This is a genomic window from Nocardia sp. NPDC059228, from assembly GCF_042754245.1.
Lineage (GTDB): Bacteria > Actinomycetota > Actinomycetes > Mycobacteriales > Mycobacteriaceae > Nocardia.
This window is the reverse complement of sequence record NZ_JBHZAL010000043.1, coordinates 1-47,500: the sequence shown is the minus strand read 5'-3', so window position 1 is coordinate 47,500 and position 47,500 is coordinate 1. Positions and strand designations below refer to the sequence as shown.

Annotated in this window: 73 protein-coding genes and 1 tRNA gene; 6 read left to right on the top strand and 68 right to left on the bottom strand. The window is 66.7% G+C overall.

Annotated elements, in window-relative coordinates:
• A partial coding sequence (locus ACFXKA_RS37680) for a tyrosine-type recombinase/integrase (RefSeq protein WP_379431047.1) occupies positions 1-1,314 on the top strand: 1,314 nt, incomplete at its 5' end.
• A 47-nt stretch (positions 1,315-1,361) separates the two neighbouring features.
• Here the strand turns inward: ACFXKA_RS37680 and ACFXKA_RS37675 are convergent.
• From ACFXKA_RS37675 to ACFXKA_RS37665, 3 genes are read right to left on the bottom strand one after another with little or no spacing between them, the layout of a single operon-like run.
• Positions 1,362-1,742 carry a hypothetical protein gene (locus ACFXKA_RS37675; protein WP_379431046.1) on the bottom strand — a complete coding sequence of 127 codons (381 nt, stop codon included), beginning with the start codon at positions 1,740-1,742 and terminating at the stop codon, positions 1,362-1,364.
• A 59-nt stretch (positions 1,743-1,801) separates the two neighbouring features.
• Positions 1,802-2,182: a nuclear transport factor 2 family protein gene (locus ACFXKA_RS37670; RefSeq protein WP_379431045.1), complete on the bottom strand. Its 381-nt coding sequence runs from the start codon at positions 2,180-2,182 to the stop codon at positions 1,802-1,804.
• The gene (locus ACFXKA_RS37665; RefSeq protein WP_379431044.1) at positions 2,179-2,931 is read right to left on the bottom strand and encodes a hypothetical protein; all 753 of its coding nucleotides are present in this window, start codon (positions 2,929-2,931) and stop codon (positions 2,179-2,181) included. Before ACFXKA_RS37665 ends, ACFXKA_RS37670 begins: the two co-directional genes overlap by 4 nt.
• Before the next feature lie 391 nt (positions 2,932-3,322).
• Between ACFXKA_RS37665 and ACFXKA_RS37660 the strand changes: the two genes are divergently transcribed.
• From ACFXKA_RS37660 to ACFXKA_RS37645, 4 genes are all read left to right on the top strand, one after another.
• Positions 3,323-3,652: a hypothetical protein gene (locus ACFXKA_RS37660; protein WP_379431043.1), complete on the top strand. Its 330-nt coding sequence runs from the start codon at positions 3,323-3,325 to the stop codon at positions 3,650-3,652.
• The gene (locus ACFXKA_RS37655) at positions 3,649-3,945 is read left to right on the top strand and encodes a hypothetical protein (protein ID WP_379431042.1); all 297 of its coding nucleotides are present in this window, start codon (positions 3,649-3,651) and stop codon (positions 3,943-3,945) included. Before ACFXKA_RS37660 ends, ACFXKA_RS37655 begins: the two co-directional genes overlap by 4 nt.
• Positions 3,946-3,970: 25 nt before the next feature.
• Positions 3,971-4,393, top strand: coding sequence for a hypothetical protein (locus tag ACFXKA_RS37650; protein WP_379431041.1), 423 nt, complete (start codon positions 3,971-3,973; stop codon positions 4,391-4,393).
• 470 nt (positions 4,394-4,863) lie between these two features.
• Positions 4,864-5,382, top strand: a complete 519-nt coding sequence (locus ACFXKA_RS37645; RefSeq protein ID WP_379431040.1) for a hypothetical protein — start codon at positions 4,864-4,866, stop codon at positions 5,380-5,382.
• A 396-nt stretch (positions 5,383-5,778) separates the two neighbouring features.
• On the opposite strand, the gene ACFXKA_RS37640 is transcribed toward ACFXKA_RS37645, so the two are convergent.
• The 64 genes from ACFXKA_RS37640 to ACFXKA_RS37325 all read right to left on the bottom strand — a co-directional run bounded on the left by ACFXKA_RS37640 (position 5,779) and on the right by ACFXKA_RS37325 (position 46,105).
• Entirely contained in the window at positions 5,779-7,092 is a 1,314-nt protein-coding gene (locus tag ACFXKA_RS37640) for a hypothetical protein (RefSeq protein ID WP_379431039.1), read from the bottom strand.
• Positions 7,093-7,136: 44 nt separating this feature from the next.
• Positions 7,137-7,748 carry a hypothetical protein gene (locus tag ACFXKA_RS37635; protein WP_379431038.1) on the bottom strand — a complete coding sequence of 204 codons (612 nt, stop codon included), beginning with the start codon at positions 7,746-7,748 and terminating at the stop codon, positions 7,137-7,139.
• Between the two features lie 14 nt (positions 7,749-7,762).
• On the bottom strand, positions 7,763-8,194 hold the full coding sequence (locus tag ACFXKA_RS37630) for a hypothetical protein (protein ID WP_379431037.1): 432 nt from the start codon (positions 8,192-8,194) through the stop codon (positions 7,763-7,765).
• Positions 8,194-8,505: a hypothetical protein gene (locus ACFXKA_RS37625; protein WP_379431036.1), complete on the bottom strand. Its 312-nt coding sequence runs from the start codon at positions 8,503-8,505 to the stop codon at positions 8,194-8,196. The genes ACFXKA_RS37630 and ACFXKA_RS37625 overlap by 1 nt, the downstream gene beginning before the upstream one ends.
• Positions 8,506-8,558: 53 nt before the next feature.
• Positions 8,559-8,810, bottom strand: a complete 252-nt coding sequence (locus ACFXKA_RS37620; RefSeq protein ID WP_379431035.1) for a hypothetical protein — start codon at positions 8,808-8,810, stop codon at positions 8,559-8,561.
• A complete protein-coding gene (locus ACFXKA_RS37615) occupies positions 8,807-9,715 on the bottom strand; it encodes a glycoside hydrolase domain-containing protein (RefSeq protein WP_379431034.1) in 909 nt (302 codons plus the stop codon). The genes ACFXKA_RS37620 and ACFXKA_RS37615 overlap by 4 nt, the downstream gene beginning before the upstream one ends.
• 20 nt (positions 9,716-9,735) lie before the next feature.
• Positions 9,736-11,151: a hypothetical protein gene (locus ACFXKA_RS37610; RefSeq protein ID WP_379431033.1), complete on the bottom strand. Its 1,416-nt coding sequence runs from the start codon at positions 11,149-11,151 to the stop codon at positions 9,736-9,738.
• A gap of 2 nt (positions 11,152-11,153) precedes the next feature.
• Positions 11,154-12,056: a hypothetical protein gene (locus ACFXKA_RS37605; protein ID WP_379431032.1), complete on the bottom strand. Its 903-nt coding sequence runs from the start codon at positions 12,054-12,056 to the stop codon at positions 11,154-11,156.
• A 9-nt stretch (positions 12,057-12,065) separates the two neighbouring features.
• Positions 12,066-13,745, bottom strand: coding sequence for a hypothetical protein (locus tag ACFXKA_RS37600; RefSeq protein WP_379431031.1), 1,680 nt, complete (start codon positions 13,743-13,745; stop codon positions 12,066-12,068).
• Between the two features lie 8 nt (positions 13,746-13,753).
• Positions 13,754-14,674 carry a hypothetical protein gene (locus ACFXKA_RS37595; protein WP_379431030.1) on the bottom strand — a complete coding sequence of 307 codons (921 nt, stop codon included), beginning with the start codon at positions 14,672-14,674 and terminating at the stop codon, positions 13,754-13,756.
• Positions 14,671-20,004, bottom strand: coding sequence for a phage tail tape measure protein (locus tag ACFXKA_RS37590; protein WP_379431029.1), 5,334 nt, complete (start codon positions 20,002-20,004; stop codon positions 14,671-14,673). The genes ACFXKA_RS37595 and ACFXKA_RS37590 overlap by 4 nt, the downstream gene beginning before the upstream one ends.
• Entirely contained in the window at positions 20,001-20,513 is a 513-nt protein-coding gene (locus tag ACFXKA_RS37585; protein ID WP_379431028.1) for a hypothetical protein, read from the bottom strand. Before ACFXKA_RS37585 ends, ACFXKA_RS37590 begins: the two co-directional genes overlap by 4 nt.
• Positions 20,462-20,851, bottom strand: coding sequence for a hypothetical protein (locus ACFXKA_RS37580; protein ID WP_379431027.1), 390 nt, complete (start codon positions 20,849-20,851; stop codon positions 20,462-20,464). The genes ACFXKA_RS37585 and ACFXKA_RS37580 overlap by 52 nt, the downstream gene beginning before the upstream one ends.
• A gap of 84 nt (positions 20,852-20,935) precedes the next feature.
• Positions 20,936-21,880 (bottom strand): hypothetical protein, encoded by a 945-nt coding sequence (locus ACFXKA_RS37575; RefSeq protein WP_379431026.1) that lies wholly within the window; start codon positions 21,878-21,880, stop codon positions 20,936-20,938.
• A 12-nt stretch (positions 21,881-21,892) separates the two neighbouring features.
• Entirely contained in the window at positions 21,893-22,249 is a 357-nt protein-coding gene (locus ACFXKA_RS37570; RefSeq protein ID WP_379431025.1) for a hypothetical protein, read from the bottom strand.
• 35 nt (positions 22,250-22,284) lie between these two features.
• The gene (locus ACFXKA_RS37565) at positions 22,285-22,650 is read right to left on the bottom strand and encodes a hypothetical protein (RefSeq protein ID WP_379431024.1); all 366 of its coding nucleotides are present in this window, start codon (positions 22,648-22,650) and stop codon (positions 22,285-22,287) included.
• A gap of 2 nt (positions 22,651-22,652) precedes the next feature.
• Positions 22,653-23,063: a hypothetical protein gene (locus ACFXKA_RS37560; protein WP_379431023.1), complete on the bottom strand. Its 411-nt coding sequence runs from the start codon at positions 23,061-23,063 to the stop codon at positions 22,653-22,655.
• Complete coding sequence (locus tag ACFXKA_RS37555) at positions 23,064-23,513, bottom strand: hypothetical protein (protein WP_379431022.1); 450 nt, start codon at positions 23,511-23,513, stop codon at positions 23,064-23,066.
• A 13-nt stretch (positions 23,514-23,526) separates the two neighbouring features.
• Positions 23,527-23,898: a hypothetical protein gene (locus ACFXKA_RS37550; protein ID WP_379431021.1), complete on the bottom strand. Its 372-nt coding sequence runs from the start codon at positions 23,896-23,898 to the stop codon at positions 23,527-23,529.
• Positions 23,895-24,872: a hypothetical protein gene (locus ACFXKA_RS37545; protein WP_379431020.1), complete on the bottom strand. Its 978-nt coding sequence runs from the start codon at positions 24,870-24,872 to the stop codon at positions 23,895-23,897. Before ACFXKA_RS37545 ends, ACFXKA_RS37550 begins: the two co-directional genes overlap by 4 nt.
• Before the next feature lie 20 nt (positions 24,873-24,892).
• The gene (locus ACFXKA_RS37540) at positions 24,893-25,261 is read right to left on the bottom strand and encodes a capsid cement protein (protein WP_379431019.1); all 369 of its coding nucleotides are present in this window, start codon (positions 25,259-25,261) and stop codon (positions 24,893-24,895) included.
• Positions 25,262-25,264: 3 nt separating this feature from the next.
• The gene (locus tag ACFXKA_RS37535) at positions 25,265-26,506 is read right to left on the bottom strand and encodes a head maturation protease, ClpP-related (protein WP_379431018.1); all 1,242 of its coding nucleotides are present in this window, start codon (positions 26,504-26,506) and stop codon (positions 25,265-25,267) included.
• Entirely contained in the window at positions 26,503-27,894 is a 1,392-nt protein-coding gene (locus ACFXKA_RS37530) for a DUF935 family protein (RefSeq protein ID WP_379431017.1), read from the bottom strand. Before ACFXKA_RS37530 ends, ACFXKA_RS37535 begins: the two co-directional genes overlap by 4 nt.
• A gap of 11 nt (positions 27,895-27,905) precedes the next feature.
• Positions 27,906-29,489, bottom strand: coding sequence for a hypothetical protein (locus ACFXKA_RS37525; RefSeq protein ID WP_379431016.1), 1,584 nt, complete (start codon positions 29,487-29,489; stop codon positions 27,906-27,908).
• Positions 29,461-29,784, bottom strand: a complete 324-nt coding sequence (locus ACFXKA_RS37520) for a hypothetical protein (protein ID WP_379431015.1) — start codon at positions 29,782-29,784, stop codon at positions 29,461-29,463. The genes ACFXKA_RS37525 and ACFXKA_RS37520 overlap by 29 nt, the downstream gene beginning before the upstream one ends.
• A gap of 162 nt (positions 29,785-29,946) precedes the next feature.
• A complete protein-coding gene (locus ACFXKA_RS37515; RefSeq protein WP_379431014.1) occupies positions 29,947-30,285 on the bottom strand; it encodes a hypothetical protein in 339 nt (112 codons plus the stop codon).
• Positions 30,286-30,293: 8 nt separating this feature from the next.
• Positions 30,294-30,911 carry a hypothetical protein gene (locus tag ACFXKA_RS37510; RefSeq protein WP_379431013.1) on the bottom strand — a complete coding sequence of 206 codons (618 nt, stop codon included), beginning with the start codon at positions 30,909-30,911 and terminating at the stop codon, positions 30,294-30,296.
• Positions 30,911-31,417 carry a hypothetical protein gene (locus ACFXKA_RS37505; protein ID WP_379431012.1) on the bottom strand — a complete coding sequence of 169 codons (507 nt, stop codon included), beginning with the start codon at positions 31,415-31,417 and terminating at the stop codon, positions 30,911-30,913. Before ACFXKA_RS37505 ends, ACFXKA_RS37510 begins: the two co-directional genes overlap by 1 nt.
• 165 nt (positions 31,418-31,582) lie before the next feature.
• Positions 31,583-31,657, bottom strand: a tRNA-Met gene (locus ACFXKA_RS37500).
• A gap of 148 nt (positions 31,658-31,805) precedes the next feature.
• On the bottom strand, positions 31,806-32,186 hold the full coding sequence (locus ACFXKA_RS37495) for a hypothetical protein (protein ID WP_379431011.1): 381 nt from the start codon (positions 32,184-32,186) through the stop codon (positions 31,806-31,808).
• Positions 32,183-32,686: a DUF6221 family protein gene (locus ACFXKA_RS37490; protein ID WP_379431010.1), complete on the bottom strand. Its 504-nt coding sequence runs from the start codon at positions 32,684-32,686 to the stop codon at positions 32,183-32,185. Before ACFXKA_RS37490 ends, ACFXKA_RS37495 begins: the two co-directional genes overlap by 4 nt.
• A 2-nt stretch (positions 32,687-32,688) precedes the next feature.
• On the bottom strand, positions 32,689-32,952 hold the full coding sequence (locus ACFXKA_RS37485) for a hypothetical protein (RefSeq protein WP_379431009.1): 264 nt from the start codon (positions 32,950-32,952) through the stop codon (positions 32,689-32,691).
• The gene (locus tag ACFXKA_RS37480; protein WP_379431008.1) at positions 32,949-33,104 is read right to left on the bottom strand and encodes a hypothetical protein; all 156 of its coding nucleotides are present in this window, start codon (positions 33,102-33,104) and stop codon (positions 32,949-32,951) included. Before ACFXKA_RS37480 ends, ACFXKA_RS37485 begins: the two co-directional genes overlap by 4 nt.
• A complete protein-coding gene (locus tag ACFXKA_RS37475; RefSeq protein ID WP_379431007.1) occupies positions 33,101-33,403 on the bottom strand; it encodes a hypothetical protein in 303 nt (100 codons plus the stop codon). Before ACFXKA_RS37475 ends, ACFXKA_RS37480 begins: the two co-directional genes overlap by 4 nt.
• Positions 33,400-34,158, bottom strand: coding sequence for a hypothetical protein (locus tag ACFXKA_RS37470; protein WP_379431006.1), 759 nt, complete (start codon positions 34,156-34,158; stop codon positions 33,400-33,402). Before ACFXKA_RS37470 ends, ACFXKA_RS37475 begins: the two co-directional genes overlap by 4 nt.
• Positions 34,159-34,250: 92 nt before the next feature.
• Positions 34,251-34,469, bottom strand: coding sequence for a hypothetical protein (locus ACFXKA_RS37465; RefSeq protein ID WP_379431005.1), 219 nt, complete (start codon positions 34,467-34,469; stop codon positions 34,251-34,253).
• The gene (locus ACFXKA_RS37460; RefSeq protein WP_379431004.1) at positions 34,466-34,777 is read right to left on the bottom strand and encodes a hypothetical protein; all 312 of its coding nucleotides are present in this window, start codon (positions 34,775-34,777) and stop codon (positions 34,466-34,468) included. The genes ACFXKA_RS37465 and ACFXKA_RS37460 overlap by 4 nt, the downstream gene beginning before the upstream one ends.
• Positions 34,774-35,334, bottom strand: a complete 561-nt coding sequence (locus tag ACFXKA_RS37455) for a RusA family crossover junction endodeoxyribonuclease (protein WP_379431003.1) — start codon at positions 35,332-35,334, stop codon at positions 34,774-34,776. Before ACFXKA_RS37455 ends, ACFXKA_RS37460 begins: the two co-directional genes overlap by 4 nt.
• Positions 35,335-35,548: 214 nt before the next feature.
• On the bottom strand, positions 35,549-35,842 hold the full coding sequence (locus ACFXKA_RS37450; protein ID WP_379431002.1) for a hypothetical protein: 294 nt from the start codon (positions 35,840-35,842) through the stop codon (positions 35,549-35,551).
• Positions 35,832-36,023, bottom strand: a complete 192-nt coding sequence (locus ACFXKA_RS37445; RefSeq protein ID WP_379431001.1) for a hypothetical protein — start codon at positions 36,021-36,023, stop codon at positions 35,832-35,834. Before ACFXKA_RS37445 ends, ACFXKA_RS37450 begins: the two co-directional genes overlap by 11 nt.
• Positions 36,016-36,606 (bottom strand): hypothetical protein, encoded by a 591-nt coding sequence (locus tag ACFXKA_RS37440; protein WP_379431000.1) that lies wholly within the window; start codon positions 36,604-36,606, stop codon positions 36,016-36,018. The genes ACFXKA_RS37445 and ACFXKA_RS37440 overlap by 8 nt, the downstream gene beginning before the upstream one ends.
• Positions 36,599-36,901, bottom strand: coding sequence for a glutaredoxin family protein (locus ACFXKA_RS37435; RefSeq protein WP_379430999.1), 303 nt, complete (start codon positions 36,899-36,901; stop codon positions 36,599-36,601). The genes ACFXKA_RS37440 and ACFXKA_RS37435 overlap by 8 nt, the downstream gene beginning before the upstream one ends.
• On the bottom strand, positions 36,894-37,163 hold the full coding sequence (locus ACFXKA_RS37430; protein WP_379430998.1) for a hypothetical protein: 270 nt from the start codon (positions 37,161-37,163) through the stop codon (positions 36,894-36,896). Before ACFXKA_RS37430 ends, ACFXKA_RS37435 begins: the two co-directional genes overlap by 8 nt.
• A complete protein-coding gene (locus tag ACFXKA_RS37425; RefSeq protein ID WP_379430997.1) occupies positions 37,156-37,311 on the bottom strand; it encodes a hypothetical protein in 156 nt (51 codons plus the stop codon). Before ACFXKA_RS37425 ends, ACFXKA_RS37430 begins: the two co-directional genes overlap by 8 nt.
• The gene (locus ACFXKA_RS37420; RefSeq protein WP_379430996.1) at positions 37,301-37,564 is read right to left on the bottom strand and encodes a hypothetical protein; all 264 of its coding nucleotides are present in this window, start codon (positions 37,562-37,564) and stop codon (positions 37,301-37,303) included. Before ACFXKA_RS37420 ends, ACFXKA_RS37425 begins: the two co-directional genes overlap by 11 nt.
• Entirely contained in the window at positions 37,557-38,687 is a 1,131-nt protein-coding gene (locus tag ACFXKA_RS37415; protein WP_379430995.1) for a hypothetical protein, read from the bottom strand. The genes ACFXKA_RS37420 and ACFXKA_RS37415 overlap by 8 nt, the downstream gene beginning before the upstream one ends.
• Entirely contained in the window at positions 38,687-38,869 is a 183-nt protein-coding gene (locus tag ACFXKA_RS37410; protein WP_379430994.1) for a DUF6011 domain-containing protein, read from the bottom strand. The genes ACFXKA_RS37415 and ACFXKA_RS37410 overlap by 1 nt, the downstream gene beginning before the upstream one ends.
• The gene (locus ACFXKA_RS37405; protein WP_379430993.1) at positions 38,862-39,137 is read right to left on the bottom strand and encodes a hypothetical protein; all 276 of its coding nucleotides are present in this window, start codon (positions 39,135-39,137) and stop codon (positions 38,862-38,864) included. Before ACFXKA_RS37405 ends, ACFXKA_RS37410 begins: the two co-directional genes overlap by 8 nt.
• The gene (locus ACFXKA_RS37400; protein WP_379430992.1) at positions 39,134-39,409 is read right to left on the bottom strand and encodes a hypothetical protein; all 276 of its coding nucleotides are present in this window, start codon (positions 39,407-39,409) and stop codon (positions 39,134-39,136) included. The genes ACFXKA_RS37405 and ACFXKA_RS37400 overlap by 4 nt, the downstream gene beginning before the upstream one ends.
• A complete protein-coding gene (locus ACFXKA_RS37395; protein ID WP_379430991.1) occupies positions 39,406-39,789 on the bottom strand; it encodes a hypothetical protein in 384 nt (127 codons plus the stop codon). The genes ACFXKA_RS37400 and ACFXKA_RS37395 overlap by 4 nt, the downstream gene beginning before the upstream one ends.
• On the bottom strand, positions 39,786-40,997 hold the full coding sequence (locus tag ACFXKA_RS37390) for a hypothetical protein (protein WP_379430990.1): 1,212 nt from the start codon (positions 40,995-40,997) through the stop codon (positions 39,786-39,788). Before ACFXKA_RS37390 ends, ACFXKA_RS37395 begins: the two co-directional genes overlap by 4 nt.
• Positions 40,994-41,818 (bottom strand): PD-(D/E)XK nuclease-like domain-containing protein, encoded by an 825-nt coding sequence (locus ACFXKA_RS37385; protein WP_379430989.1) that lies wholly within the window; start codon positions 41,816-41,818, stop codon positions 40,994-40,996. The genes ACFXKA_RS37390 and ACFXKA_RS37385 overlap by 4 nt, the downstream gene beginning before the upstream one ends.
• The gene (locus tag ACFXKA_RS37380) at positions 41,815-42,150 is read right to left on the bottom strand and encodes a hypothetical protein (RefSeq protein ID WP_379430988.1); all 336 of its coding nucleotides are present in this window, start codon (positions 42,148-42,150) and stop codon (positions 41,815-41,817) included. The genes ACFXKA_RS37385 and ACFXKA_RS37380 overlap by 4 nt, the downstream gene beginning before the upstream one ends.
• 54 nt (positions 42,151-42,204) lie before the next feature.
• On the bottom strand, positions 42,205-42,513 hold the full coding sequence (locus ACFXKA_RS37375; RefSeq protein WP_379430987.1) for a hypothetical protein: 309 nt from the start codon (positions 42,511-42,513) through the stop codon (positions 42,205-42,207).
• Positions 42,510-42,794 (bottom strand): hypothetical protein, encoded by a 285-nt coding sequence (locus ACFXKA_RS37370; RefSeq protein WP_379430986.1) that lies wholly within the window; start codon positions 42,792-42,794, stop codon positions 42,510-42,512. The genes ACFXKA_RS37375 and ACFXKA_RS37370 overlap by 4 nt, the downstream gene beginning before the upstream one ends.
• Positions 42,791-43,042, bottom strand: coding sequence for a hypothetical protein (locus tag ACFXKA_RS37365; protein WP_379430985.1), 252 nt, complete (start codon positions 43,040-43,042; stop codon positions 42,791-42,793). Before ACFXKA_RS37365 ends, ACFXKA_RS37370 begins: the two co-directional genes overlap by 4 nt.
• Complete coding sequence (locus ACFXKA_RS37360; RefSeq protein ID WP_379430984.1) at positions 43,039-43,227, bottom strand: hypothetical protein; 189 nt, start codon at positions 43,225-43,227, stop codon at positions 43,039-43,041. The genes ACFXKA_RS37365 and ACFXKA_RS37360 overlap by 4 nt, the downstream gene beginning before the upstream one ends.
• Positions 43,224-43,766, bottom strand: a complete 543-nt coding sequence (locus ACFXKA_RS37355) for a hypothetical protein (RefSeq protein WP_379430983.1) — start codon at positions 43,764-43,766, stop codon at positions 43,224-43,226. Before ACFXKA_RS37355 ends, ACFXKA_RS37360 begins: the two co-directional genes overlap by 4 nt.
• Positions 43,767-43,834: 68 nt before the next feature.
• Positions 43,835-44,173, bottom strand: coding sequence for a hypothetical protein (locus tag ACFXKA_RS37350; RefSeq protein WP_379430982.1), 339 nt, complete (start codon positions 44,171-44,173; stop codon positions 43,835-43,837).
• Positions 44,170-44,391 carry a hypothetical protein gene (locus ACFXKA_RS37345; protein WP_379430981.1) on the bottom strand — a complete coding sequence of 74 codons (222 nt, stop codon included), beginning with the start codon at positions 44,389-44,391 and terminating at the stop codon, positions 44,170-44,172. Before ACFXKA_RS37345 ends, ACFXKA_RS37350 begins: the two co-directional genes overlap by 4 nt.
• Positions 44,392-44,488: 97 nt before the next feature.
• Positions 44,489-44,971, bottom strand: coding sequence for a hypothetical protein (locus ACFXKA_RS37340; protein WP_379430980.1), 483 nt, complete (start codon positions 44,969-44,971; stop codon positions 44,489-44,491).
• 106 nt (positions 44,972-45,077) lie between these two features.
• On the bottom strand, positions 45,078-45,257 hold the full coding sequence (locus ACFXKA_RS37335) for a hypothetical protein (protein WP_379430979.1): 180 nt from the start codon (positions 45,255-45,257) through the stop codon (positions 45,078-45,080).
• A gap of 249 nt (positions 45,258-45,506) precedes the next feature.
• The gene (locus ACFXKA_RS37330; RefSeq protein WP_379430978.1) at positions 45,507-45,797 is read right to left on the bottom strand and encodes a DNA-binding protein; all 291 of its coding nucleotides are present in this window, start codon (positions 45,795-45,797) and stop codon (positions 45,507-45,509) included.
• Complete coding sequence (locus ACFXKA_RS37325; RefSeq protein ID WP_379430977.1) at positions 45,794-46,105, bottom strand: XRE family transcriptional regulator; 312 nt, start codon at positions 46,103-46,105, stop codon at positions 45,794-45,796. Before ACFXKA_RS37325 ends, ACFXKA_RS37330 begins: the two co-directional genes overlap by 4 nt.
• A gap of 168 nt (positions 46,106-46,273) precedes the next feature.
• Here ACFXKA_RS37325 and ACFXKA_RS37320 point away from each other — a divergent pair, with 168 nt between their 5' ends.
• A complete protein-coding gene (locus tag ACFXKA_RS37320) occupies positions 46,274-46,927 on the top strand; it encodes a hypothetical protein (RefSeq protein ID WP_379430976.1) in 654 nt (217 codons plus the stop codon).
• A 392-nt stretch (positions 46,928-47,319) separates the two neighbouring features.
• On the opposite strand, the gene ACFXKA_RS37315 is transcribed toward ACFXKA_RS37320, so the two are convergent.
• The coding region (locus tag ACFXKA_RS37315) for a hypothetical protein (RefSeq protein WP_379430975.1) at positions 47,320-47,500 on the bottom strand (181 nt) is incomplete at its 5' end.

Below are 47,500 nucleotides of genomic sequence, written 5' to 3'. Positions count from 1 at the left end.
GGGGTTCAAATCCCCTATCCTCCGCCGGATGGGCCCAGGTCAGATGCTCTATTTGAGCAGCTGGCCTGGGCCGCATCAACAACGGCATCAACACGTCTGGGGAGACGTGCTGTCGACGGACTTGACGTTGTCCATGTCCTCGACCTGTTAGGACCCCAGATGGCCAGTCTCACCGAGCGTGTTCGATCCGACGGATCCATTGCTCACATCGTCCTGTACCGCCGTAACGGCAAGCAGTCCTCGACGACGTTCGACGACTTCCAGGCCGCCCTGCAGCTGAAGAAGCGCATCGACAAACTCGGACTCGAGCAGGCGCTGCAATTGCTGGAAGCCGAACTCGCCGCCCAGGGCGATGCGCCCGGACTCACCTGCGCCGCCAACTCCTATATCGACGATCTGTCCGGCATCGAGGACGGCACCAGGAGGCGGTACCGGCGATTTCTCGCCAACGACATAGCGCCATTCTTCGGAGCGCATACCCCGGTCGACGCAATCGACGACAAGGCCGTAGCCCGATGGGTGAACCACCTCGAACAGATCGTCGGCAATGCGGCCAAGACGATCGCCAACAAGCACGGCTTCCTGTATGCGTTCATGGCATCGCTCACCAAGTCTGGTGTGATCGCCGGGAACCCCTGTGAGAATACGAAGCTGCCGCGCGTAGACCAGGCTGAAATGACTTTCCTCGAAGCGGAAGAATTCGCCGCGCTGATCGACCAGATACCGGGCCCGTGGAAGGCGTTCGTTCGATTCCTGGTGGCCTCCGGTGCCCGGATGGGCGAAGTCACCGCGCTGCGCGTCGGCGACATCGATCCGAAGAAGGGCACCTGCCACATCCGACGGGCATGGAAGTACACCGGCGGCGTTCGCACACTCGGCGGACCGAAGACCAAGCGCAGCAACCGGACACTGGATCTCGATCCGGCCCTCATCGCCGAGCTGGCCCTGGCGGGCCGCCCGCGGGGCGACTGGCTGTTCGTCAACGCGCACGGCGATCCCGTGCACATCACCACGTTCTACAAGCAGATCTGGGCCCCGGCGCTCACACGGCTGGCCGATGATCCCACCGAGCCGCTGAATGGCAAGAAACCGCGGATCCATGACCTGCGGCATACCTGTGCGAGTTGGATGCTGGGCGCGAACATCCCGATGTATGTCGTGCAACGGCACCTCGGCCACGAGAGCATCACGACGACATCGGACCGGTACGGGCATCTGGATCGCCGCGCCGGATCTGCCGCCGCCGCGGTCATCGGGGCGATGATCTCCCGGACCGCGCAGCCTGCGCTGAAAGTTGTTGAGGGCGCGGCCTGATCCACTGCGCCGCGCCGGGGTCCATCGCCCGGCGCGGCGCGTCCGGCTTACCGCCGGTGGTCGCGGATCTGGTAGATGCGTTCGCGAGACAGCCGGGCAGCCTTCGCGATGTGAGTGCGCGGGACGCCATCGGCGATTGCGCGACGAATGAGGGCATCCCGCTGATCGATTGACGCCTCGATGGCGTCCGCGGCTGTAGCGATGTCGTCGAGGATCGAGGGCGCTGCGGATTCTGTGGCGACCCTGGCGGATTCCAGGATGAATTCGGCGTCGTCCTCGCTGATCTCGGCGTCGGGGGCCTGTCCACCTTCGGGAACGTCGTAGCCGCACTGTGCGGCGTAGGTGGTGGCGAGAGTCAGCGCCGCATCGAGGTCCATGTCGGTGCGGTCGGTGATGGAATCGGCGACAGTGGCAATCGTTGTGGTCATAGCTCTATTGTGTCAAGCATGCTCCACACTGTCAAGCTTGCTACACACTATTTCAGGTGTCAGCCGATGGTTTCCGAGGCCCAGTACTCGCGCAGGCTCCGGATCAGCGCGCCGTCGAACTCCAGCAGGGCGACCTCACGCATGCGCTTGCGGATACCGCGGACCAGGTCATCGAAGCGAGCTTCCCACTCGACGATCGCGGTCTCGCCATCGACGTACAGGCTCAGCAGCTCGCATTCGATGTTCGCTTGCGACTCGACGACCTTCGACTGCCAGTAGTCCCGGATGCCGCCGTGGGTCGCGATCGGCTCGCCGAGCACGCGCTCGTGATAGGTCGCGTCCTCGGTGAATATCGACAGGATCAAGTCGGGGTCTTGCTTGGTCCACGCCCGGATGTAGATATCCACGACGTCGCGAACATGCTGCTTGGTCAGGGTCATCGTGCCTCCGTGATGTCCTCGAGCGTCATCGGACCGGCCGTGTGGCTGCGGTCCTGGAGCTGAGCGTAAATCAAGTCCGGCGCTTTCAAGGTGACGGCGGCGAGATCGATTCCGTCCAGCGAGGACGGCTCGATGCGTACCCATTTCCACTGTTCCGCAACAACTTCCATGTCATGCGGAAAGCCGGTGTAGTAGCCGCTGAGCATCATCTCGCCTGGCATGACCGACAGGTGAAGGGAGCCGAAATAGTAGCTGTCGCTCATGTTTCGCCACTGGCCGATCAGGTGCCGCCCATACAGCTCGGCCTCGACCCGGTTGCGGAATCCTTCCGCCTGGTCCTCGCTGCGCGGCGACGGCGGCCAGTTCGCGGCCGTGATCCGCCGGCCACCACGCGGGGTGATAACCGCGATGTCGGCGTGGTGGCGCACGCGGTCGAATTTGTAGGTCGTCACCCAACATCCTGTGAGCACGTTCGGCGGTAGCGATGGCCCGATCAGCGCCTCGTCGGCATCTGAAATAGGGTTGGCCGCCAACGCATCCCAGAATCGGCGCATTTGCGCCTCGTCGAGGGCGTCGAGCAGCTCGGCCAGGCGAGTCTGGTTGGCGAGCCGCAAATTCGCGTGTGCTCCGGCGCGCCGCCACCGGTAGAGCATGCTCGCGGTGACACCGACCCGGTCCGCGAAGACTTCGGCGGTGTCGCCCAATGCGCTTTGCAGGGCGTAAGACTCGACGCCCGTCCACTTCCCCACTTCCCTCATGCTGGGAAAATACGCCGGAATCCGGTGGGGGTGTGTACTTTCGTGAACTTTCGGGGCGTTTGATACTCCACTGTGGCGCAATGGTGAATCCACGTGGGCGCGTCGGACGATCGATACAGCACGCGGCACCAGACGCGACTCCCTCATCAACGCTCTGGTGCCGGGTGCGCTCCATCCGTTCCAGGGAGCTGGAGGCACCCGACATGGGAATCATCCTTCTTTTCACCCTCGCTGCGCTAGTGCTCGTGGGCGCCGCCACGCTCGTCATACCGAGCGACGAGCACGTAAAACGTCAGAACAGGCTGACCGTCAGCGACATTCAGGCCCGACTCGCAGCCGAGCCACGGCGCACGTACGTCCCGATCAGCCGGGGGTGTTGACCATGGGTCTGCTGCCTTCCGCGGTGGGATTCCTGCGCAGCGACGTCTCAGCGACGAAGCAACAACAGGACGAGAGAGCCATCGAGCGATGTGCTCGATTGAGCGGTTACGACCTCCGGAAGATCGTCGTCTTCAGTGAGCGCACGTTGGAGCAGGTCCATCGGTTGCGTGTGGTAGTTGACCGGACGCGCGTGGACGCCGTAATCGTCCCGAGCGTCGAGCATTTCGACGCCCGCAGTGTGCCGGCCGAACTTCTCGAGGTCGCGGCGGTGCTTACCGTCTCGCCCCGTGATGCGTACGCCCGCACCCTCACCGAGCGGAGCAGCCGGTGAATCAACCCAGCCCCATGGAGAGCCCGGCGCCCGACCGGGAGGCTCTCGCTACAGGCGTCGAACTCGTGCGCCAGCGGGCAGACGAGATCGCAGCCTCTGCCGGGCCGGGCTGGACGGTCGAGGTCGCGCGGCAACCGCCCTACGGCTGGGTCCTGCGCGATCCGAGCGGCTGGAGCAAGGCCAGCGGGAGCCTCGACCAGATTGCGGAATGGCTTGCGGAGAGCCGCCGGGTTGGCAGCGCCACCTGGGCAGGGGAACAACAGTTACGCGCCGAGCAACGCTGGCCACGATAACCACCACTACACAGAAGGAAACTCCATGCGGCACACGCTTACCCGCATCGCTCTCGCCTGTGCCACCGTGGCCACGGCGGCGCTCATGCTCCCGGCCACCGACGCCTGCGCCCAGAAGACCGGCAACCCGTGCTACTTCACCTTCGCCAACGGGATCTATGTCCAGTCTGGTGCGGTCATCACCGGCGGACAGGCGACCTGCATGCCCAAGCCGGACACCTTCCACATCGACCTGCGAATCGAGTACTACGACGGCGGGAACTGGGTGACGACTGGTACTGCGGGCGACAGCACCCGACCCGACCCGTTCCTCAACATTGGTGCCCGCGACCTGGAGTGCAAAACCATGTCGTCCTACCGTGGCCACGCGATCCTCTGGGTCAGCTACCAGGGCACTTTCCCCGCGGTCGACAAGTACACTGACATCCTCAACACCGGCAGCTGCTAGTGAGAGCGAAACGCCCGTGAACCACACGATTCAGTCGGCCCGAACCAACCTCTCGCACCGCTTGTTTTGGGCCCGTTACCACCTGACCCGCGTGCTCACCCCCCAGCGGCGTGACCCCGGGGACAAAGGCGCCGGAACCGTGACGCGGCGCGAGTTCGGCGGCACGGTCATCCGGCCCCGGAGCGGAATCCGCCGGCACCGGTGGGCTCCTCCGCTGCGCTACACCCGTTCGGTCGCAGCAGGCGATGACGGGGCAGCGATCGCATGGACCCGGAAAATGGGCTACTAGATCCTGAAAACACAGCACGGCCGCCCCCGTTCGTAGCGGGGGCGGCCGTTGTTCTCTCTAGTTGCGTGTCAATCCGACCGACATCGCATGCCAGAGTGACCGGAACAGCTAAGAATCGGCGATATTCCGTGATATCTCAGCAGCATTGTTCGTGCCCAGGCCCACCAATGAGAGGGACTGCATGACGCACCACCACCGGCCACGCAAGACTTCCACCGCGGACTTCAGGGCCAGGTTCGGCGACGGCTCCGGGGCGCATGGCGACGCGGCCGGCACGCGCGAGGCCACGCCGGAACCAATCGCGCCCGAGAAGAAGAAGGGCAACCCGGTCGTCGGATTGCTCGTGCTCGCCATGCTCGCCGCTGTGCCGATCATCGCGTTCACCAGCTGCGGCTCGCACGACAGTGCAACGGGGGGAACGTCGACACCTCAAACGACCTCGGCGGCCGCCGCGAAGTACAGCGCCGACGAGCAGGCCGCGCTCGACGCGCTGCGCAGCGCGTGCCGCGAGGACGATGGGAAGCTCTACGTCGAGGCGAAGCGGGCCAACGAGCTCATGCAGAAGGCCGGCATTAACGACGAGACCACCCTCACCGTGCTGCAGCATCTGCGCGACTCGCTCCCCGCGGATGCGCCGACGATGGACTGCGCAGGGGTCCTGGCTGAATACACCATGTTGCGCGAGAAGGGCACCGGCTAACGCGGCCCGCGTTACTGGCCGCCATTCCCATCGCGCCGCTGACCAATCATTGACCAATTGAGGAGAATTGATGCTCCGCAAGATCGTTTGTACGGCCGTCCTATTCGCAGCCGCAGCTGGGGCCGGAACGGGGATCGCGTCGGCTGCCTACGACGGTGAGGTCTATCCCTCGTACGCGGCGTGCGCCGCTGATGCTCGCGCTCATGAAGCGGCGACGCGGAACACCACTGCTGATACCGCGACGTGCGATCAGGTACCCGGGAATAGCGGTCGTGGGCTATGGCAGATCACGATCACGCCGCGACCGTGGCTCAACCAGCGAAGCGACGACACTACCGATCCCAATGATTTCGCGGGTGGCTTCATGAAGGGCCTGACCTCCGGCAGCGCTCAACGCTAACGCGGCCCGGTCCACACCGGCAGCCGCGGAATCACTTTCACGAGCCGCAGCCGAGCCGGAACGCCCTGGCCCGCGTGCCGGGTGCGTGCCGAATCCGCGACGGACCCGGTATCGGAGTTCGCGAGCCGGATTGCGGCCGAGTCGATTCCGCCGGCGGTGTCGGTGCCGGTGATGTTCACCCGGACGACTGCGGCATCAGCGCCGGTCGCCGTGTCGGTGCTCAGCTTGTCGATGGCCACCACGGCGGCATCAGTAGCGGCGGCCGTATCGGCAGCGGGCAGGGCGGCAGTGACAGAGGCGGATTCGGTGCCACTCGCCGATTCTGTGGCCCGCAGTACCGGCGCGGCGGTGTCGGTGCCCGTTCCGCTGTCGCTGACCGAGGGCAGTAGGACCGCGACCGATGCGCTTTCGGTGCCCGCGGCCGTATCGCTGCTCGTCTGCCGGATGAGCGCGGTGTCGAGGGCGGTCGCGGTCTCGGTGGTTGGTGTCGTCACCGTGCCTGATTCTGCGGCCGCGCCCGTGTCGGTCGCGGACGCCGTGAGTTGTGCGCTGTCGGCGCCCGAGGCCGTGTCGCTGCTCGGTGTCGAGGCGGTGACCGCCGCCGAGTCTGTGCCGGATCCGGTGTCCGCGTAGCTGAGTGCGATCTTCGCCGAATCCGCACCGGATCCGGTGTCGGTGTCGGACACGGGGACGCCGGCCGGATTGAGCATCCCGATCCAGGCCGCACTGATGCCATTGCTGGGCGCGGTGTCGGGGACCGTGCCGGTGATCGACGTGTTGCCGGTCGAGATGGTGGCGTTCGAGTCGGTGAGCGCCAGGGCAGAAGACGTGCTGTTGGATCCGGTGCGTTTGGTGTCGGCCGGGCTGAATGTGGTCCACGCCGAGATCGAGCTGTTGAAGGCGTTGTTCGCACCCCACACCGCGAGACGCCATGCACTCGCCGAGGTGTTGTTGACCGTCGGCGTGGTGATCGTGCTCGCCGTCGCGGTGGTGTAGTTCTCCACAAGGAGTGGGGTTACTGTGGATACACCGGAGTAGCCGGAGCACACGTTGTAGGTGGTGCCGGTCATTGACCAGCTCGTCGCCGTGCCGGTCGTCCATACCAGGTAGGCGACGACCAGGCGGATCGTGGAGAACGCTCCGTTCGCGGCGGTGACGTTACGAACGCTGGTCCAGCCGGTCGGCAAGGTCAGCGTGGTCGCCGACGCGCAGATCGCCGCCATCACCAGCACATCGCCGTTCGAGACGCCGGTCGGGGCCGTGATCGTGGTCGAGCCGGTCGTCGCCGTCCCGCGCAGGGCTATTGCCACGTCACGCCCCTCTCGTCGCCCGAATCATGCTGCGCTGCAGTAGATCAGGAAATCGTGCAGGTCGCTGACAAGGTCCAGATCGCGCCCGGGGACTTGGTGCCCAGGCCAGCGATCTTGTGGTTCAGCATGATCGGCGAGGTGCCCACCGAGGCCAGCGTGCCGCCAGGGGTGAGAGTGCCGGTCGCGATGCCGAGGCACCATTCGTTCCAGGCGAAATTGGCGTTGCTGCCGCCGAAAGTCGAGTTGACCGTGATGGTTCCGCCGGACTGTGTCGGGTAGCTCGCGTCCGCGCCCTGGTAGTAGGCCGTCGACGTCGACCCGTTGCCCGCGAGCGCGGTGTCGGTGACTGCCGCGTCGTTGGTGGTGGTGCCGCCGTGGTAGCCGACACCGATGATGGCCTGCGCGTTGTTGAATACCGCGCCGCCGTTGCCTTCCAGCAGCGAGGTGATGCGGCCGAGGCCGGCGGTGGTGAGCAGGTTGCCGTCCTCGACGTGGACCTCGTCGGGCGCGAACAGACCGCGGCGCACCAGATCCTCGATTTCGTGGCCGAGCGGTTCGCGCCCGAGATCCAGGTGCGCGGTCATTGCCGCCACCTTGTCCTCAAAGTACTTGAAGATCGTGGCGGAAGCGTGCCACGCGAAAACGTCGTCAGACATGGGATTTTCCCTCTCTACTGCTGGGCGATGGTGACCTGGAACGACCAATCAAGCTGCCGCCCGGTGCTGGTGGCGATGCGGTTGGTGACCAGGTAGGTGGTGCCGAGAGTTCCGCCCGATACCCAGATCGAGGCGGTCGTCGCGGTGTGGGTGGCCGAGCTCAAGGTCAGGCCGGGAATGGTGAGAAAGCTGCTCGCGGTGATGGTTTCGCCGCTGGCGAGGTCCGGGGACCAGTCGAAGGTCCAGGGCTCGATGTCGGTGGGCGACTTGTCGAATCCGTCATAGAGCTGGTCGGCGGTGGCCGGGATTCCGGGCGCGCCGTATGGCAGCCGCCAGCCGTACGCCTGATACTTCGCGAGGTCGGCCGAGTCGATCATCATGCCCTGGGTGGGCATGCGGGATCCGTCCGCGGCGAGCACGTCGCGGACTATCAGGATCGAGGACATTAGGTGCGGCTGGCGATCTCGTCGAGCAGCTCGTCCGACATCTCCGGAGCCGGGATGTCGTGGTCACGCGCGATGTCCATGAAGTCCCGGATCACTTCGATGGCGTGGCGGAACAGGTTTTCGAGCCGCGACTGCGCAATCCGATACTTGCTCAGCTCCTCCTCTGTGGCGTCTAGCCGCAGGTGGAGCTTGCCGACGGTCTCGGAGAGCTTGGCGACCGTTTCGGACAGCTGATTGCTGGCGACCGCATGATTCACATCTGCCTGTGCGCGGTCAGAGCTACGCGAGAACAGTCGGCGGGTGAGCTCCACGCCGACACCGCTGGTGGCCGCGCCGCCTAGTGCTGGGCCGATCCATCCCCAGCTCATGAGGCGGCGCCGTGGTCCGGCGCGAATGCCGCTTCGGCTTCGGCGACGACGTGCTCGATCGCGGGCTCGTTCTTGGTGAGCCACACGCCGAACGATTGCGCGGTGTGCACGACGAGCAGCAGCGCGGCGGCGACTGCGGCCGCACGCTTGTCGGGCACCAGCTCCAGCAGCGCGGCGGTTTCGGTGCCCCACGCCACGATGCCGCCCGAGACCGAGATTGCGGTCTTGGAGTACTGGGAGATGCTCATGCCTGCACCTCGGGACCGATCTTGGCGGCCATCCACGCGATGGTCGCGGTCTGGGCCTCGACGATCTTGAGCACGGCGGCCACGGCGTCGACGATGGTCCGGTCGCTGCCATCGGGGTTCTTGCCCAGCTGGGCCCACCCGGGGTAGCTGGCGCGCTCGTCGACGCCGGTCGCGGTGTCGACGCGGTCGCGGCCGCCGGTGAGCTGCTGGCGGATGTCCTTGATGTCGGACACGACGTTGCCCATGAATCCGTCGAAATAGGTGACGTCGAGCGGTCCCGTCACTGGCGGCGGCCCGGGAACCGGTGCGGGTGCGGTCGTGGCCGACCACTGCCCGTAGTCGTCGGCGAGTGCCTCGTTGACGTCGCACTGCACGCCGTCGATGGTCACCTGTTCGGCACGCTGGTGCAGCTGGGCCCGGGGCTCGGTGTTGCTGCCCGACCAGGCGTCGGTCTGCCACGCCCATCGAGCGCTGCCGTGGTCGAGGGCGCGCGAGACCGGCCAGTAGCCGCCGTAGATGCCGACCCATTCCGGGCCGATCACCGTGCCCGCGCCGCGCAGGTAGTCGTCGATGGCCTGCTGGTCGCCCTCGGTGGCATCCCAGTCCGCCGAGAAATAGATCGGCCGGTCGGGGCGGCCGCCGCAGGCGAGTACCTGGGCGAGGGCGGCCTGGGCGTCGGCGACGCCCGCATCGTGGCCGCCGAGCAGGCGGTCGGCGGTGGTTTCCCAGTTGCTCACGATGTCGACACCGGCGGCGCGCAGCGCGTCGGCCTCCTCGGGGGTGAGCAGCTTGCCGGGGAGGCCGGGGCCGCCGTCGGACAGGTAGCGGACGACGAATGCGTATCCGCTGGTGCGGATTTCGGCGGCGTTGGGTCTGCCACCGGCGTAGTCGATCCCGAGAGTCATGGGGTGTTCCTTTCGATTCGTTAGGCGCTGTTGAGTAGCGCGCCCTCGAAATAGGTGTGATAGCCAGCGCCACCCGCCCCCGTGCCGGTCAATGTGCCGCTGCCCGTGCCGGTGTACATCGCGGGAAAGATCTGGTCGCCCGCGCTGAGGTAGACGATGTTCGTTGTCGTGACCGTGTAGTTCGCGGTGTTGTCGCCACCGCCGCCACCGTCGACCCGATCGCCTTGGCGCACAATGCTCGCGGTCGATCCGCCAGAGGGCAGGTAGTACAGCCCGGCAGCGGCGGTGACCTGGCCGACGTTGACCGTTGCCGCGAAAGCGACGCTGTACCAGCCGGTTTTCTGGATGGTGATGACACCGGTGCCGAGCGTGGTGATCGTGACGTTCGCCTTCTGGCGGATGGTGTCGAAGGTGTTCGAGCCGACTGTGGTCCAGCCGCTGCCGGGCAGCGGTTGGCTCGAGGTCGACTGGTAGATGGACCAGCCGGTGCCGACGACGGGCGGCGAGGACACGTCGGCGGCCGCGAAACTCTTGATGTCCCAGCCTGTGTAGGCCGAGCCGAACAGGTCGACATACTGACCGCTGAGCATGCCCACCGAGCGGTTCGACGAGCCGACGGTCGCCTGATTCGTGGAATCGGTATGGGAGAGCAGCGTGATGCCGCCCATGGTGGCGACATAGTTCTGCCCCGTGGCGGTCAGAGTGAGCGTGGTGCCGACCGCCAGCCCGCTGAGGCCGACGTCGGCCCAGTCGTGGAAGGTGTACGCGGTGCCGTTCCAGCTGCCATATCCCAGGTAGGCGTGGTTGTTGTAGACGTTCAGGTAGACGAAGCTGCTCAGGTCGGTCGCGCAGCGCACCAGCAGCGAGGTCATGGCCTGCGTCGAGCCGGTAGTGCCGGCCACCATGGTGACGGCGTGGTCGTTGGTGAGCATCACCGTGGTGTTGAGCGCCCATCGCACGCCGTTGCCGTAGTGGTTGTCCGGCTGAATACCGGCCACCCCATTGCCTTCGGCCCACAGCGCGGTCGATTGGCCGCCGAGTGTCCAGCCGGGCCCGATGCTGCCGAGCTGGGTATCGGGGAATGTCACCGAGATCGACGCGCCGCCGGTCTGCTGTTGCTGCTGCTGGGTCTGCAGCGCGGAGATAGCCGCGGAGTTCGCAGCGATGTTGTTCTGAATGCCGCCGACGGTCGTAGCCACCTTGGTCGGGTCGCTGCTGCCGCCGTTGATGCCCGAGGCGATGGTGACGCTGTTCTGGATGGCGGTATTGGCGTCGTTGCGCAGGTTGGTTGCCCAGTCCCCCAGGAACGCGAACGGGTGCACATCGACGCCGAAGATGTTGATGTCGACCCCTGCGACCGCCGAACATACGTTGGCCAGCAACAGATCCTTCATGGCCTCGCCGATGGCGGCGAAAAACTGCGGGGGCAGCGCCACGGCTAGACGGCGTCCAGGGCGATGCGCAGCTCGCCGAGCGTCTGCGAGGTGGTCCAGGCGGCCGAACCGTACTGGCGGACCGCGGTGAGGACAATGCGCTGCACAGTGCCCGCAGTGACGACGGCCGCCGGCGAGCTGTCGGTCGGGGCCATCGCGGTGCCGAAATACGGTGTGATGTTCAGGTGGACGGCCAGCGCCGACTCGGCGCCGCGCCCGTAACCGATGAGCGTGCCGCTGGTCGAGATCGTGGCGTCGGCGGTGGCCTGGGTGTTCATACGCACCTCGGCATCGATCCGCATGCCGGTCGCGCCGGTCACTTCCAGGTCGCCGGAGATCCGCGGCCGGTAGTTGTAGGACTGCGCGGGAATCGTGATCGCGGCGACGATATCCCGTACGCCGGACGTGGATTCGGACAGCGCGGTGAATGCCGTGCCCGGCAGCACGTAGTACGGGGTGACCGGGTGGATGGTGGTCCAGGCGACCTGTCCGCCGGTCGAGTTGTAAACCGGCACTTGGCCATTGGCCGGTGAGTTCGAGAAATCCGACGAGCCCAGGATGTGACCGGTCGCGCCGGTCGCGCCGACCGCGCCCTTGAGCAGGTTGAGCGTCAGCGTGTAGTGGGCGGCCTGGCCCGGGCCGCCCGGGTCGACGAGGTTGAGCGTCGCCGACTGCGACGGAGTCGGCACGGTGGCCGGGTCGAGGGTATTGACGGTGACCAAGTCGAAGATCGGCGGCAGGCCGGGCGCGCCCTGAGCGAGGACCGGCAGGTTTCCCCAACCGCCGGCCGGAGTGAGCGTCAGTGTGGCGACACCGGTCTTGGCGATGTCGTCGATGTTCATGAGGTAGACCGTGCCGGTCCACGTCATCGAACCGTCAGGGTTCAAAACCAGTGTGGGCGTGGTCAATTCATGTCCTCAGTTCTGCGCCAGCGCGGCGGCTTTGACGATGTCGTAGAGAGACCCGATGCGGCGCATGACCTTCGCCCACGGGGATTCGACGGCGGACTGGTCGCCGACCTTCGCGGTGAGCGCGATGCGGTGGGTGCGGTCGTCGGTGATGGTGGCCTCGGCGCAGTAGTCGGTATAGATGCGGGCCTTGCGGACCCAGCTGACCGGGAACCCGATACCGAAGTCGCCGTACCGCACCCCGAACAGCTCGCCGCCGAAGCTGTACGGGCTCTCGTTCTGTGTGACCAGCTGGAACGAGTGATATCCGCGCGTGTCCCACAGCGCAGACTCGAGGATGACCTGCGCGTCGAGGGTGTAGGCGGCACTGCCGCCCTGTGCCCAGAATTCCGGCCGGCCGAACTTGCCGAGCTTGATGCGCCGTGACTCATCCTCGAGCTGCTGATAGGCGAGGAACACGTTGTCGAACAGGCCGTCGAGCAGCGTGCTGGAGATGCCGGACGCGCCGAAAGCGGCCAGCAGCAGCGACAATCCGTACTCCAACACCAAGTCGATGCCCTTGTTGACCCAGTCCGGGGACTTGCCGCCGGTGACCACTCGGTAGGCGAGCGGGTGGTGTGCGGTGACGTGCGATTCTTCGATGCCCGAGCGGGGGCCGTCCTCGTAGATCACCCAGGGCGGTTTGGCGTCGAGGCCGAGCAGCTGGGCGAGGATCCCGTTGCCGTACGGGTTGGTGGCGTCGGTCGAGTCGCCGTCGGAGACGTTCAATCCGGTGACGAGGGAGAGGATTTCGCCGAGCACGGTGTCGAGCAGGTCGACGACGCCGCCGATCAGGCCGTCGAGCATGGTGCCGGTGAGGCCGGTGACGCCGCTGTAGTCCTTGACGTCGATGACGATGACCGGCTCGGTGAGGATGATGCCCCAGTCGGCGGCGGGCTGCGGGTCGCCGGGCAGCCACAGGTCCGCGGTCAGCAGCAGGCCGCAGTCCTTGAGAGTCTGCTCGACCGCGGCCGAGATGGTGGTCATCTTGCACGTGATTGCGGTCCACTTCGAGGTATCGGTCAGCGGGTTGGTCGGCACGACGACCAGCGGCAGGCCGAAGAAGTCGAGCAGGCTACCGAGGTAGGCGGGCGGGTTGAGGATGTTGCCCGCGAATTCCAGTGCCGCGCCAAGCAGTCCGGACTGCCGCAGGATCTGCTCGGCGATGAGCTCCTTGATGTTGGTGACCGCGGGGCCGATGAACGTGGCTTCTTTCGGTATCTGCGCCTCGATTGGCATCCACCAGGCAGGGAAGACCAGCAGCGATGAAAACCAGCAGTAATCGCTGATCAGCTGCAATGTGGTGGTGCCGACGCCCTTCACCATGTCGTCGGTGTCAGTGTCCACGCGACCGGACCAGCGCCAGCCCGACGGCATGGTGATGGTGATCGGAATGGTTGTGTAGTAGCAGTTTTCGGCGATCGCGACGAGCGGGTCGCTGTCCTTGAGGACGATGGTGCCCGGCGAGATCGCATTGCGTTTCGGGGTGAACGTGACGCTGATGTAGTCGCCGCATTCCCCCAGCGGGCGGCCGCTCGGGTCGTAGTAGGTGACCACGAGCAGCCCGCGGCCCAGCGGCTCATCTTGCGGCGCGGCAAGTACATTCGCCCGGTCGAGCGCAGCCCAGTCTGGGGTCTGCGTCAGATCCATAGGCCCGGTCATTCCGGCCAGCGCCGCCACGGGGTGAGGGTCGAGAGCGCGGAGGTCACGCCCGCCTGCGCACCGGTCACGGTGATCGGATTGCGCACCACAGCACCTGCGGGCACTGGTGTGGAGAACCGACCGACGAGGCGCGGATAGATGTTCGCGCCGGTATTGACCTCGACGACGGTCCGCCTATTCGGGATCGTGGTGACGCGGGCGAGCTCACCGGCATTGAGTGGCAGCTTGATTCGCCGTGCGCCACCGTTGTCGCCCATGGTGAACGTGCCCGGGCCCTGCAGCAGGATGACCGGCCACCCGTCCTGGTCGCCGCGGTTCCAGTTCTGCAGGAAATTGGCCGGCGCCTTGCCCGCCGGATCGGCCAGGGTGGTCGAGTTCGAGGCGATGAGCTTGGTCGAGACCGAGTCGAACGACTGCCAGTACGAGAAGTCCGAACGAGCAGCCCACTGCGTTGTAATCGACGCCGCGTCACCAGCTTTGATGACATCGCTCGGGGCCTGCAAGAGACGCATGTCGAGCCACCAATGCCCGAGCTCTGCCGTAAACCACACCATCCGGCCGGTCTTCTTGGGCTCCCATCCAGCCAGCCACTCCCGGAAAACTCTGCGGCGGCCGCGGGCGTCGCGTCCGAAGATGGTCAGCGTCATGTCCAACTCGAGCGCGTCGTATGTGGTGTCCAGGTTTGTGACGCCGTCCTGGTGCGCGCCCTGCTGGTCGACGTGTTTGAACGGGGCATGCATGCCCTTGATGTCGACGAGCTGCACGCCCTCGTCGGGCGGCATCGGTGCCATGCCGCCGGAGATCGGCCACAGTCCGCCGTCGGATCCGTACCAGGTGATGATCGAGTCCGCGCCCGAGAGCAGCGATTGCAGCGCCCACGCCGAGGGTGGGGACGAGGGTGTGATCAGTGTGCTCATCGCGGTAGTGATCCTGCGTACGGGGCGATCTCGCGGGCGATGGCCCGGGCGTCGGCCTGACCGCCGGACGGGTCGGCGGCGTGCCAGTGCTCGATGTGCAGCACGGGCGCGGAGCGGCCGAAGTTGATGCCGCCGGGCGGCTGCTCGGCCGGGGCGAGCTTCGGGTTGACCACGTACTCGTGGCCGCCGGTCTTGTTGTTGACGATGCTGAGCCCGGGCGGCAGCAGGCCGCCCATGTCGTGGGTGGCGTCGAGGGCGTTGGACAGCGCGTCGGGGTCAGATGGCTGCAGGTCGTCGGGCATCGCCTGAGTGCCGGGGTCCGGATCGACATCAATATCGGCTGAAATGTCGGGCGAGGCATCGATTTCCGGCGCCTCGGTCGACTCGGGCACTTCCGTGGACTCTGGGGCCTCGGTGGATTGCGGCGCGGCGTTGGTCTGCGGGGCCGCGCTGCTGCTCAGTGGCGCAAGCGGATTGACGAATACGGGCTGGCCCTGCACCTTGAGGTTGCCCAGAGATGAGCCGATCTTGAGCAGCGGGCTCTTGTTCGGGTCCTCGAGCAGCGTCCCCTTGAGGCCGAAGGTCTCGAGGAACCCGGTCGCGGCCAGACCGCCGGCCTTCTCGCCGAACTGCTCGAAGGTCATCAGACCGCCGTCGCCGTTCTTGTTCTTGGTGGTGGTCGGGTTGAGCGCCTTCTGCCGGTCGGTTGATGCCGTCGCCCTGTACTTGTCGGCGTCGGCGCGGGACTTGTCGGCCGCGTCCCGAGCGGCCTTGGCCTTGTTGCGGTAGTCGGTGACCGCGGCGAGGTGCTTGTCACGGGCCGGGCCGAAGGACTTGTTGGCGAGCTCCTGGGCGTGGTCAGCCTTCTGGTCCCATTCGGTCGCCTTCTGGTCGTGCTTGGTCGCCGCGTCGTCGGCCTTCTTGGCGCGCTCGTCGGCCTTGTCCGCGGCGTCGCGCAGTTTCTGCGCCGCCGCCTCGGCCTTGCTCTGCGTGCTCTTGGCGTTCGGGTCATACGCCGGATTGAACGTCTTGGGATCCACATGGAATTGGGCGGTGAACTGCGGATCGAACGCACCGACTGCGGACGATCCATACCGGATTTTCTCGCCGGTCTGCCGCGCTTCCATGTTCGTGCCGAGGATGGTCATCGCCGCGTGGGCCTCGTTGGCGCCGATGGTGAATACATCGCTGGCGCTGGCGCCGCGGACCAATCCGGGCCACTGGCCGGCCAGCATCGAGGTCGTATCGCCGAGGCGCCCGGTGGGATTCGCGACGCCCTGCGCCAGCTGGATTGCGTCGCCAACGAGGCCCGTACAGTCGACGCCAACGGTGAGGTCGCTGCCGCCCCACACGTACGGCGTTGAGGCGTGTTCGCGCACGGTGTCGCGGGCGACCTCGGGGCCGGACTTGCCCACGATTCCGCCGGTCGCGTATCCGTGGCCGTGGCCCCACTGCCCGAGCAGGTCGCCACCGTGCTGCGCCTTGAGCTCGCGCAGACCGAGGCGCAGGTTGGTCAGCGGGTCGTAGATGTCGCCGCCCAGTTCCGAGAGCCCGAGCCATGCGGCCGTCTTGGGAGTCACCTGCACGAGGCCGAGACCCTCGTTGCCACCGCTGTTCTCATCCAGAATCTGCTGCACGGCGTATTGGTTGCCCGACGACTCGGTCATGATCTGGCCCTCGGCCGCGGCCACGTATTCCGGTGTGGCCGGGAAGCCTTCGAGCTGCAGCGCCCGGACGATAATCGAATCCCATTGCTTCGCGCCACTGCCGTCGACGGTGCCACCGCCGCCGATGCCGAGCGCAGACTTGGCGAAGTTCAGCGCCTTGTCGATCACCTCGTGCACGAACGCCGACGGCATCCCGATCAGCATGTCGCGCCACGCCGAAGTGCCGCCGTCGCTGCCGCCGTCCGGGGTGGACTTGGCTTTGTCGAGGACGGGACCGAACAGCTCGGTGACTGCGGCGCGCGGGTCGGTGGCGAGCTTCGCCGCGAACTTCGCGGCATCGACAGCACCGGTGGCGGCGTCCTTGGCCCAGTCGACGACGTCGCCCACGGCGTCGCTGAAAGCACCGACAATGCCACCGGTATCGAAATGCGCCAGGCCCAGGAAATCTCGGACACCGCCGACGCCGCCCGACCGCGCGGCGGCGTTGGCCGCGTGGATGTAGTCGGATCCGACCGCGCGCGTCCATTCCGGGCGCATGATGGCCTCGCCACCGCCGACCGCGATGAGCTGGTTGTCGATGCCGGGCGTATAGCCGGGCATGATGCCACCGACGTTGAAATGCGGAATCTTGCTGGCATCAACAGGATTCAGTTTGCCGAGGTGGAAGACGTCGGCAATTCCGTTCCACAACGCGACGATTCCGTCGTTATAGACCAGATCGACGATGGCGACCGCCGGTGTTCCGACGATTTTCTCGATCGTGCCCCACTTGTCGCGGATCCAGTCGACGGCGTTGCCGAATCCATCCTTGACGGTCTTGAGGCCGTTGCCGATGCCCTCGAATGCTGGCTTGAGGGCATGCTCGTAGAGGAACTTGCCGATCTCGATCCAGACCTTGATGTAGTCGACGATGTAGCCGATAACGGGCTTGATCAGGTCTTTCCACAGGAAATTCCACAGCGAGGTCAGGCCGTTGCGGAACCAGTCGAAATGGTTCCAGGCATAGATCACGCCAGCGACGAGGGCCGCGATACCAGCGATGAGCAGCCCGACCGGATTGGCGTCCATCGCGGCGTTGAGCAGCCATTGCGCTGCGGCCATGCCCTTTTCGGCGACGCCAGCAGCGATGGCCGCGCCCTCGACGAGCACGAAACTCGCGACCACACGTGCGTTCTGGACCACCCAGGCCAGCGCGGTCTCGCCCGCGCTGACCACGGCGGCGGCCTTGGTCGCGAGGAAAGCGCCGGCCGCTTGGGCTTGCATTCCGAGCCAGCCAGCACCCGCGCTTACCTGTGAAGCGATCCAGGCCGCGGCGGTCTCGCCTGCCGAGACGGCGGCGCTGGCCTTGGTGGCGAGGAACGCGCCTGCCGCTTGGACTTTCATGACCGTCCAGGCCCCGGCGGCGCGAGCGCTCTGCATGAGCCAGGCGCCGGCGGTCTGCGCCGACTCGACTGCCGCGCTGGTCTTCGTGGCCACGAAATCCTTTGCGGCCTGAACCTTGAAGCGGCCGGTCCAGTTCCAGTAGTCCTTGACGGTTTGGGCTGCGCCGGATGCGCCGGTGCTGATCGTGGTCCAGGCGCCGCTCACAGTGGTGGCGGCGGTCTTGATGCCGCCGATCGCGTCCTTGATGCCGCCGATTCCGGACTTGACCAGGGAGAACGTGCCGGTCGCGGCCTTCCAGCCCAGCCACACCGCGCCGAGATCGATAGCGACCTGAATGAGGTCCTTGGTCAGGGCTTTGTGTTCCTTGAGCCAGTGCGCGCCATCACTGAGCCAGTGCCCGACCTCCTGGATGACCCCGACGAACAGGTGCGCTGGCGGCACCACGTCGGCGGACACGGTGTGCCCGAGGGAAGCGAATGCGGCCTTGTGCTCGCCGAGCCAATGGACCGCATCCTGCACGCCCTCAAGGACTTTCGTCGCGACCGGCAGCAGATGATCACCCGCTTCGATGGCCCATGCGCCTACCGCGGCCTTGGTCTCCTTGAGTTTCTGATTGAAGTTGTCCTGGACTTCCGCCCAGCCTTTGACGTCGCCGCCGTTCTCGGTGTGGGCCGCTTCGATATCGGCGCGGGCGGCCTGGACGTCGGCGAAGTTGCCGCCCTGGCTGCCGCCGGTATCGCCTTCATCGCCGCCGACGAGATTGCCTGCGACCCTGGCAGTTTCCTGGTTGCCGGTCGCGGCAATCATCATCTGCTGGTAGGTGAGATTGCTGTTCTTCAACGAGGTCAGCGACGCATTCAGGCCGTTCGCCTTGGCATCCATCTGCGCGTACTTCGCGATGATGCCCGCCTCGTCGAGGTCGAGCCCCTGGCCCTCGAGCGCGCCGACTGTCGGCTTGATCGCGCCCGCCTTGACCTGGTCGGCAACGGCTTTCAGCTTCGGGGGCAGGCCCGCGTACACCTTGGCGACGTCATCGGCTGCGGTCTTGGACTGGTTGAGGGTGTCGATCATGACGCGGCCCGAGGGCCCCATGTGCTGCATGATCGCTTCGGAGATGTCCTCGAACGTGCCGGACAGGCCCTTGGTCGAGAGCTTTTCCGTCAAGTCCGCCGCGTTGATACCGATGTTGGCCAGCGCGTTGGTCATGTCCACGCTGGGTTTCTGCAGCGTGGTGATGGCCCGGTTGAGATTCTGGGTGGCGCGGTCTGCGCTGATGCCGTGCAACGTCATCGTGGCCACGTCGGCGTACAGGTCCGACATCGGGACGTGCGCCTGGTGCGCGGCCTCTTCCACGCTGCCGATGGAGGCCGAGAACTCACCGAAACTCGTCTTGCCGTGCGAGACAGCGGCGATCATCTGCGAGACCTGGTTACCGGCCTCGCTGGCTGGCAGCTGGAAGTCCTTCAGCGAGGTCGTCAGGGCGTCGACGACATCGTGCAGCGGCGCGCCCTCCTGGGCGGCGCCCTGGGCCGCGGCTTTCATCACGGTCAGCGCGTCCGCGCCGTGGAAGGTCGCCGACTCGACGGTGTACATCGCCTTGGACAGGTCCTGTGCCGAATAGCCCACTTGGCCCGACATTTCCAGTAGGCCCTTGGACACCATGTCCAAGGCGTCCTTGCTCTCACCGGCGGTCGTGACGAGCCGAGTCTGGGTCTCCTGGAAGTCGGCCGCCGACTTGACGCTCTCGCCCATTGCGAGACCGAATGCGGCGACGCCGAGACCGGCGGCCGCTTTCATGGCGAGGCCGAAGTTGCCGGCCGAGGCGGCTGCGGTGTCCTGCCGTGCGGTCAGGGTTTCGAGCGCCCGCTGCTCGGCGGCGGCCGCGGCCACGACATCGGCCGACGCGGCGATGTTCTTGCGTTTGGCGCGTTCCAGATTCTCCTCTGCAGCAATGAATTTCGTGCTGTCTGTCGCGTATTTCTGGCGCGCGTCGTTGAGCTGGTTCTCGGCGATGCGGACTCGGCCTGCGGCGTTGGCCTCGGCGTCCCTGGCCTTGAGCACCCGGGCCGATGCCGATTCCAGCGCCGAAGTCGCCGAATTGACCTGCGCGGTCATAGATGCCGACATGCCCGAACTCACGCCGAGCACCTTGGATTTGAAGGCGTCGGCGAATCCGGTCCCGGCCTGCTCGCCTGCGCGGGCGGCCTTCGACACCACCTCGGTTGCCGCGGCTTCCATGCCCACGATCCGGCTGATGATGTCGAAATAGACCGCGCTCAAGCCGCTAGTACCTCCTCGATTGGTTTGGTGACGTCGATGTCTGCTGTGCGCAGCTGGCCGGAGAGCATGCGGTCGATGACCGCGCGCGCCAGCTGGCGGCGGTGAATGTTGGCCGCCTCGCGGGCCTCACGGCGACGGCGCTCGTGGTCGAGCTCGGGCGCCTCGATAGGCGTGAAGTGATAGTCAGCCCCGTGCGCGCTGCGGTAGTCCTCGCGCATGCAGTGCTGCAGGTTGATGCTGGCCGCGAGCAACCGCTCGAGCAGCGTCCAGGCGGTCGACCGCTTCCGCTTGAACCGGGAGTCTTCGGGCAGCTCCTCGATCAGCACGACGAGCTCACGAGGGGTCATCTCGCCGGTACGACGCAGGCCGACGGTTCGCCAGAATTCAGCGATCCGCCGGCCTGGGTAGTAGCGCTGCAGGTCGGCCTCGATCTGGTTCGGAGCCAGCTTGAGCAGTGCTACCGCTTCGCCGATTTTGGGGCGCCGAGGCCTTCGCCGAGTCGCCGCCACGCGATCATGACGTCACCGGAGCGGCCACCCGCAGCCCGGAACCGGGTGTAGACGTCCGGATCACCGGGGGTGTTGAGCAGGATTCGCGCGATAGCAGGCGTGTTCAGCGTCTGGTTGAGTTCCTCGTGCTGGTCGTCGTCGAGCATCAGAGGATGCGGCACGGTGAACACCTCGGTGCCGGGGCCGCCGGGCTGGAACGAAATGCCCTTGCCGCCCATGCCTTCGATGCCCTGCTCGCGGAACGCGGCGAGATCGGTGATGACGTCGGCCGGGGCCTGGACGACCGGGGTCATGGCGACCGGAGCGGCTTCGACTGCGATGGTGACGGGTTCGGTCATGGTGTTTTCCTCCTCGAGGCGTGGCTGTGGTGGCTGGGCCCGACGCGACGCCCAGCCACCGCGCGCCACGTCGGGGTCGAGGGGTTAGGAGACGGTCACCGAGTTCGAGGCCCCCGACTTCGCCGAGCCCGACAGGTTCGAGCCGATGGCCTGGACCTTGTAGGTGTGCGCGCCAGCGACCTGGCCCGACACGGTCAGAATCGGTTGGGTGAGGGTGCCACCGACGGTGACGTTGCTCGAAGTGACCGGAACGACGCCCGCGTCGACGAAGACGTTGTAGGTGAACGGGCCGTTCTTCGAGGTCGGCGCAGTGAACGTCAGCGACGCGACGCCGGCGGAACCGGCGGTCGCGGTCGGGGTGCCGGGGGTGCTGGTGGTGCCGCCGAGAGCCCGCCAGCCTGCGCCTTCACGCATGGTGCGCACGGCGTATCCGGCGGCGGTGTCGGGCAGCGCCTCGAAGGTCAGTTTGGCTTGCGCCTCGACCTTGGCGTTCATGCTCAGCTTGTCTGGTTTGATCATCTGGCAGCGCGGGTAAATCCGCGCCCACAGCGAGATCCCGAGCGCCGAGGCGTAGACCGCGCCGAAAACGACCTGACGCACGATCGGGGTGGTCCATGTCGGCTTGGTGTACTGATATCCGGCCTGCCCGAGCGAGCCCATCGCCGCGAGCGGGAGATTCGTCTCCAGCGCCTCGATAAGCGGCGTGCGTTCGATCCCGGTCAGCATCGCCGACTCGGAATCCTCGGTGATGTCGGTCAGCAGCTTCTGCCGCGACTGCCACGCCTTGGTATCCGCGGTCTGCAGGGTCGGGGTGAACTCCAGGCCGTTTTCGTCCTGGTAGCCGAGCGCCTCGAAACCGTCGGTCGTCATCAGGGACGTGGACCAGTCGCCGGAGACGGTATCGAACGGCGTCCAGTTCGTCAGCGGCTTGGTCGGGTCATAGTCGCGAATCGCGACGAAACCGACCTGGCCCTTGTACACATTGTTGACGTCACCGCCGAAAATGGTGTCCCAAGTTGTGCCCGTCATGACTGAATCTCCTTACAGGGGTTGCGCATTGACTGCGGATTCGATCTCGTACTCAGCGATGAACCTGTGCAGGGTCTCGTCTTCGTAGTCGAGATCGCCGAAGCCGTTGATGGTTCGGACTTGGCTGACCGGCACGCCACCGACATAGGTGTTCCGCAGCCGCATCATGTGGTCGTGCACGACGCGCGAGAAGTCGGCGGCCGCGGCGTAGTCGGAGTGGAAGACCTCGATGTCGACCACTTGGTTCGACCACACGTAGTTGTCACCGCCGGAAGGGATTACGGTGATCAGCACGAACGGAAAGATCAGCTCGAGTTTGGTTCCGGCCGCGCCGATACCCGTCAGCGTGGACAGGTAGGCCACCAACAAAGTTCGCAGGTTCGCGAAGTGGCGGCCGTCTGGCCTCACGAGTCGGTGCCTCGCAGGTGTCCGGCGGTGCGGCGCATGATCGCGAACTTCGGCTTACCCTTCGCGCCGTACTCGATGATGTGGGCTTTCCAGTCGTATGCGCCGACGCGGCCGCGCCACGCGCCATCCTTGAACAGCACGTCAGCGCGGATCGAGTCGCGGTAATCGCCGGGCTCGTCGACATAGCCGCTCTTGAGCTTGTGCGGCTTGCCGGTCTTGTTGACGGGCGCAATGGTTTTCGCGTACTCCGCGCCCTTCTTGGCGAGCAGCTCGGCATGCTCGCGGGCCTGGATCGAGGCGGGACCGGCCTTCTCGACAAGCTTGGTCAGCTCGGCGAGTACGCCCATGATTTCCATGGCCATGGCTATCCGTCCTCTCGGGTGCCGGGGATGCTGCTGCCCAGGTACGAGCGGCAGGTGATGACGATGTGGTCGACGTCGGTATTGCGGATGTTGGTGACCGGGCGCGGCGGCCCGTGCACCTCGAACTTGATGCCCTGCCAGGTGACCGCGGCGGTGTGGTCGAGGGCGGCCCCAGGTGGCAGCAAGGTGCCGACGTCCGGCGGCAGCATGCCTTTGCCGGTCAGTTTGGTTGCGGTGACGGCGTTCTCGGTCTCCTGTGACTCGGTGACCCAGAACGCGCAACCGCCAGCGGTGACGTCGGCCTCGACGATCTGGCGGCGGCCGTAGGCGTTGAGCACCGGCTTGCCGCCGCCGTCGAGCATCGGGATGCGCAGGTGCAGCACCAGCTGCTCGGTCCCGAGCGCGTACACCACCTAGTTCGGGCCCCACTGGCTGATGCCCGGCAGGATCACCGGATCCGGCGTCCCGTAGCGGTTCCCCATCGCGTAGCGCGGCCCGGTCGACTGGAACAGCCCGAGCAGCTGCAGGTGGTACTCGCTGAAAATCAGCGTGCGAGCCAATTCTTCGATCGTGGCGGTGCGGACGTTGGTCCACTCGTCGGATCGGTCGCCGCGGGTGGTCTTGCCGCTCGGCACACCATCGAGGACGTCACGCTGCAGCGCGGCCCGCACCACCTCGATCGAAACGATGTGCGCGGCAGTGGTGTTCACCGGGATATTGGCGGCCTGGCATTTTCCGGTGATCCACAGTGCCGCGGCCTGGAGCAGCAGGCCGGCGAAATTGAGCTGCTGGTTGTTGAGGGTGCGCCACGAGTTCTGCACGTCATCGGTGGTCGCGAATGGTGTTGGCGTTGGCGAAGTCACGGCGCACCCCCTCTTACTGGACCTGGAGCGCGATCAAGTCGGGCTTGGTCATAGCCTCGGCCGCGGGCCGGTCCAGGCCGAGCGCGGTCACGGCGTAATCGACCCAGACCTCTTTGGTCGCGGTCTGCGGCGGTCGAGCCACCTCGGTCGACGGCGCGGCCGGCGTGGTGCTGCCGGGCGCCGGCTGCTCGCCTTCCGGCTCGTCGTCGGGGCCGACGACGCCGGGCGGGGTGGCGTCGGGGATCTCTTCGACCATGCCGAGGCGCAGCAGGTGCTGCCGCTGCTCCTCGGGCATCCAGGGGATGACCTGGCCCTGATAGCGGTGTTCGGCCGCGCCGTCCTGGTTGTGGGTGATGACCAGCGGCGCGATTACGCGATGCCTCACAGGTTCACCCCGGTGATCTGCCAGGCCGCACGCGGCTCGAGCACGATCGGCACAGTGATCCGGCGGCAGCGGATCCGCCACGAGTCGGTCGTGTCCTCGCGGATCGTCTTGACCTGCAGGCCGTCGGCGTCGGGCAGGCCGTCCTTGCCGGTGCTCATCACGTACCCGGGCGCGGGCTGCTTCTCGTCGGTGAAACCGCCGAACACCTTGGAGTCCAACAGGGTTGCCACGCCCGCGACCGGCAGATTCGGGCTGCCGAGGAACGTGAAACCGCCGATGCGCTTCATGTAGGGCGAGTCCCAGCCGGACTGCACCGGTGCGTTGCTGAAACCGGGGATTTCGCGCGGCAGCAGCGCCATCAACTTGTCGTCGGAGACGACGTTGGCGTAGGTGACGGTGTCCATCAACAGCGTGTCGGGCATGTAGCCCTGCTTGAGGTTGATCAGGCTCGCATATGCCCGCATGATGTCGCGGAAGATCATCGGGGTCGCGCCGGTGCCAGCCCACGAGGCGATAGCGCCCGTGTTCTGGGTGACCGCGGACGCGGCCGCCGACAGCCCGACGCTGTCGATCTTCTGTACATGCGAGTTCGCGAGCTTGGTGAACGCGCGGCCGACGACGTCGAACTTCTGCCGCGAGATCGAGGCGTCGGTGATCACCGAGTCCTGGCCCCAGTTGATGGTGTTGGCCATGGACGCGGTGCCGGTGCCGGTCGTGGTGGTCGGATACTCGGCGCCGGGCGCGACCGGCTGCGGGGAGTTGTCGGCGTAGATGTTCTCGTTCTGCTGGTAGCCGACGGTCCCAGACTCGGTCCACAGCTGAGCCGTAAGGATCTTGTTCGCGATGAACATCTGCTCGGTGATGGTGCGCAGCGCCCTCATCACCCAAATCGGGTCCTTGAGGAACCGATTGATCGAAATGACATCGCCGGTCAGAGTGGCCGGCGTGGGCGCGAAGGTGACGTTTCCGGTCATGATTGCCTACTTTCCGATGCTCACGACAGCCGCAGCGCGACGAGCACCTTGCCGCCCGAGGCAGCAGCGAGGGCCTGGCCGACGACGTGGTTGTAATTGGTGTCCGACCCGATCGTTGCGACGGCGCCGCCGGTGGCCGGAATGACGGCGTCACCGGCGGCGATGGCACCGGATGCGGTCAGCAGGTGAATGCCGCAGCGCCAGACCATGATCTGATTGCCGCCGACGAGATCGTCTTGCGAGGCAACGCCGTAAGCCATCGCCGCGGCAGTCGACGCGGCCACGGTGTTGTTTCCGGAGACCACGACGACCTGTCCGGCGGTGACGGCCGCGGAAGTGACCGCGGGGACCTTGTCGGCCGGGGCGTAAAGGGGCAGAAAGTCGCTCATGCGTCAGTCCTTCCAGGGGTTGCCGGTGACGCGCGCGTACACGCCCGACATTTCGTTTTCCAGCGGGTCGACGTCGGGCTCGCCCGCGTGGCCGACCTCGGTCAGCGGCACGACCGAACCGGCAGGCAGGCTGTCGAGCAGCTCGGCGGTGCCCTCGGGGTCGGCCTTGAGCAGCTTCGCGAAGTGCTCACGGCGGCCGGGGGCGAGCGCGCCGCGCCGAATGTGCTTGTCGAGCACAGCGTTACGCTGGTCGGTTTCGAGCTGCTCGAACGCGGCTGCGCCCTTGCTGGCACTGGCGACGGTCTGCTCGTACTGGGTCCGGTCGACAAGCACCAGGCCCAGCCGCTTGGCGGACGCGGTGATCTGCTGCGCCGTCGGCTCGGCCGGTGCGTCCTCGGTGGCCGCGGCCGCGCTGTCGAGCTGCTCGGTGACAGCGGCCAGAATCGTTGCCTCGTCGGCGTCTTCGGGCAGACCGAAGCGCTCGCGGAGGCCCTCAATCAGGGTGGGCATGGGCCCCTCCTCTCTTTTGACCTCCGCACGGACGGCAGAGGGAGTTCGGGTGCGCGCGGCGATCCGCGGCGCGGGCGCAGCGGCGCGGCCGGCGAACGCATAGATCGACAGATCCCAGCGCGCGGAAGCGGTCGGCTCGGCGGACGACGGCTTCGCGGGCTTCTCGACTCGATCGGCCAGGCCCGCGGTCACGGCCTCGTCTGCGCTGTACCAGGTTTCGGCATCCATGGCGGCTTGCCATTCGGCGATCTCGCCGCCGGAGCGCTCGGCATAGATGCTGGCCAGGTTGGCGCTGGTGCGGTCGAGCTGATCCGCGGCCGCGCGCAGGTCCGCGGCGCTGCCGATTGCGACGGTCCATGCGTTGTGGATCATCATTTCCGCGCCCGGGCGCATGATCCGCTCGTCACCGGCCATCGCAATGAAGCTGGCGGCCGACGCGGCGAGGCCCTCGACCGAAGTGGTGACCTTCGCCGGGTGCGCTATCAGCGCGTTCATGATGGCCAGGCCGTCGAAGACGTTGCCGCCGGGCGAATTGATCTTCACGACGATCTCGTCGGCATCGATCGCGTCGAGCTCGCGCACGAAATCCTCCGCCGCGACGCCCCAATAGCTGTCGATCTCGTCGAACAGGTAGACCGTCGCCGGGCCCGCGTCGCTGGCGGCGGCGTTATGGATTGCGTACCACTGCCGCGGCGCGGCGTCCTGGCGGCGCAGTGCGCGCATGCGGGTATTCACTGGCCCTCCTGCGGGTCTGGGTCGTTGGGGTCGTCGCCGTCCGGCTCGCTGGCCGGCGCGGCGGGGGCGGGCGCACTCTTCTGGTTCGGCGACGGATCCGGTGCGTTGGGGTCCTTCTGCGGCAGCCCGTACATGTCGCGCACCGCCTGCTCGAGGCGGCGGTCGGGGAACACCGCACCGGCCTGGATGAGCAGCGACAGAGCCTCGGCGGTCGCGTCGTGGCGAGATCCGATCTCGTCGAACACGATCCGCGGCGCGGGCTCGTCGGGCCCAAAATTCAGGTCGACGAGCGCCTCGACGATGTAGGCGTTGGCCGTGTCGGCGATCAGCTGGCCCTCGACCTGCAGCGACATCACGAAGAAATCGGCGAACGTGCTCCCGAGAGCCCAGCTGCCCGTTTGTGTTCCGAGGTTGAGGAAGTGCGCGAGGACCGATCGGGCGATCTGCGAGTCGTGGTACTCGATGACCGGCATGGCGTCGGGCAGCGCGCCCTCGACGCCCTGCAGCCGCAGTTTCGCGCCGTTCGGCAGCGCCGCGCCCGAGCTGTCGCCCGCGCGGTAGTCGTTGGCCATCTGCTGACCGAGATCGAGGTCGGATTGCTTGTCCAGCGGGCCCGCATAGTAGACAGGGATGCCCATGCCATTGCGCTTTATCGTCATCGCCTGGACGCGCAGCAGCTCGTCCTTGAGGATCCAGTTCTTGTAGGCCGCGCGGAGCACGCTGCGGCCCAACCAATCCCCGCCCTCGCGCTCGTTGACGTAGGCCACGATTCGCCGGGCCGGGATCCGCGCACCGCCGGCCTCAGCGCCGCCGAGCGCGATGGCCTCGAACGCGCCCGTCATGGTGCCCATCGCGTACTGGGCGATCGAGACGAGGTCGCCATTGGGCGCAACCACGATATTCGCGATCGACCGCTGCAGCCGCGGCGACAGCTTCGCCAGGTGGGCCCGGCCTGCGTCGTCGATCTGGTACGTCTGCTCGAAAAAGGCGTGCCCGTACGCCATGCACTTCAGTGCCATCCGTACGTGTTCGGACCAGCTGAAAGCGTTGCGGATGCGGCGTTGCGGCTGCTCGGTCTCGTCATCAGCGCCGACGATCGGCAGGTGCAAATCGTTCGCGACGAACTGCACGACCTCGTCGCGGGCGCCGTTCGGGTCGATCCGCCACGTGGTGCGCTGGACCGGCAGCGTGATCGCGCGCAGCACCGATTGCACCTGTGCGTCCTGGCGCGACATCCGGTCATAGACCGACACCGACAGCGGCCAGCGCAGTTCCGGCGTGGTCTCGGTGTTCTGCAACCAAATATCGCCCGGATAGGAGACGGCATAGCCGAGCTCGCGCGTCGCTACCCTGCCCCGTACCGGGGACTGCTGCGGTTGGTCGGCCATATCGCCTCCTCTCAGAAACCGACCGCGGCGAGATTGGTCTCACCGCGGAATTGATGTCTTGGTGCGGCGGGCGCCGACGCGGCCCGGTGCACGATCTGCTGTACCGGCGCGACCTGCGCGCCGAAGGCCAGCAGCCCCCAGTGCGCGAGGGTGCCCGCGACGACCGGTGAAATGTCGTTCTGCCCCTTGCGGTCCCACGCCCAGCCACCGCCGGACAGATCCCGTTTGATCGCGCCCTCGACGGCCTCGGCGAGCACCGGGTCGCCGGTGTGGTGCAGCAGTCCGGCCATGGCCTTGTCGTAGAAATCGCCGGTGGCCTTCGCCAGCTGGCCCGAGTCGGTCATGGTCGGCTCGATGCCCGCAGCGATCAGGTCGGCTTCCATCGATGCCGCGGGCGAGGCCCGGTCGATCGTGAGCACGCACGGATCCATCCGGGTGACCACGCCGACGATGTACTCGACGGCCGCCGGGGTGTGAGGGCCGTGGTAGCCGAGCTCGATGTGCACGGTGCCCGTGGTGGTCCACTGCGCCGCGGCGATCGAGAGCGTGCGGCGGTCCGGGGTCATATCGACCGAGACCGCGATCGGGCCGACCAGCTGCGCGGCGGCCTCGTCGCCCATCGCGCGCCAGGTCTCCGCCGGAATGAGCGCGGGCATGTCCTCGGTCCGGACCGGCCACACGCCGCGGCCGAGCGCCTCGACACCGAAGGCGATGATTCCGGCCTTGGTTGTGGCCTTGCGCAGCAGCTTGCGCATCTTCGCCGCGGTCTGGATCACCCCATACGAGGGATTCCCGTACTCCCAGGTCGCGACCGCATCGTGCGGCATCTCCTCGGGCGCCATGTACTCGGCGAGGTACAGGCCCTCGACCTGGCGCAGACCGGCGGCGCGCATGTCGGTGAGAACGAAGCCCTTCGAATGCATCTCGGCATTGACCGCCGACGATGTGTAGATCGTCTGCGGATCCTCGGCGGCCATCTGCGCGAAATCGACTGCGGCAGAGGCCGAAGAGTCCAGGTTGTATGCCTCGTCATAGATCAGCAGATCGAGCTTGGTGATGCCTCGGCCGACGTCCGCGGATCGGGTCGACGTGATCATCTGCGCGCCGCTGGTGAGCACGATCTTGCCGCGGCCCTGCGACATCGTCGGCTTGGCCGCGAGGTGGCGGCGCAGCCACGGGCGGCTGTTGATCATGGCGACGAGCCGCGAGTGGATCTCGATGCCCGTGTCCCACCGCTGCACCGTGTACAGGATCTTCTCGCCCAGCTTGAACAGGCCGTACAGGCAGCGGAACAGCAAGATTTCGGACTTGCCGTTCTGTCTCGGGCACAGCAGCACGGCGTCCGGATGAGTCCAGCTGCCGTCGAGGGTTTTGCGCAGGATGGCGCGCAAATTCCCGCACTGCCATGGCATTACCGGCTGCACGGTCGCGCGTCCGGCCAGTGTGATGGCCTTGAATCCGTGCGTATCGTCGCCGTCGAACACCGAAAGGTGGTGCGGCGCCTGCCGTCCGGTCAGCGTCGGGAACACGAGCGGATCCGGAGCCGGGAACAGCTCGACGACGTTGTCAGAGATCAGCGAGGCCGTCCTCGTCATCGGGTTCCGGAGCGCCGCGGCGCCCCGCGATGGTCGCTAGCAGCTGCCGCAGCGTCCCGGCCTGCTGGCGGGCCTCCTGCAACGCGCCGTCGACCCGTAGTTCGAGCTCGCCGTCGCGGGCCTTGGCGATGCGCGCCCAAATGTCGATGTCGCCGTCTAGAATTCGGGCCAGGTGCTCAAGCCGGTCAGCGATCCGGCACGCTTCCAGCACCAAAACGCCAGTTTCGAACGACTTTGTGTCGGATTCGAGTGCGTTCCAGAGCATTTCGCCCGCAGGACCGAGGTTTTCAGCCATTGCACGCACCGTTTTGGGCCCCGTGTAAAAAAAGCTGACTAAAGATGGGGGTCAGGAGGCCCCGGGGGGTCAGATTTTCTGCCGGCGCGCCCCTCACAGCGCCCCGCCGGCCGCCGCCCTGGGGTCGAGAGTCCCCGTGACCCTCTCCAGGTCGGGCCATGGTCACCACCCCTGCAGCAGGCACCAGGCGGCCCTGTCGTCGGCGTCCTGGCCCTCCTCGACTGCCTGCCCGGTGAGCGCCGGCCGCTGATCGTCGCGTGAGCCGTCCCCGCGCGATCGGTTGCATGACCGGTGCAACAGCCGGTCGGTGACCACCCCGCCGCGTGAGCGCGGTTGGGAGTGGTCACCGTCGAGCATCTGCGTCCGGTACATGCCCTTGCCGCACCACCAGCACGGCGTGCCGTCGACGAGCTGGCGTTTGAGCGCGTCGACGGCCTGCTGGTGTCGCCATCCGAGACCCCGGGCTGTGGTGCTGCGGCGTGCGGGATGCGCGGCGGCCATGGCGGGAGCTACTCGCTCGCAGTACCCGACGACGGCGCGTCCGTCACCGCGCCGCTGTCGCTCGTGGTGGGCGCAGCGTCAGCACCCGACACCTTGCCGCTGTCGCTGGTGACCGGGACCTGCACCGGGACCACGGGCGCGGTCACGGCGGTCGGGTCGGTCGGCGGCACGGTCTCGATGGGCTGCGAGGTCACCGGTGCCTGCGGCTCGACGACCGGGGTGGCCGGCGCGGGCGAGGTGGCGCTGGCCGAAGCGGTGGCGTGGGCCTGCGCGGCTGTGCCGGCGATCTGCTGGGTGATGGCGTCCAGCGCGGCCAGGGTGTCGGCGCTCGGGGCCGCACCGTTGGCGACCTGGGTCTTGAGCGCGGCAATCTGGCCCTGCAGGTCAGCGATCTGGGCTACCTGCTGGGTCTCGAAGTTGACGAGCGCGGTGTTGGAATCGATCAGCGAGGCGATGTCGGCCTTGAGCTGAGTCTCGATGTCGGTCATGAGGATCTCCAGAATCCGAGCGTTCTGCTCGATGATGAATCCGGCCCAGATCGGGATCGGGCCGTCATGGATGGCGGCCACGTTGCCGCCGGTCAGGAATGCCTCGAACTGGTCGAGGATGAAACGGTGCCGGGACATCAGCAGTGGGTGATGACGGGGCCGTCAATCGAGCCGGTCATGGTGGGCGCGAGACGATCCCATAGCTCGGCATGGTCGACATATATGCGGTCGACGGTGAAGCCTCGGGCGGCAGCGCGGTTCATGTACCGGCAGAACCTGATCCATCCACCATCCGAGCCACTGAGAGTTGCGTCCTGATCGGATCTCCGGGCAGGCCGCGCGAAGACGAGAGGGGTCTGATGCGACCTCTGGGCGCGCTCGCCTTCGCGCAGCTGCTCCATGGCCTCAGTGAGCAGCGTGGTGATGGCGTCGTCGCTCGGGGCGACGATCAGCACCCGCAGCCCTGCCCGCATATCGGCGAGAGCCCGGTCGATGATCGTCGGCATCGACCGAGGTTCTTCAGCGACAGACTCGGTGAGCGCCCGGCGTACGCCTTCGTCCACGGCTTCCGCGATCAAGTCGCGGGCCTGCTGGGTCGTCAACACAACGGCGTGGACCTCGACGGTTGCGGAATCCGTGGCCATCGGTCAGACGAGCACGCCGAGGATGGCCAGGGCGATGCGGCCGAGCAGCGACCACGGGACGAGGGCAAAGTCGGCGGAAAGAGTCGAGAGCGGCATGGTTTGCTCCTAATACGACGGAACCCGAACCGTGACAGATTGGTTCGGGCGATTGGTGACCAATGGTCGTGGCAGGGGCGTGATTTGAACACGCGACCTCTGAGTTATGAGCCCAGCGAGCTGACCGAACTGCTCTACCCTGCTGCGCGCCCGGCGATTCCGGGCATGAAAAAGGCCCGGTCCGCGTGCGTCGGATCGGGCCTTGGGGACAACTGTCCCACTGCAGAAAAGTGTTGCACGCCGAAGCGATCTTGTCACGTCATGCGATCTGCCAGGGGTTATCCGGTCTCGGTCATGCTTCCGATCCTCCCTCGGTGGCATCGAGCGCCGATTCTCGAATGTCGGCGGTCGACGACCGGCCGCGAGACTTGAGCGGCGGCTCGGACCGCTCGCGCACGATCTCCACTCCCGCCGTCGGATCGATGAAGAACGGATTGGATGGAATTTGCATCGCCTGCATTTCGGTGAAGTGTGGTTCGCCGTCTCGCCGCAGCGGATACCGCTGCCTCTCGCCGTCCCGCTCGACGACGAACCAGACGCCATCCTGCGCTATCTCGGCGCTGACCGCGCTTCCCTCGTCGACTTCCACACCGTGGGCTGTGAAGGTGTTGCCGTGGCCGTCGTTGAATGTGACGGTGCCGTTGACGACCGCCATGGAGGGCTGGTTGCTCATGGTTTCGATTCTCCTTGATCGGTGGCCCACTCCTGCTGGTAGTCGGGGTGATCGAACCAGATGGCGGCGAGTGCCCGGATCTCATCACACGGCCACAGCACGTCGCCAATGTCGCCCGAGCACTCTTCGCATATGACCCCCGACACCATCCGCAGGCACCGGGAATCTTCGTACCACTCCCAGTTCTTGGCCTCGTGACGCCCGGCGATCGCCCGCAGCGCCGCGCACTGCCGCAGCACGCGCGCCGGGTCGTGACGGGCGATGTGGTGACCACTCTCGGCCTGGACGCCCGGCACGGTGCCTTCCTCGTCGCCGCGTGTGACGTTCTCGTAGTACACGCCATCGCGCGGCGCATCGGGGCAGTAGACCTCGCCGCCGGTTGCGCTCAGCGTGTCATCGCCGTCGTATGCCCATCTCGCATGGATGCCTTCGCCGGCTGTCCGCGCGATAGTCTCATCCTCGACGAGCCGGGCCTCGATGAACTTCTCGATTCTCTGCACGCTCAATTCCTCCGCAGGTGTCCACGTTCGTATGCGAGCTGAACCGACCTCGCCCGCATGTCGTCCTGGTGCTGCTGCTCCTCGATGGATACCGCGATGGCCATGGGCCGCGCTGCCTTGGGCTTGTCGCCGAGTTCCTGCACGATTTGGTCGATCTGCTCCTGCGGCACGGGCAGTTCGGCCAGCCGCTTCGCCTGCGCCGCTTCCGCTTCGGTCATCGGGCGGTGCGGGCGGATGCCGTAGACGGCCCTCCGCTCGTCGCTCATGGGTTTCCGCCTCCGTGTATGCCGCACCGGATCTCCTGGTGGCCGCCCACCCAGGTGACAGTCCACGTCGGGTAAGCCCAGTCGGCGCAGATGACGCAGATCTCCGACATCTTGTTCGGGACGATCGACTCGACTTCGGGCGAATCGCTCATGCCGTCGATCCTCCTCGGATTCGCTGGTGCCGGTCGACGATAAGCGGGTACAACACGTGCAGGTACTCCCAGATGTAGACCCCGAACCAGGCCGCCGAGCAATCAGAGCACTCAGCGGAGATGCGCCGGTTGGGCAGCCAGCCTCGCTGGATCTGCCGCGCCCAATACCGGCATCGCGCCGATACTTCCGGCGGTGCATCACCCCAATAGCGGTATCGGTCGTCGACTTTCGCAGGCTTGGGCTTCTCCAGCTCGATCCACGGCTGCCCTTCGGTGCCCGTCTTGCCGGTCCGGCTCATGCCGTCGATCCTTTCGGGTGTGTGGTCAGCGTACGCAGTCGCCGCACGTCGTCGAGCCGATACAGCGGCCGATCACCTTCGTGGCGGCGCGGCTTCAGCTGACCGCGCGAGATCCACGAGACGACAGTGCCGCGCGGGATGGGCTGGCCGAGCTCGCGCAGCACGCGCAGCAGGTCGGGCAGCTCGAACATCTTCTTGCCGAGCGTCGCGAGCAGGTGCTGTTCGAGCTTGGCGACGTCGTGCCTCACGTTGCAGCGCGGGCAGGTGATGAACGTTGCGACGTCGACATCACCGCCGCTGGTGTTCGACGAGTAGACCGTCGAGGCTGCGTCGTCGATGTACAGCATTTCGCCGCACTCGATCGGTTTGACGTGCTCGCTGATTCGTACCAGCGTCGGGCATGGGCCACGGAATTCGGGCATCGGCGGCGGGTTGATCGCCACGAGCGCGACCTCGGCGAGTCGGGTGATCTCGCGGTGGATTTCGCCGGCCGCCTCGTCGAGGCGCACCGCCATCACGTGCACGCCCATCCACTGCGCGGCGTCGGCCGCGGATCCGGACGGCCCTGGCACGCCACGCGTTTCGGCGATGTGCCGCGCCCACCCGGTCACCGCATTGTCGAGCTCGACGCGGATAGCCGCGACGTCCGGATCGAACGGCAGCGGCTGTTCCGGGCGCGATCCGGTGCGCAGGCCGCGCGATACGCGGTCCTGCCGCAGCTCGGTCACGGCGAGCTGTTCCAGCAGCCACGGCACGCCGTCGAGCGCATCGGCGAGCTCGGCGATGCAGTCGCTGCACAGGAATTCGGCGCACGGCCGCCCGCACTTGCGATTCCGGCAGACCGAGCTCATTCGCCCTCCGGCGGTGGCGTGACGGTGATGACGAGACTCCCGTCGGCGCGCCGCAGGATGTGCATGCCGGAGTACAGGTTGTCGCGCAGCGCCACGAGGATGCCGAACAGCATTTCGAACTGGGCTTTCGGCGGCAGCATGTCGCGGATCCGCGCGAGCTTGCGAATGCTCTCCGCGCCCTGTTCGGCGATGGCGGGCAGGTTCGGTTTGGTCACGGCAGCAGCCCTTTCGTCTTGAGCATGACGAGGATTCCCTCGGCGATGAGCGGCGCGCTCGAGTACGCCCGAACATGCTGCGCGGCTTCGCGGCTGAGCAGAAACTCGGCCAGGCCGTCGCGGTCGATCGGCTCGCGTAGCCGCGAGGCGAGGACGCTTCCCCACGCCTTCGCGGCAACCTCGTTGCTGCCGAGCAGGTTCACGCCCTCGCGCACCAGCTCGCCGTCGCGGTACAGGTCCGCGGACTTGACCCATTCGACGACCGCGGCCTCGATCGGATCCGGTTCGGGTATGCGGAATTCGATCATTCGGCCTCCACGATCGGTGTGACTGTGATGCGTACGCCCGGCGTCTCGCCGAGGGCGGCCAGTCGCTTACGGGCGTGCAGGTCGACGACTTGCGCGTCATCGGCGTACGCGATGCCGGTCAGCGCGTCGAGCACCGCGCGCGAGAGCTTGTCGAGATCCGGCTTCTTGGTGGCTGGTGGCCGGCGGGACTTGGGCGTGCTTAACGGACGCGGCCGCACAAACAGGAGATAGACGGCGACAGGGCCCGTGCCCGGTGTCCAGCCGTGCCCGTACGCGGCCAGCGCGATGCGTTCGCGCCACGGCCCAACCGAATTCGATGACTCGACCATGCGGCCGCCGCCGACGTGTCGCTTGCTGCCTTGCGGCGCGGCATCACCGGGCACAAACAGCGGTGGGATGGCGCGGGGGATCTCCCAGCCGCTGATCGCATCGCGCTTTGCTTCGCAGAACTCGCAGACGACGATCGGGTTGTCGCCGTCGAACTTCCAGGCGTGCTTGCCGTCGGCGCGTGTGGACTTCAGGCACTCGATCTTGGCGCTGGCTCGTGGCTGGGTCACTGAACACCTCCGAGCCACAGAGTTGGGAACGGGAGCGGCCTCCCGCCAGGCCATGCCTGGCGCAGCGCGCGTTTCGCATGACGCGCTCGCACCTGCCAGAGCAGAATTCCGTCCATCTGGCCTGACGGGATCGGGACCAGGACCATCTCGCGGCCCCATGCGCGAGGCTTCATACGCGGGAAGTGCCCAGGCATGCGCGGTTTCTGCCCCCTGCTCATTCGCTCAGTCCCCACGCGCGCAGGCGTTTCTGGACGCCCTCGATCACGGCCGGGTCCGCGCACATTTCACTGATGGGCGCGCCGGCGGTTGGGTCGAGCTCATCCAACGCGGCGAGCATCTCTTCCGACGCCGTCACGCCGAACGCAGCGAAGACGTAGTCGAAGGACTGGCGGACAACGACGTCGACGCTGCCCGCGAGGTATGCCTCGGCGACGAGATCTCGTTTCGAGTCAGGGATTTCGGAATCGGCCACATTTACAAGCGGCTGGCCGCTGTTATCACTGGGCATTGGGCTCCCTCATCACGTCTCGGATGTCTTTGCCGAACGGCACGAACCATGCCCGGCGGAACTGGTCCGCGTTCGCTGCGCGCATCGCCTCGATCTCGTCCGGGTACGGGGTCACCTCACTCAGCCCGTCGGCAGGCCAGTAGTGGTCCGTGACCACCCACACGCCGGTCGGCTCAGCCACGGCTGGCCTCCTTGGGCTCTGGCAGCACCTCGACGGGAAGCCTTGGGGTGCAGTCCTGTTCGTCGAACATCTGGCCAGCTCGGTTCCAGCCGTCCGTCTGGAATGCTCTTTCCCAGATCTGCGGGTAGAACTCGAGCTCGTCCTCGGGTGTGATCTCCCGGACGAGGCACGGCCAGTCGAGGGTGTCGAGTTCCTCGCGGGTCTCGATGACGCTGTGGCCGCTCTGCCGCTCCAGCTCGGCGATGCGGCCGGCGGCGATCCGGTGTCCCGATTCCATGCCGGTGAGGTACGTCCACATCCCGTCGACGCTCCGGCTCTGCGAGGTGCCGACGCCCACGGGGGTGCCGTCGATGTCGCTGTACCGGTAGCTGATTCCGAACCGGTAGGGCCCACCGTGCTTCGTGTCTTCGCCAACGTGGATCTCGGTGCCGATGGCTGCGCCGACGGAAGCGGCGAGCCAGCGCAACTTCCACAGGTCGGGCCACATCTCGTCGAACGGCGGTTCGACGTGACTTCCGGTCTCGTCCTCGACTCTCCGGACGGTCGTCCAGTCCGGCTCGGCGATGGAGTCTCGGTCAGCCACGGTCGGCCTCCTCCACAGGTGCGCTCGGAGTCCAGTTCCCGAGCGCGGCGGCGAGCTGATCGATCTTGGTGAGTTGGAACCCGGACCAGTGCATGTCGCCCGCGACGATGACGGGCAGCGACTGGTAGCCGAGATCACGCACCCGATTGGCGGCGTTCTCGTCGGCCGCCACGTCGAGCTTGACGAACGGGACGCCGCGCGCCGTAAGAGCTTTCGCCGTCGCAACGCACTGGCCGCAGTTCGGCTTGCTGTACAGGGTGACGTTCGGGGCGTCGGGATGGATCTGCTCAGGCATTGCGGGCTTCCTCGATTGCGGGGCGCTGGGCGACGGGGCGAAGCTGCACGCGCACGACAGCGACCGGCTTGTACTTCAGGAGGCGAGACGAGGTGCAGGGCGCGGTTTCGTAGCTGCACCACACCTCGCCGCGCCGCTGCCAGACGTCGCCGTCGCGGTCAACAACGATGGTCAGAGGCGGCAGCGCCTCGAGCTGCTCGACGGCAGTGGGCGCTTCGGGGTCGACGGTGTAGTCGATCGCCAGCTCGAAGAGCTCAGGCATGGTGTCTCCGTTCGAATTTCGGGCGCAGGTGTTTCTTGCACTTCAGGCAGGGCTGCGGGTTGTCGGCGTCGCGGTCGACCCAGCCGTCGTCGCATACGTGCTCGACGGGCTCCTCGTCGACCTCGTCGCCGGTGCGGTCACGACGCATCGGGATCCGCCGCCGCGTGCTTGGCCAGCCAGTCGCAGATCTTCTGGACGTTCTGGCTGTGGGTGTCGAACGCCGCCGTGAGGTCGTCGTGAAACTTCTTGTGCTGCGACGGAATTGCGACGTTCGCGCCGCAGACCGTGCACACGGCCGGGGCGATGAACATCTCGGCGAAACGCGCCACTTCCGCCTCGCGGTCGGCCTGGAGCTTGGCGGCGATGGCGTCGAACGGGTCGGCCGGTTCCTGGTCAGACATCTGCGGTCTCCTCGGCGTGGACGTCGGGCGTGTGCTCGGTGGGGCGGCCGGCCATCGCCGCGCGGATGGCGGCCATGCCGCGGCGGGCCCGGTCGGCGGTGCCGGGGTCGTGGTCGCACAGGGCGGTTCCGCGGTAGCCGTCGGCGTCGCACAGCGTGCAGTTGGCGATGGCCTGGGCGCGGACATCAGCGGCGCGCTTCGCTTCGGCGGTGCGTTTGGCCGCTACAGCGGCGGCGAGCTCGGCATCGAAGACCTCGCGCTGGCGGCGGCGGTCGCCGCACTTCCCGCACGGATCGGTTGTGCCTTCCGGGTGCCGGTCGCAGTACGGCGACGGCGGCTCGGCCTCGGTGACGTGGTTGTGCCGGAAGTCGATTCGCTGATCGAGCAGCGCGGTGCACTCGGCGCAGTCGGGGGCCCAGAAGTCCGGGTGCTCGGGATGGTGTGCGGGGGGTGGGGGGTCGTTGCGCGGCTTCGGGGGGTTGTCGGTCGGCGCGGGCGAATCCGCGCTCCCCCCTCCCAAAGTGACCAGAGAACTAACAGAACCTATACCCGTACCCGTTCCCATACCCGGGGGTTCCGGAGGGGTTTCGAAACCCTTCAACCGTTCGGGAACGGTTTCCGAACCGTCTTGAAACCCTTCCGAAACCGTTTCTGTCGGTTCGGGAACGGTTTCGGAAGGGTTCTCGAACCCTTCAGGATCGATCTCGTCCGCGACCCGCGACGCCTCCGCGCGGCCCAGCCGCCGAAGCTCCTTGGCGAGCTCATGCCGGATCAGCTCAGAGCCCACCAGGCCGGCGCACCGCAGCGCGTTCTTGAGGATGTTCGGATACCGGACGACCTCGCAGGTGCGCATGTACGACCGGATGAACAGCTCGTCGGTCTCGGTGTCGTAGAAGATGAATCGGTGCTTCTGGAGGGCATCGAGATCGCGCCACATGTCGTCCTCGGAGACGTCGTCGCATCCCTTGGCCCACTTCGACGCCATCAGCGGCTGCACGCCGGCGCGGTCGAGTTCCTTCTGGCTCAGCAACTGGGCGTAGGTCGCCTGAGCGGTGCGCGGCAAGGACTTGAAATCGCGGTCACGCCAAATCGATTCCTTGAGGACACCCTGGCTGTTGGCCATCAGTAGGCCTCCTGAGGTAGATCGAACAGGGGAATTTCGGTCGCAGCGCGCCGGGCGTCGGCGCGACTGTGGCGGGCGCAGACCGGGCCGAGGCGCGCGGTGACCGACTCGGCGGAGACGAGCCAGCCGCCGCACCGGATGCACTGCACGGCCAGGCGTGTGCCCTCTGGAAGGTCATCCATCGCGGCCATCCAGCTGGAACAGGCCGGGCGTCGCGCTGTCGGCGTCGCCTCGGCACGTGGTGCACAGCCGATCTCGGGGCACCTCGACGTCGGGATGCCAGGGGGTATGGCATTCGCTGCAATCCATGAGCTGGACCGGGCCGTGCTTGCCGACGCGGTACCGGTGCGGGATCGGGCGCTTCGCCAGCGGTTTCGCTGTACGCGCGGGGGCCGCGGCCCGGCTGCTGCCGGGCCACGGCCCTGCCACGACATTGCTGTCGCCGCTCATGTGCGCGAAACGATCTCGTGAATCTGGTCCCGGATCCAGGCGCGGGCGGCGTCGCGGTCCGGGCCCGGCTCGTACCCGACACCGGTCACGGTGGCGTTGATGACGGCGGCGAGCTCCAGAGCGTCGGCAATGCGGGCGGCCTGGACAGCCGAGGCCAGCTGGGCGGAAGCTCCTGCAAGCGCGCCGATCCCGGCCGCCTCGACGTTTGTGAGGTCGCGGTCATGTCCGAGCTGGATCAGGCGCGCAGCCTCGGTATACACGTCGATGCTCACAACAGGCTCCTGAGATAGCGGGTGTTCTTGAAGGGGACGAGGGAGATCGAGCGGGCGAATTCGCAGCCCTGGCAGCGGCAATGCAGGTCGGCGCGGTCGATGCCGTCGACGAGTACGACTGTTGGGTGGTCGATGAGCGCGACTTCGAGCTGCTCGCGCAGGGCGAATCGGTCGATCCTGTGCTCGGCCAGGCCCTCGGACAGCTCGGCCTCGCGGCAGTCGCAGGCCAGACGATGCTCGGTGCAGGCGTTGTACCGCGGGTCGGTGGTGTCGCGCGGCGGCGAGCTCGTCACCGCGACGGGCTGGCCACGGAACCAGACCATCGGGCCGACGAGATCGGTTGAGGGCCGGGCGATGTGCGGCGGCGGGTTGATGGTCACTGCGGGGCACTGCCTTCGGCCGCGGCCTGCGCCTGCTCGCCGGCGAGGGTGTCGGCGAGCGCGGTGATGAGGGTGTCGGCCTCGGTCGTGGTGAGGTCGCTCAGGTCCTGGACCGGCTTTTGCAGGATCATCGATGCGAAGTCGCGCTGCTGGGCCTCGTCGGTGACCTTGAGCTCGGCCATGATCTCGCGGATCGTCTCCAGCTCTTCGGGCATCACCAGGTTCTCCTCGAGGCGGGCGAGCAACCGGATTGCCTCATCGCGTGTCACGTCGCCCGGGGCGGCGACCGGGCGGCCGAGGAACTTGGCGATGCGGGAGAGGATTTCGGCGTCGTCGCAGATGCCGCGCTCGCCGTACAGGCGGCCGAGTTTCCGCTGTTGGATCTTGGTCATCGGCGGATCGCTCTCGGTAGAGGCCTTAGCCGAGTCCGTGACCTGCACAGTGTCTGGTTTCGCGCCCGGATTTGAGGGGGCCTCGGTCGCCGTTTTCCACGTCTCGATCACAACCGCGGGATCCACCGGCGCGGGCGCCGAAGCGAGCACCATCTCGGCGGCCGAGACGCGCTCGGACTGCACACGTACCGGCTCGGGCTCGGACTCGATGTCCTCGACGGTGCGCGGGATGCCGAGCAGCACGTCGGGCGCGAGGCGCCGGCACACCTCGGCGGCGGCCTTGGCCCACAGCATGTTCTCGGGCTCGGTGATGTACTTCTCGTTCCCGATCAGGTTGCCGTTCTTGTTCACGGCGTAGACCCCGGTGCCGGGGTCGATCTTGGGGATGTAGCCCGCCTGGTGGGCGCGCTCGATCGTCCACGTGCTGATCTCGGACTCTTTGCCATTGGGAGACCAGCCCTGGAATACGACGCGGTCAGGGCCCGTTTCGATCGTGTCGAATCGGAATCCGCGGTTCTTGAGCAGCGCGACCATGGCCCGGGCATAGATCGCGGGCATGCCGTGCACGACGAAGATCTGCTGCAGCGATTGCAGCGGATGAAAGCCCAGTTCGGCCCCATGCAGGATCGCGACCGTCGCCGCTTTCGGGTTGCCCTGGTAGAACTTCGGGACCATCGGCGTCATGCACACGACATCGGCGAACTCCCGCGCGTCGGCCATCGCCTTGAGGTAGCGGGTGAGGGTGGCGAACGGGTCCGGCGAGACAGCCACGAGGGTCGCCTCGACGGGTTCAGGGATAGCAATTGCGGTGGTCACCTGTACTGCTCCTTCTTGAATTCCCAATCGGGAAAGTCGATTTGATGGCGGCCGGGGCCGTGGCCGAGGTCCGGCCGCTGGTCGGTGTCGATGTAGCGCGCGTATTTCTCGAGGGCGCGGCGGGCGGTGTCGCGGCCGAGGTCGACGACTCGCGGTTTGAGCTCGTGCACGGCGACCAGGTAGGGCGGGCGCTTGGCTACGGCGACGAATACGAAGTCATCGAGCGGCAGGCCGGCCTCGTCGAATGTCTGCTCGTACCAGGGCTGTTGGACGTGGTAGCCGAATCGACGAGCCTCGTGTTCGAAGTCGCGCGGGCTCGACGACTCGCAGGTCTTGAGGTCCGCCGCCGTCCGTTTGTGCAGCCAGTCGGTGCGGGCGCGCATCATCACGCCCGTGATCGGGTCACGGCTGTATGCGCTGAGTTCGGGCAGGCCCTCGGCGAAGATCGGTCCCGCCTCCGGGTGGTTGAGGACGGCCTCGGCCATCGCCTCGGCGACCGCGATCTGCCGGGACAGCAGCGGCACGCCGCCGCGGGCCCGAATCGCTTTGCGCCGCTTCTGGTCGGCCGGTTTCTTCCAGTCCGACGCCTTCACTTCGACGATGCGCTTGCCGTCCTCGAGGACGAGATCGTGCACAGCGGTGCCCATCTCCATTTCGGGAGTGGGCTCGCGGGTTTCCGGGTGGTCTTGCTCGTACAGCCATTCAGCCGGGGCGATGTCGAGCAGGCGACGGGCACCGCTCGACGACAGCGTGTTCCGGTCACCGTGATAGACCTTCTCGGGCACGTCGGCATACACACCGGGCACGGTCGGGGCCGTCATTCGTCCACTTCCAACGCGAGAATCGCGTCGGCCGTCGACTTGATGGTCTGCCTCTGCGACTTCGTGGCCAGGTTCCCGACGGTCGGGTAGGAGACGCCGGACCTGTCCGCGATGTCGATGAGGCTCCAGCCGGCATCCCGCAATCGGTCGATGTGGGCGCTGACCTTGTCGGCGCTGACCAACGCCCCGCCGCGGTCGGGCCGCGGCTGGCTCGGCTGCCCCGGAACGAGGCCGCACATCTCCAGGAACATCCGCAATTCGTCGGCGTTGACCGCGTTCCGGGCCAGGGTGCGCCGAGCGGCTGCGCGCTGGGACTCGGTGAGCTCCTTCACCGGAGGGACAGCGTCCCGAACGGATCCGATATCGATAGGGGCACCCTTCGGCATTCAGAACGCCCCCGTCTTGTCGGCGATGTCGTTGTCGCGCTCGCGGTCCGGGTCCTCGGGCCGGTCCTCGCCGTCGTCCTCGGCCGCCAGATATGCATCCGCCGCATCGCAATCCCACGCATGCGCCTCGGCGCGTTGGGCGGCGGTCAACTCGGCTGCCTCGGGGTGCGCCTCGTCGGCCCACGGGTCATCCCCGATGAGGCCGTCGCCGTCGCAGTCCGGGCAGGTGCGGCCGCGATCCAGCTCGCCGGCACCGCTGCACCGCTCGCATTCGACGGCGTCGCGAATCAGGTCCTCGGGCTCGGTCATCGCGCACTCCGGCTCATGTTCGCCGCCCTGCGATCGCGATTGGCATTGACCTCGGCGAGAGTCAGGCTGAACAGCTTGTCGCGCAGCTCGTTTCGCTGATCCGTGACGTTGGCGATCTGCGTGCGGCAGCCGCGGACCGTCTTCTCGAGACCGCGGACCTTGTCCTCGAGATGCGCGATCGTGCGCGCGGCGAGGTCGGCCTTCTCCGCCGCGGCGTCGAGCTCGCCACGCAACCGCACGTTCTCGTCGACCAGCTCGTCGAGGTTCTGAGGCTCGGTCATCGCGCACCGCCGTTCGCGTTCGCCGAGGTGTCGCGCAGCTCGTTCCGCTGTTTGGTCAGCTTGGAGATCCACGCCTTGAGCCTGGAGACCTGTTTCAGGAGTTCGGTGTTCGTCGCCTGGAAGCGGGTGCCGACCGTGTCGAGGATCGCGATCTGCGCCTTGGCGACGTCGAGTTGTGCGCGCAGCCGGGCGTTCTCGTGGCGCAGCTGCTCGACCGTCTGCTCGTTGACCGTTTCGGGACTGGTCACCACTGCCCCCTCGCAAGGTTGCGGAGGCGGCCGGCGATTTCTGCGTGCGTGAGCCCGGCCCCGTCTGTTGCGGCCAGCACGTCAGCGAAATCGAGGACAGACGTGCGCAGTTCGGTGCCGTCCTGCAGCGCGTGCTCTGCGAGTTCCTTGATCGCGGTATCGACAGCGGGATGTGGTGCGCTCACTGGGCACCGCCCTTGGGCGTTCCCGGCTCGTTCTCCGACTTACCTGCCCAGTGCGGGGCGTTCAGCAATGCGGGCAGGCACCCGCAGTCGTCGGGGCGTTCGTGGTGGAACCCGATACACCGGTCATCAGGGCAGCCACAGGCATCGCCGGTCCAGGTGTCGCCGATGCCGTAGCGTGTGCGCCATTCAGCGATGCTGACGCCAGCTGCGCGCAGGGTTTCGCGCGCGGCCCAGTTCAACTTGCGGCTCACCGGGAGGACCGCCTCAGCGGTGGTGATCTCGCTGATGTGGATGAGGTTCCCGAGTCCGGCAATGTGGCCGAACAGGACCTCGTTGTCCAGTGGCAGCCGGGCGAGTCCGGCGCGAATGGCGTAACCGCGAGCGGCGAGGCTGGCGTCCGCGACCATCCACGAGTGGCCGTATACGCGGTCCCACCAGTCCTCGATATGGACCTCGATCGGCCCGTTACCGAAGTTCATCAGGACGGTCTCGCCCGCGAGCGGTGAAGGCTCGGTGTGGATGGGGTGTTGATCGGACATGGCGTAGCATTCCTTTCGTCTCTGGAATGCGCCCCGTCGAGGTAGAAGCTCGACGGGGCGCGGTGGTTTCAGGGATTTGGCAGGTCGCCCAGCACGGCGAATCCATCAGTCGCGCTGGGCTTCCTGATCCAGCGGCCGGAGGACGGATGACGGGCGCGAGCCGCGCGGCGCAGATCAGCTCGCCGGGCGCGGAAATCAGAGAGCAGCGCGGTGGCGAGCCAGATCCCGATTCCGATCGCGATAACCCCGCAGACGCCGAGCACGATGACGACCACGGCGAGCAGCTGCGCCACGCCGATCCAGCCGGTCGCGTACAGCACCCAGTTGCCGACCAGGGCGGTGAACCATGGCCAGGTGACGTGCATGAAGGCGTCGATCGCCTGCCCGGCGCGGTGTTTCATGCTCACAGGTCGCGACCCCCGATCATGACGATGGCGACCACGAAGGCGACCACGGCCAGCACGACGACCGCGACGGACAGCCAGCCGACGCCGAGGGTCATCTCGACGCCCACAAGGGCAGTGAGCAGGATGATCGCGAGAGCCAGCAGCAGCCAGCCGAACATGATGGCGGTATCCCGATCGGGTTGGGCGGCATCGCGATCGACGTGGTGAGGACGATTCATCGCGACCGCCTGCCGCCCGCGAGTGCGAGCCGGATCAACGGGGTGAGCGCGGCGAAAGTCAGCGTCCACACCGTGATGAACAGGAGGATGTCCAGGCTCATCGCGGCATCACCACCGGATCAAGAGCCTTGACGGACTCGATCGCATCCAGGTTCCAGATGCACCCCGACGCGCAGTCCCACCCGTAGTACCAGTCGAGGTTGTAGCGACGCTCCCACAGATACTGGGCAATGATCACGCCGTCGTACCGCTGGACAACGGCCGGCCAGTCGATGCCCCACCGATCCCGGTGGTTCCCCAAGCGGCGATCGAAATCCGTTGGCGCAGCGAACTCGTCGTGGAAGCCGTCGATCTCGGAGACCGATGTGATGGTCCGAATGCTGGCCGAAGTACGCAGCCGTACCTCGTGCGCTACAGCGAGGCGCTCGACTGCGAACTCCTCGCTCCGGCACCACGCGGGCCAGTCGCCGTCGCCCTCGACGGACACCCAGAAGCCGACCGGCTTCGTGAACGTCCCCCGGTCGCGCTGCGTGTAGACCCGCGAACGGTCGAAGGTCAGCGGTTCTGCCTGGTAGTGCATCAGGCGACGGTTCATCGCGGCATCACCACCAGGCCAAGCCACCCCAGGGTGAACACCACGAGCATCGTGATCACGGCTGTGACCAGCAGGGTTCGGATTTCGATGGTCACAGCGACGACGCTCCGATCGGCACGACCCAGCGCGGCTGCTCGCGCACCCACGCATAGACGGTCGGCCGCAGCAGCTGGCTGGGTTCGGCCTCGGGTTCCGAGCACGCGAGGTTGATCAGTGCAGGCAGCGTCACCATGGACAGCGCCCACAAGGCAACGAAGATGGCGACGATCATGCGGGCCCCCAGGGCAGCGAAGCGATCGGGGTGCGCAAGGGCAGGATGATCTCGGGAATCGGCTTGGGGGCGGGGGTGGGGTGAATCAGTGAGTGAATCCAGGCGAGCAGGTCCATTGGGATCTCCTGTCTGCGTTGGGATTTCGGGTTGGTGCGTGCCCGGAGGGGCGAGGTGGGGAGTCCTCGGCGATCCCCTTCCGGGGCGCGCGACCCGCAGCGGCGTCGACGGGAACCGGTGCGGGAGTCTGGGTTAGGCGGACTTGGCGCTGAGACGCTTGCGGCTCTTGGCCGACAGTCCTGCGGCCACGCTCACGACGGGCGGCGCGGGAGTCGGCGCGACCTGTTCGGCAGCGGCTGCCTTCGGGCCGCGCGCCATGTACTCGAGGAGGTACGCGATGTCGCTCTCGGTCATGCTCCAGATGCGCCCGGCGCGGCGACCGCGCAGGATTCCGGCGTTCAGCCTGCGGCGCAGCCACAGTTCCGAGGGCACGTCGACTCGTTCGACGACTTCGGCGAGGGTGTAGGTGCGCGTCTCGTTCATGCCCGGCTCCCAGCGTGTCCGCTCCTGCGGCGAGGCAGGTACGTCGTGGAAATGGAGCTGGCGGGAAGGTTCAGGGCGGCTTCGATATCTGCGAGCAGTTCACGGCTGGCCCCGCGCTGGCCGGTTTCGACCGCCGACAGGGTGCCGTTGCTGATCTCGCGGCCCGAAATCAGCCAGAGTCGCCGGCGCACGTCGTCGAGGGTCAGTTTTGCTGCGACACGCACGTCGCGAAGTGACACGTACGGGGGTGCTTTCCGCTCCCGCGTACTTGCTTGTCCCTTGCCATCCTTGGTGGTTTGCTCGGTCACATCGGCAACTTTAGGGCAAGGTTCCCCAAGTTCGCAATCCGAAGCTTGGGCGTGTTCTAGATCAACTTGGCAAACATTGGGGACAAACCGACCAGCAGCGATGCCGTTGACACGTAATTACAGCTGCGGGTATTGGGTTTGCCGAAACTTTCGGAGACACTAAGGGGCATGACGGATCGCAACATCGCCAGGCTCGGGCAGTTAGCCCACCAGCGACGGCTGGAACTTGGCCTCTCGCAGGCAAAGGTGGCCGAAGCTGGCGGACCTTCCGACACCACCCAAACAGCGCTCGAAGCCGGCGCGCTGTCCAAGGTGCGGCCGGCCACGTTGCGAAAGCTGGATATCGGCCTGCAATGGGCACCAGGATCGGCCGCGGCGATCCTTCGCGGCGAAGAGCCCGCAGCCGCGGGAAGCCCCGACGAACCGACGCAGCCGGGGCGCGAGGTCGCACAAGGCCCGCAGCGCCCACAGGGCCGAGACTGGGTCGACCCTCTGGGCGGCATCCATGTGCCCCTTGCGCCGGATCAATTGGCGCCGGAGCGCATTAATCAATTGCTTGTGGTGATTGCCGATCTCGACGTGCAGTCGCGTGCGCTACTCGACTCGGAGAACCCGGCGGTGCAGCGCACGGCGGCAGCGGCGCAGCGAGCAGTGGCCGTCGTCAGTCAGGCAGTCGCCGAATGGATGGGCGGGGAAAACCAGCTCGTCGAATTGGCCGAGGCGCTGAGCCGATTGGCCAAGCAAAGCAGGCTGACCGCGAGCGCTTCCGCAGATTCAGCTGACGCGACGATCATTGCGCGGCCGCCGGAGATGAGGCCATAGCCATCCGAATGGAGTGGGTCGGAGGCGGTCTGAACGTTCATGCATGACCGCCCGCTATCGCATGGCTCCCCAATATCCCCATCGTTGCCTCCTCCGACCCACCCCGGTACCCAGCTGGATACCGTCGCAAACCTTCCAATACGCATCGCACATTACGACTAATTCGGGTGAACGGGAAGATATCTCGATGATTTGGTTATGGGTTGTTAGCTGCGGGAACAGGTCCCGCTGGGCGGTTGCTGACCTTTCGTGCCACACGGTCGGTATGAACCGACATGCAGCGCCAAACCGACCGGTAGCGGTTGCGGCAAACGCGCACGAGCGCTAGCGACCCGGCGGCTCGAAAACCACCCGCACAGTCGATTGCACGCTCCCCGGAGGCGTTGACGCCATCAACACCCCGGCATAAAGTTCCAGTTCGCGACGGTTCTCGGCAGTACTCCAGAGTCGTTTAGGCGCAGGTAGACGCGAATGGCGTGGGGTTCAAATCCCCTATCCTCCGCCGGATGGGCCCAGGTCAGATGCTCTATTTGAGCAGCTGGCCTGGGCCGCATCAACAACGGCATCAACACG

What these genes read in the sequence shown, in the direction of transcription:
- ACFXKA_RS37480 (WP_379431008.1), bottom strand. Translation starts at nt 33,104, where the DNA reads ATGAGCGATTCGCCCGAAGTCGAGTCGATCGTCCCGAACAAGATGTCG.
- ACFXKA_RS37430 (WP_379430998.1), bottom strand. Translation starts at nt 37,163, where the DNA reads ATGCCTGAGCTCTTCGAGCTGGCGATCGACTACACCGTCGACCCCGAA.
- ACFXKA_RS37580 (WP_379431027.1), bottom strand. Translation starts at nt 20,851, where the DNA reads ATGACCGAACCCGTCACCATCGCAGTCGAAGCCGCTCCGGTCGCCATG.
- ACFXKA_RS37530 (WP_379431017.1), bottom strand. Translation starts at nt 27,894, where the DNA reads ATGGCCGACCAACCGCAGCAGTCCCCGGTACGGGGCAGGGTAGCGACG.
- ACFXKA_RS37415 (WP_379430995.1), bottom strand. Translation starts at nt 38,687, where the DNA reads ATGGCCAACAGCCAGGGTGTCCTCAAGGAATCGATTTGGCGTGACCGC.
- ACFXKA_RS37345 (WP_379430981.1), bottom strand. Translation starts at nt 44,391, where the DNA reads ATGAATCGTCCTCACCACGTCGATCGCGATGCCGCCCAACCCGATCGG.
- ACFXKA_RS37600 (WP_379431031.1), bottom strand. Translation starts at nt 13,745, where the DNA reads ATGGATCTGACGCAGACCCCAGACTGGGCTGCGCTCGACCGGGCGAAT.
- ACFXKA_RS37485 (WP_379431009.1), bottom strand. Translation starts at nt 32,952, where the DNA reads ATGAGCGACGAGCGGAGGGCCGTCTACGGCATCCGCCCGCACCGCCCG.
- ACFXKA_RS37450 (WP_379431002.1), bottom strand. Translation starts at nt 35,842, where the DNA reads ATGCCCAGTGATAACAGCGGCCAGCCGCTTGTAAATGTGGCCGATTCC.
- ACFXKA_RS37660 (WP_379431043.1), top strand. Translation starts at nt 3,323, where the DNA reads ATGGGTCTGCTGCCTTCCGCGGTGGGATTCCTGCGCAGCGACGTCTCA.
- ACFXKA_RS37320 (WP_379430976.1), top strand. Translation starts at nt 46,274, where the DNA reads ATGACGGATCGCAACATCGCCAGGCTCGGGCAGTTAGCCCACCAGCGA.
- ACFXKA_RS37375 (WP_379430987.1), bottom strand. Translation starts at nt 42,513, where the DNA reads ATGACCGAGCCCGAGGACCTGATTCGCGACGCCGTCGAATGCGAGCGG.
- ACFXKA_RS37410 (WP_379430994.1), bottom strand. Translation starts at nt 38,869, where the DNA reads ATGGATGACCTTCCAGAGGGCACACGCCTGGCCGTGCAGTGCATCCGG.
- ACFXKA_RS37340 (WP_379430980.1), bottom strand. Translation starts at nt 44,971, where the DNA reads ATGCACTACCAGGCAGAACCGCTGACCTTCGACCGTTCGCGGGTCTAC.
- ACFXKA_RS37540 (WP_379431019.1), bottom strand. Translation starts at nt 25,261, where the DNA reads ATGAGCGACTTTCTGCCCCTTTACGCCCCGGCCGACAAGGTCCCCGCG.
- ACFXKA_RS37520 (WP_379431015.1), bottom strand. Translation starts at nt 29,784, where the DNA reads ATGGCTGAAAACCTCGGTCCTGCGGGCGAAATGCTCTGGAACGCACTC.
- ACFXKA_RS37495 (WP_379431011.1), bottom strand. Translation starts at nt 32,186, where the DNA reads ATGAGCAACCAGCCCTCCATGGCGGTCGTCAACGGCACCGTCACATTC.
- ACFXKA_RS37405 (WP_379430993.1), bottom strand. Translation starts at nt 39,137, where the DNA reads ATGAGCGGCGACAGCAATGTCGTGGCAGGGCCGTGGCCCGGCAGCAGC.
- ACFXKA_RS37330 (WP_379430978.1), bottom strand. Translation starts at nt 45,797, where the DNA reads ATGAACGAGACGCGCACCTACACCCTCGCCGAAGTCGTCGAACGAGTC.
- ACFXKA_RS37545 (WP_379431020.1), bottom strand. Translation starts at nt 24,872, where the DNA reads ATGACCGGAAACGTCACCTTCGCGCCCACGCCGGCCACTCTGACCGGC.
- ACFXKA_RS37630 (WP_379431037.1), bottom strand. Translation starts at nt 8,194, where the DNA reads ATGTCCTCGATCCTGATAGTCCGCGACGTGCTCGCCGCGGACGGATCC.
- ACFXKA_RS37370 (WP_379430986.1), bottom strand. Translation starts at nt 42,794, where the DNA reads ATGACCGAGCCTCAGAACCTCGACGAGCTGGTCGACGAGAACGTGCGG.
- ACFXKA_RS37645 (WP_379431040.1), top strand. Translation starts at nt 4,864, where the DNA reads ATGACGCACCACCACCGGCCACGCAAGACTTCCACCGCGGACTTCAGG.
- ACFXKA_RS37460 (WP_379431004.1), bottom strand. Translation starts at nt 34,777, where the DNA reads ATGATCGAATTCCGCATACCCGAACCGGATCCGATCGAGGCCGCGGTC.
- ACFXKA_RS37425 (WP_379430997.1), bottom strand. Translation starts at nt 37,311, where the DNA reads ATGCGTCGTGACCGCACCGGCGACGAGGTCGACGAGGAGCCCGTCGAG.
- ACFXKA_RS37510 (WP_379431013.1), bottom strand. Translation starts at nt 30,911, where the DNA reads ATGTCCCGGCACCGTTTCATCCTCGACCAGTTCGAGGCATTCCTGACC.
- ACFXKA_RS37515 (WP_379431014.1), bottom strand. Translation starts at nt 30,285, where the DNA reads ATGGCCGCCGCGCATCCCGCACGCCGCAGCACCACAGCCCGGGGTCTC.
- ACFXKA_RS37335 (WP_379430979.1), bottom strand. Translation starts at nt 45,257, where the DNA reads ATGATCGTCGCCATCTTCGTTGCCTTGTGGGCGCTGTCCATGGTGACG.
- ACFXKA_RS37355 (WP_379430983.1), bottom strand. Translation starts at nt 43,766, where the DNA reads ATGTCCGATCAACACCCCATCCACACCGAGCCTTCACCGCTCGCGGGC.
- ACFXKA_RS37675 (WP_379431046.1), bottom strand. Translation starts at nt 1,742, where the DNA reads ATGACCACAACGATTGCCACTGTCGCCGATTCCATCACCGACCGCACC.
- ACFXKA_RS37435 (WP_379430999.1), bottom strand. Translation starts at nt 36,901, where the DNA reads ATGCCTGAGCAGATCCATCCCGACGCCCCGAACGTCACCCTGTACAGC.
- ACFXKA_RS37620 (WP_379431035.1), bottom strand. Translation starts at nt 8,810, where the DNA reads ATGAGCATCTCCCAGTACTCCAAGACCGCAATCTCGGTCTCGGGCGGC.
- ACFXKA_RS37525 (WP_379431016.1), bottom strand. Translation starts at nt 29,489, where the DNA reads ATGACGAGGACGGCCTCGCTGATCTCTGACAACGTCGTCGAGCTGTTC.
- ACFXKA_RS37615 (WP_379431034.1), bottom strand. Translation starts at nt 9,715, where the DNA reads ATGACTCTCGGGATCGACTACGCCGGTGGCAGACCCAACGCCGCCGAA.
- ACFXKA_RS37420 (WP_379430996.1), bottom strand. Translation starts at nt 37,564, where the DNA reads ATGTCTGACCAGGAACCGGCCGACCCGTTCGACGCCATCGCCGCCAAG.
- ACFXKA_RS37635 (WP_379431038.1), bottom strand. Translation starts at nt 7,748, where the DNA reads ATGTCTGACGACGTTTTCGCGTGGCACGCTTCCGCCACGATCTTCAAG.
- ACFXKA_RS37650 (WP_379431041.1), top strand. Translation starts at nt 3,971, where the DNA reads ATGCGGCACACGCTTACCCGCATCGCTCTCGCCTGTGCCACCGTGGCC.
- ACFXKA_RS37505 (WP_379431012.1), bottom strand. Translation starts at nt 31,417, where the DNA reads ATGGCCACGGATTCCGCAACCGTCGAGGTCCACGCCGTTGTGTTGACG.
- ACFXKA_RS37595 (WP_379431030.1), bottom strand. Translation starts at nt 14,674, where the DNA reads ATGAGCACACTGATCACACCCTCGTCCCCACCCTCGGCGTGGGCGCTG.
- ACFXKA_RS37385 (WP_379430989.1), bottom strand. Translation starts at nt 41,818, where the DNA reads ATGACGGCCCCGACCGTGCCCGGTGTGTATGCCGACGTGCCCGAGAAG.
- ACFXKA_RS37575 (WP_379431026.1), bottom strand. Translation starts at nt 21,880, where the DNA reads ATGACGGGCACAACTTGGGACACCATTTTCGGCGGTGACGTCAACAAT.
- ACFXKA_RS37670 (WP_379431045.1), bottom strand. Translation starts at nt 2,182, where the DNA reads ATGACCCTGACCAAGCAGCATGTTCGCGACGTCGTGGATATCTACATC.
- ACFXKA_RS37565 (WP_379431024.1), bottom strand. Translation starts at nt 22,650, where the DNA reads ATGGCCATGGAAATCATGGGCGTACTCGCCGAGCTGACCAAGCTTGTC.
- ACFXKA_RS37475 (WP_379431007.1), bottom strand. Translation starts at nt 33,403, where the DNA reads ATGAGCCGGACCGGCAAGACGGGCACCGAAGGGCAGCCGTGGATCGAG.